The organism is Caballeronia sp. LZ032 (assembly GCF_031451315.1).
Lineage (GTDB): Bacteria > Pseudomonadota > Gammaproteobacteria > Burkholderiales > Burkholderiaceae > Caballeronia.
The window spans coordinates 905,642-952,290 of the sequence record NZ_JARUXP010000002.1 but is presented as its reverse complement, the minus strand read 5'-3'; the positions used below and the strand labels follow the sequence as shown (position 1 = coordinate 952,290).

The following is a 46,649-nucleotide window of genomic DNA, read 5'->3' as shown; positions in this document are numbered from 1 at the left end:
AGGCTTGCCGTCACTGAGGAATCCGACGCATAATCCGCTGGTCCTGCCTGGGGGAATTTAGCCGCCCACAGGTGGAGGAGTTTGAACTGCCCATCGGGGCTTTGCCGTCTGTCCGCGCTCGAGCAGTGGCGTAGACCGCATTAAAAGTGTCACCGAAGTGACCTCGAAATATCGGGCCGACGCGCCGCTGCAGTGACACTTTTGCTTGCAGTCCGAACGAAATAAAAGCGTCAATTCGCATAAGTCCGCATTAAATTTGTCACCTCGCGTCCTACACTTCGAATCCCGTCCGTAAGGTATTGATCTTATGGAAAATTCCCTTCACATCAGGGAGCCGGTCGCGCTTGTCCGTCCGAGTGGCGCGCACCGGTTCGAAGCCTTCAGCCCGAAGCTGGCCCGACGGCTGACGTTATACAGGCGCGCCTTGCTTGAGCAGTGGTTTCTGCTCGAAGCGGATCCCGCAGTGACCACGTTCTGCGAGCGGCCCGGCTATGTGCATGTCGAGGGGCAGCAGCGCCTTGCCGACTTTTGGGTCCGCTATGTTGACCGACAAGAGTTAGTTATACTTGATGATTCGCATGTTGATGAAAAGATGCCTGAACCGCACCGCGCGCTCGATGGAACAGCGCTGCCCGTCCGGAGCGTGTCTCCGGCTGACCTCGCGGCCGCACGGGTGTGGATCGACAACTGGCAGCGCATGCTTCCGTGCATTGTGGCGAACCGGGGTCTTGTTTCACCGTCGCTGCCACGAGCGATCGCGCGCTTCCTGACCCGTCCCCAGAAGTTGCTTGCGATCGAGCGGGAGTTTTCGACCGGAGATCCGGTTCTCGTCCGCACGGCCGTATTCGGCCTGCTGCATGCAGGGCTGATCAGTGCGCCGGATCTGCACACGCAGGCGCTATCCCTGCTCACGTCGTTTGTCGCCACGGAGGCAATCTCATGAGCCGCCGCAAGCCGGAGTTTCAGGCAATCGATGTCGCGACGTGGCCTGCCGTTGCTTACACCGAATTCGATCACGAAGCACGGCGCGCGTTTGAAGCGCGCATGCAGGCGCTGGTACGCTACGCGCGCGGCGAATCGCTCAAACACATCGAACAGTCTACTGGTGTCAATCGACGCCAGTTGTATCGCTGGCTTGAACGGGCCTTGTCGCCGCATCCGGACGGGCGGCCTTATGGGTTCCGCGCCTTGGTCAGCTATGCGCGGATCGCTGAGTATGTTCGTCTGCGTCCGGTGCGTATATGTGGTGAGCGCGGCAGTTGTGGCGCGGCGGGCGCGCTGTCGCAGCTTTTCGAGCGCTACCCGACGCTCGCCGCGTGGCTGCTGCTGCAGGTCAGACAGCGTCGCGTGCTGCTCGAACAGATCAATACCGATGGGCGATTGCGGACCCGCCTGCGAGGGCTGCGGCCGCTGCATGACGAATTCCTCCGCCAGTGTCGCGCGGTGGGCCTGACGGCAGCGGACTACCCGTTCAACACGGCAGGAGGTGCGATCCGTTCGCTGTCGCAGCGGCTGAAGGCAGAAATGCTGCGCAGTTTCGGTGCCGCCGCGCGCTCGGCGGGCGCTTCGCACCTGAAGGGGTTGCCACACAGAGATGACGGCGTGGAAAGTCCTGCGGCGACACGTCCCTATCAGGTGGTGGAGTTCGACGGTCACCGGCTCGATATCCGGTTAAAAGTGGTCGTGCGCGATCCGCTTGGCTTTGAGCACGAATTCGAAATGGAGCGGGTGTGGCTGCTGGTGATCATCGACGTGTGCACGCGCGTCGTGCTGGCCTACCATCTCGTACTGGCGCGTGAGTACAGCCGCTACGACGTGATCAAGACCATCGAAAAGGCGCTGGAGCCGCATCGCACCCGCTCTTTTACCATCGACGGGCTGGGTTACGGACCGCAGGATGGTTTTGCATCGCAGCGATTGCCGGAGCTGGCGTACGTGACCTGGGAGTGGATGAAGCTCGACAACGCGAAAGCGAACCTCGCGAATGAAACGTTGACGGCGCTATGTGAATTCGTCGGCTGTCTCGCCGACGCGGGACCAAGGTACAGCCCGGATGAGCGGCCGTATATCGAGCGCTTTTTCGGCACGATTACAAGCCGCCTGTCTTCGCGCCTGCCCGGCTACACAGGTTCGCATCCGCGCGATTTGCGCCGGGCGCTGGCTGATCCAAAGGGCAACCTGCGTCTGTATGTGTCGCTCGATGAACTTGAGGAGCTTGTCGAGTATGCGATTGCGGGCTACAACGGCACGCCGCACAGCGGTTTGAACAACGCCACGCCGCTCGAAGCGATGGAGTATTTCATCCGCGGCAAACAGATGGTGGTGACCTGGCTTGCCGAACATCATCGCCGCACGTTGTGTCTGATGCAATCGGCGCGCCGCTGCCGGGTGCGGGCCTACCTCGACCAGGGCGTGCGTCCCCACATCAATCTGCATGGCGTGCGCTATACGAACGACGTGCTGGCGACGAGCACGCATCTGATCGGCAAGCACCTGCTGGTCTATATGAATGCGGACGACCTGCGTTGTGTGCGCGCGTTTCTGCCTGACGGCACCGAACTGGGCGTACTCGATGGGCAAGGGGCATGGCGTGTCGTGCCGCACAACCTCAAACTGCGCCAGGAAATTCGCAAGCATCAGGGCAAGCACCATAGCCGCGCGGTGATCGGCGCCAATCCGATCGAGGCTTACGTCCAGACGAAGCTCGAACAGGCGAAGAAGACCCGCAAGGCGGCCACGGAACTCGCGCACGCAGTGAAGCTGCTGGCGTCAGCACCGACAGTACGCACCCCGGTCGGTCCGGCGCGGCCGGTGGAAACTGGAACGGCGTCCTCCCCAGCGATCCAGGCGGTGCCTTCGGCACCGAAGGTCACCGCCTTCGAGCTTGCACCTCGCACGCCAGTCCGGCCGAGGAAACTCTCCATCGGTACCGGCCAGGTCTTTTAACCCTGTCGTTTGCATGGGAGGCATCATGTCGCTTCAGGTACCGCGTCCGATTGATCCGTCGCTGCATCCGCTGGCCACCGGCAACTATAGGATCGCCACCCCGGCGATTCAGGCGTTCTACGAGCTCGTAGTGCGATGTCTGAACTACCGGATCATGGGTGCACTGATCTACGGACCATCGCGGATCGGCAAGACGCGTGCGATCGAGTACGTGCGGCTGCTGCTCGCGCGCAACTATCCGAAGATGACGAGCTATCACGCGCAGTGCGAGCATAAGCCGCGGCATGCCGAAGGACCGTTTTTTGCCAACCTGCTCGAGGCCGTCGGAGATCCCGATCCGAACGCCGGCTCGAATCCGTCCAAGCGCCTGCGACTGTCTCTAAGGATTCGCGAGGCGGCTGCCCGTGCCGGTAGCGGCACGATGCTGCTGTTTTGCGACGAAGCGCAGCGCTACAACGAGAACGAATACGAGTGGTTGCGTGACGTGCATGATGCGCTCGACCGACAGCAGATCAAGCTGTTTACCTTCCTCGTCGGTCAGCAGGAGTTGCTCGCGCAGAAAACCAGTCTGCAGATTGCTGGCAAGACACAGATCGTTGCGCGCCTGATGGTCGAGGAGCTCGCGTTCTACGGCATCCGCAATGCGGAGGACGTCGCGACGTGCTTGAACGGATACGATCAGACCGCCTACCCGGAGAGCAGCGAGTGGAGCTTTACGCGCTTTTATATTCCGCAGGCCTTCGATGCCGGGTATCGGCTGGTCAGCGACGCCGACGTGCTCTGGCATGCATTCGAGGCCGCGCACCACAGGGCCAACCTGCCGGGCCGACTTGAAATTCCGATGGAATCATTCGCGAGAGTGGTCGAGATCGTCCTGAAGGAAAGCGAACTCAAGGATGGTCTGCAATACAACCCTGATCCTGCTTTGTGGACATACGCCGTGCAGCATTGCGGTTATGTTCAGTCCCGTCATGCAACCGGCCGCGTGCTCGTCGCCGCGTAAGGTATGGGTGACGCCGCCGCGTTTCCCGATTCTTACGCTTGATGAGCGGAAGCTGACACCGGCACTGGGTTACCTCTTCAGTGCGAAGTGGATCGATCCCTGCGAATCGCTGGTGACAATCCTGTGGAAATTCGAGAAAGCGAACGCCTTGCCGGGCCATGTTGCCGCACTCCTCATGGGTGCGGACATCGATCCCTACGAAGGGGTGGTGCCGCAGGCCGGCGTCATCGACATCCGGCGGCTGCGCGACACGCTCAAGGTGCCGCTCAAGATCCTGCACGGCTCGCTCCTGCTTCCGTCGCAACGCCGCCGCTACAGCAAACTGTTTCGGTACTGCCGATGCTGTCTGGCGCGCGGGTATCACAGCGTGCTGCATCAGATTGAGGGCGTGGATGTGTGCCCGGCACACCGCCGGCCGCTGGAGACCGCTTGCCGGCGATGCGGCTATGAGGCGCCATACGTCCTGAGCGTGAGGTTTCTGGACGCGCCTTACCGTTGCGCCTATTGCCGCGCGGGCTACAGCCACAAGGTCTTTTCAGTCTCGAGTTCGCAGCGGATGAAGAAGGACGAGCGCATCGCGATGAGCCGTCTCTACTTCCAGCGCTATTTCGGATGAAACTGTAGCGGTTCGCGGCTTACCGACGTCGCGTCCGCTCTCATCTTGCGCGAAATGCCGCACTGATCTGCCGTGCCCGTTTCGCCTCGTCGACGTGCAGATAGATCGAAGTCGTTGAAATCGAGGCGTGGCGCAGATTGTCGCGAACGGTTGTGAGTTCCGCGCCGCGTGCCAGTGCATGTGATGCGTGCGTGTGTCTCAGCCAGTGCGGGCTGGCGTGCCTCAACTTTTCAGCGGCAACCGGGTGGTCCTGCTGGATGACGTCGGCCGCCTGCGAGAAAAAGCGTCGCATCACAGCGCGCAGTCGCGTCGTGGTAACGCCGGCGCCGTCCTCGGCGAGACCGCCGATCAGGGGGATGTCAGGCCGCCAACGCGCCCGTGTGACCGGCAGTCCGCGTTGCATCAGATACTTATCGAGCGCCGTGCGTGCAAGAGGAGGCAGCGCCACCTTGCCCGCCTTGCTGCCCTTGCCGGTCAGATGCAGCCAGTGATCACCGCGAGCGTCGCGCTGGACGCCGCCGAGGGTCGTGCCAACCAGTTCCCCGGCACGCAGTCCCGTTGCATACGCGAAGTCGAGTAGGAAGCGCAGGCGCTGGGCCGCTGGCGCCTCCCAGCCATACGACCATTCCAGACCGTCGGCCACCGTGCGGACCAGCTGCCACTCGCCTTCGGTGAAACCGCGGGACGCATCGAGCGGTGCGGCGCGCGCACCGCCACGCACCTTGATGCCGGCGAACGGGTTCGCCAGCAAATAGCGTTGCTCGATCAGCCACCTGAACAGTGCGCCGAGCACTGACAGCGCGTACGCAACCGAGCGCGCCGACAGGCCGCGTGCGAAGGGCCGCCATTCGGTAGAAGTGCGCGACCGGGGCGGACCCACCCAGCGTTCGTGTGGGGTTGGTCGGCGCAGGAAGGCGCGGTAGGCGACCGCATCGTCCGTGGTGAGCGACGAAAGCGCCCGTTCGCGCTCGACGATGGCCCACAGAATGAGACGTTCCGCCTCTTTGCGATAGGCACGTTGCGTGGCCGGTGCTTCGTGCAACGACAACCAAGCCTGAACGGCTTCGTAATCGTTCGTGGCATCGAGCGTGCACGTCGCTTGCGGTGCGCGGAAGGTGCCCTGCGAGCCGTCGACCTCGTGCGGCAGCCGTAGCGATTCCCACGGGACGACGATTGCCGGTTCGGTCACTGCAACCAGCTGCCGGGCGCGCTCCGTAAGTTGCGGGTAGGCGGCGAAGAAGGCTTCGATCCGTCGGGCGCTGGCGACCCCCAGATCGGGAATCGCAACCCACCAGCGGCGCCGGCGCGGAATGCGTACCGTTAGGTCCGCCAGCGTATTGAGGCCCCGTGCGCGCAGGGCGCCGACCGCCCGTGGCGGAAACCACAGGCCGACGTCGTCGGTGATGTGCGGCTGGGGTACGGGCTGTGACCGCAGAAGCTCGATCGCGTGGCCGACAGCGGTCGCCCGCTTTAACCGCTCAGCAACGGGATGCTGAAACAGGTCCGCCAGATCGTCACGCTGGCGACTGCGCGCAAACGCAACCAGCTGCCGCCGGATTCGACCGAGGATACCGCGCGCCGACTGGCCGTCGGCTCTGGTCGAGGCCAAGTAGCGGGCGACAGCCGCACGGGCCGTCAGGCCGGCGTACCATGCCCGCAGCGCAGCGAGCGACGCAGCATCCGGGAAGGGCGGCGATGCGGGTGCAGCGGGCGCAGGTGCCGGGGACTGACGCGTTTTCACGCCTTCCAGTTTAGGCAGGAAATCAGGCGATTACGATAAGAAAACTTATCGCAACGGCACGGCCTGGAAGCACATCTGTATCCGGCAAGCAGAGCCGTGCTTCGGCAGGTCGTCGCAATCCTCGAACGGCGGCTGGGGCAAGCGGTAGCTCAATTTTTTACAATCCAAGCGAGAAGCATCGCAAATAACTTTGGTCCCTACGGCGGCTCGCAATTGGCGACATTTGTTGTGCGGCCCGGCGATCGCGTTCCGGCCGACGGCAATGTAATCGGCGGAGTCGAGGACATCGACGAATTGGATGGGGATCGCCACGGTGATGCTGACGGGCGACAACCGCCGCTCGGCGAACGCGATCGGCGGTGCGCTTGGCGTGCGGCCGGTGGCGGGGCTGCTGCCCGACGCGAAGCTTGCTGAAATCGCGGTGCTGCGTAATCAAGGGCCGGTCGCGATGGTCGGCGACGGCATCAACGCCGGCCTGGCCGACCGTGTCAGCGGAGCGTTACGAGCGCGAACCCTCATACTCGCGAAGACCTAAGTGAGCGCTTCCGGCCGCCGTTAGCTTATAACGTGAAGTCAGTCACATCGACTACATGACTAACCCTTCCCCGGGAGACCCGCGGTGGACCAGCCAATCGCTGCCGTTGCACTGGCGCGGCATTGGCCGATCAGGAGGGCTGCTTCATCATTTTCACGATGGTCAGGGTGCCGCCGACATCTTCGACGCGCACCTTCACCTTGTCGCCTTCGTGGGCCTGCTTGACCATCGCTGCGTCCTTTGCCTTGTAGGCCATCGTCATCGCGGCCACACCGATATTGGCGAATTCGCCGTGCTTGAGGGTGATCATGCCAGTGGAGGCATCCACTTTCTTCACTTCCGCGTCGGTGAGCGCGGCATTGGACGACGACACGGACGGCTTCATCGAATTGTTCTTTCCGGACATGTTGTCGCCCGCAAAGGCCGATGAACCAAATGCGCCCATCGCACAGATCGCCGTAGCAATGACAAGAACTTTCTCATTGAACTTCTCCATTTTGGGGTGAAGGCACCTTTGTGCCCGAAAAGACTGCTTTCGAAATTCGCTCTGGAGGGAGCTTTGCCGCACAACGACGCTGCAGCAGGAACCAGGCGGCGGGAATGACGAACATCGACAGCAGCGGCGCGGTGATCATTCCGCCCACCATCGGCGCGGCAATGCGCTGCATTACTTCCGAACCGGCGCCATGCCCGACCATGATCGGCACGAGACCGGACAGCACGACGGCAACCGTCATTGCCTTGGGCCGCACACGCAGCACGGCGCCTTCGCGGATAGCGTCAGCGACAACCGTTTCAGTGAACGGCTCGCCCGCGGCAAGTCGGCTGTTCAGAGCGCCTTTCAAGTACAGCAGCATTACGACGCCAAACTCGGCCGCAACGCCTGCGAGCGCGATGAAGCCGACTGACGTCGCGACCGACACCGCATGGCCCAGAAACCAGATGAACCACAGACCGCCGACTAGCGCGAACGGCACGGTCGACATCAGCAGCAGCGCGTCCGCCGCCGAGTTGAACGTCAGGAACAGCAACACAAAGATCACGACAAGCGTGACCGGGATAACGGTGCGCAGCTTCGCCGCTGCCCGCTCCAGGTATTCGAACTGCCCGGACCACGCGATCGAATAGCCGGGCGGCAGCTTGACCTGCTGTGCGACAGCTTTCTGCATCGCCTGCACCGCCGACTGAAGATCGGTATTGTGGATGTCGACGTACACGTAGCCGGAAAGTCGCGCATTCTCGCTGCGGATCATCGGCGGGCCGTCGGCGATTGTGATGTGCGCGACGTCGCCCAACTGGATTTGCGCGCCGCGCTCCGTCACGACCGGTAGCTGCCGCAGCTTTTCGAGCGAATCGCGGACCTCGCGCGGATAGCGGATGTTGATCGGGAAGCGCTCGCGGCCGGCGATCACCTCGCCGACGTTCTCGCCGCCCACCGCTGACGACAGGACTGATTGAATGTCCTGCACCGACAGGCCGTACCGCGCGGCCGCGGGCCGGTCGATGTCAACGTCGATATAGCGACCGCCATTCAGCCGCTCCGCCAGCGCAGACGTCACCCCCGGCACGTGCTTCACCGCCGCTTCGACCTGCGTCGCGATTGCGTCGATCTGGGTTAACTCAGGACCGGAAATCTTGACCCCGACCGGCGTCTTGATCCCCGTGGACAGCATGTCGAGACGGTTGCGAATCGGCGGCACCCAGACATTCGACAGGCCCGGCACCTTGACGGTCCTGTCGAGCTCGTCGACCAGCTTCTCTGGGGTCATGTCCGGTCGCCACTGGCTGCGCGGCTTGAACTGGACCGTGGTCTCGAACATCTCGAGCGGTGCGGGATCGGTCGCCGAATCGGCGCGGCCCGACTTGCCGAACACCGTGGCCACCTCGGGCACCGTCTTGATGAGCCGGTCGGTCTGCTGCAGAAGCTCCGATGCCTTCTCCGCCGAGATGCCCGGCAGCGCGGTCGGCATGTACAGCAGGTCGCCTTCGTCGAGCGGCGGCAGGAACTCGCCACCCAGACGCGATACGGGAATCGCCGTCAGGATCAGCGCGACGACGGCGAGGCCGATCGTGACCCACGGGCGCCGCAGCGTCGCCTCGAGCAGTGGCCGGTACAGCCGGATCAGCGCGCGATTGATCGGGTTCGCGTTCTCGTGCGGAATGCGTCCCCGGATCAGATATCCCATCAAAACCGGCACCAGCGTCACCGACAGCCCGGCCGCAGCGGCGATCGTGTAGGTCTTCGTGAACGCGAGCGGCGAGAACAGCTTGCCCTCCTGTCCTTCCAGCGAGAAGACCGGGATGAACGACAACGTGATGATGAGTAGCGAGAAGAACAACGCTGGCCCGACTTCGGCCGCGGACGTAGCAATCAACTCCCAACGTTGCGCGATGGTGATCGGCCTGCCTGGATTGTCATGGTCGTACGCCTCCAGGTGTTTGTGCGCGTTCTCGATCATCACGATGGCCGCGTCGATCATCGCGCCGATCGCGATCGCGATGCCACCGAGCGACATCAGGTTCGCATTCACGCCCTGATAGCGCATCACGATAAAGGCGGCCAGCACGCCCAGCGGCAGCGACAGGATCGCGACGAACGCGCTGCGCAGGTGGAACAGGAACACCGCGCAGACAAGGCCGACGACGATGAATTCCTCGATAAGCTTGTCCTTCAGGTTGTCCACCGCGCGTACGATCAGTTGCGAGCGGTCGTAGGTCGTGACCACTTCGACGCCGGGCGGCAGCGAGCGCTCTAGGTCGGCAAGCTTTGTCTTGACCGCGTCGATCGTCGTCAGCGCGTTCTTGCCGGAGCGCATCACGATCACGCCTCCGGCCACTTCGCCTTCGCCGTTCAGTTCAGCGATGCCTCGGCGCATATCCGGTCCGATCTGGATACGCGCGATGTCGCCGAGCAACACGGGCGTGCCCGCTTCATTCGTGCGCAGCACGACGTTTCGGAAGTCGTCGAGCGAGCGCAGATAGCCGGACGAGCGCACCATGTATTCCGACTCGGCAAGTTCGACGACCGAGCCGCCCGATTCCTGGTTTGCTTTGCCGAGCGCGTTGGCGACCATCGACTGCGAGATGCCGTACGCGCGCAGCTTGTCGGCGTCGAGCACGACCTGATACTGGCGCACCATGCCGCCAATGCTCGCGACTTCCGACACGTCTGGCACCGACTTCAGCTCGAACTTCAAAAACCAGTCGTTGAGCGCGCGCAGCTGCCCTAGATCGTGCTGGCCGGTCCGATCGACCAGCGCGTACTCGTACACCCAGCCGACGCCCGTCGCATCGGGGCCCAGCGAGACCGTCGCGCCTTGCGGCAGACGGCTCTGTACCTGATTCAGGTATTCGAGCACGCGTGAGCGCGCCCAATACTGGTCAGTGTTGTCGTCGAACAGCACATAGACGAACGCATCCCCGAACGACGAGTACGCCCGGATCGTCTTCGCGCCCGGCACGCCGAGGAGCGTGGTCGTCAGCGGATACGTCACCTGGTCCTCGATGACCTGAGGTGCTTTGCCCGGGTACGATGACTTGATGATGACCTGCGTATCCGACAGGTCCGGTAGCGCGTCGAGTGGCGTCTCCTTGAGTGAATAGACGCCCCAGGCTGTGACCAGAGCGGTCGCGAGCAACACAAGAAAGCGGTTGTGAATGGACCAGCGAATGAGGCGTGCAATCATTTGGCGCCTCCGGCCGGTTCAACCTTCGTTAGTTGGTAGCCGTCCTCGGACTGCTTGAAGACGAAGTGCACCGTCTGGCCGGGCTTAACGTCCGGGAACGCGTCGGGCGTCGGCTTGTTGAATGACATCGTCATCGGGCCCCAGCCAAGTGCCGGCACCGGTTGATGCGAGAACGTGATGTCAGTGGGCGTGACCTTCTCGACTTTGCCGGTGGTCTCGTAAGTCGGAGCATCGGAAGTCGAGGATGCTGCTTCAGGGGCACTCGCGCCCGCGCTCCTGCCCTCGAGTCTCGGCAGCACCGACTTCAGATTGGCTTCGGAGTCAATCAGGAACTGGCCCGACGCGACGACCGTTTGGCCATCCTTCAATCCACTGCGGATTTCGGTCTGGTTGCCTACGTCATTCCCAACCGTGACGTTGACGGGCTGTAGGCGACTGTCATTGTTCCTGACGATGACGACGGACCGCTTCCCCGTCGTGATGACGGCTTCGGACGGTACAAGCAGTCGGGACACCGACTTCTGCGCGGCAACGCGAACACGCATCAGCATGCCGGGGGTCAGCTTGAGCGCTGCGTTATCGATTTCCAGACGCGCCTGGACTGTGCGACTCGTGGTGCTGATGCCGGGCAGGATTTCGCGAATCTGCCCCTTGAAGTGCTGCGTCGAGTCGCCGCTGAACGTCGCGTCAACGGTCATGCCCGGTTGCACAGTCAACGCCAGACTCTCCGGAATTTCGACGATGAGCCACAGCTTCGACAGCCCCGCGACTTTCGCCAGCGTCTGCCCGGGCGTCACCATCGCGCCGTCCCGCACGTTTAGTTCGCTGACGACCCCCGTCTCGGGCGACGAGAGAACGATATGCGTCTGTGGCTTTCCGGTGCGGTCGAGAGCCGCGACAACGCTGTCCGGGATAGACAGCGCCCGCATACGTGCGCGGGAGGCTTCCAACAAACCGGAGTCCATCGCACCACGCTTAAGCGATAGATACTCTTCCTGCGGTGCTAGCCAGTCCGGCACAAACAGCGATGCAATCGGCGCCCCCTTTGCGATGCGTTGCATGGGCGCGCGCGCATAGAGCCGGTCGATATAGCCTGTGACTCGTGTCTGCACGACGCCGGACCGTGATTCATCGAACTGCGTGGTCGCAACGGCGTCGAATCCTTCCGTTGTCTCCTGGTTTTTAACAGTCGCGTAGCGTATGCCGAGATTCTGCTGGAGTCCCGGGTCAATCTTGATGCCGGTCGAACCACTGCCTCCGTCGGCGTAGACGGGTTGGAGCTGCATGTCCATGAAAGGCGACTTGCCTGGCTTGTCGAAGTGCTGATTCGGCACCATAGGGTCGTGCCAGTACAACACCTTCCAGCCGGTCTTCGCGTCGATCTTGTCGCCCGATGCGGTGGTTGCAACTGGATTCATGGATGCACCGGGTACAGGGGTCGCAGGGTGGCGTGTGCCTGCAAAGTAGCCCGCGCCGGCAAGGGCCGCGCCCGCGAATAGAAGCAAAGCCGCGCGGACCAGTGGTTTATTCGTCATCGTTTTTCCTTCACTGGGCGTAGGCCATCGTCGGCGGGACGACCTGGTATTCAAGCTGGGCCCAGGTCTGTGAAACGTCGCGCCGAAGGTCAAGTACCTGGAGTTGCGCGTCAAGTTGCGCGCGTCGCGCAGCGAACGTGTCGGCAAGTGAGCCGGTACCGCCCTTGTAAGCCGCAGTCGCAAGTCCCACGCGCTGGTCGGCGGCCGGTAGAAGGGTCTGCGTGAGGTTCGCGATACGTTCGCGACCGCTCGCGAGCGTTGCGGACTCGGTGCGGATGTCGGACTGCACCTGGCGCAAAGCGTCCTCGTACAGCAGACGCGCTTTCGTGCCAAGTTCAGCCTTCTGCGCTGCGTCGCGGTCCTGTCGATCCTTCCGATTGAAAGGCATCGGAATACTGACGCCTACTGACACCATGTTCGAGTACGCACCACCGCGCTGCTGATAGGCGATACCCCACGTCCAGTTGGGACTGCGCTCGCTGTTGGCGACGGCCGTTTCCGCGTCGGCGACCAAAATGTCATCGGCGGCAGCCACGAGCGTTGGCTGGACCCGTTGAAGCTCTTCGGGCGGTAGCGAGGGAACGTAAGATTCGAGCGCGGGTGGTTCGCCCGTCACATCCGACACGGTAACTGCCGTCCAGCGCGACAAACCGATAAGCGCGGTCTGGTAGGCCTGCTTTGCCTTGAGCAACTGGTCCCGAGCCTGCGCTAACATGGCCTGGCCCTGAACGACATCGGAAGCTGTCGCTTTTGCACCCCGGTAGGAGGCTTTAATCGCGGCAAGCTCGTGGTTCATGTGGTCGAGCAACGCCTGCTGGAGCGACAGCGCCTTTTTTGCATAGATGGCGTTGTGCCAGGCTGCAGCAGTTTGCTGGCGGACGTTCGTCACTTGAGCGAGATAGCCAGCACGTTCGCGGCCCACCATCTCGTCGGCCAGGGACGAACGCAGACGCCGCTTCTCATCCGAAACCCACTCCTGCTCGATACCGACGCGCCGCATAGTCATGAAGTCCTGTCCGACGGTGAACTTCTGCGGCCCTGTTACTGGCAGATTGTCGACGCCGGCCTTGAGCATCGGGTCGGGCAACTGGCCGGCTTTCACGGCTGCTTCGGAGCTCGCCCGCACGGATGCCTGTGCGGCCTGCATACCGGCGGAACGGTCGGTCGCGAACTGCAAGGCGGCCTCAAGCGTGACGGTCGCTTCTTGGGCATCCGCAACCGAGCAGAGAAAAACGAGGGCGGCGCAAACCAAGGGCGCGCGCAAGGATGCACGCCGGCATGACGGCGTGCCAATAGGTAAAGGCATGTTCTAACCCCAACGGCGGAATGCCATGGACATTCCACGTCCTGGACGCAGGACGACCTCGCCGCAAGTGCGGCGAACCAGTCAGACAGGGATTAGATTGCTCGGGGAGGTCGCCAGAGACCGCCAGGTTCACGCCCGGCGATGGACTCGGCGTAAGGGAAGACGACTTGATTGCAGACAGCCGTGGGGCGGCTGATGGTCGTTTGTTCAGGTGGGTGATAAATACTGGCGAACTGGCACTGCGCCGTGTTCTTGCAGAACTCGCCCTTGGCCTTGCTTGTAGTGGGTGACTTCATCGACTCGCAGCCGGGCATTTCTGCGGACATCGCGTCTTCGTCATGCGCAGCCGTCGACTGCTGCATCGGACAATCCCCCGCCAAGCCGGTCGCTGCCCGCCCGGTCAGAGGAAGCATCGCGCAAAGCAGCAGAAAGAGGATGGTCCGAAGAATCTTCATGGCGACGATTATATGCTGGCTGGTCCGCGGGGCCCAAGCCCTGGGGGATGACAGCAGGAACGCTCCATTGGCAGTCGCCGCCGGTCAATCGCGTCCCGGACCTGTCCCTTCGTCACCCTATATCAACCGCTACCGCGACCCGCGCTCAGTCGTCACGCTCGTCGACTCTTGCGACGCGTTTCCAAGAAATCGTGTGCGCAGCAGCGAGCGGATGGGTACGAGCAGCCGTTCCTGAAAGTACATGGCCGCGACGACAGTGACCACAAGATAGACCGGGTACGTCGCCATACTTGGAACGACGTGTTTCGACGCGGAAATGCATGCCGCAAAGTTGGACATACACCACAACGGCGACTGTCCTATCGACAAGAGCTTCAGCGCCTTCATCATAAGTAGGAAGACCGGCACATGAATAGCGAAAATGGAGAGCGCTGAATTGCCCAGCCGGACGCAGATGGTCTCGAAGCGTGAAGGAATCGCCACGTTAGTGCAAACGACCACCAGCAATAGCTCCGCCGGCATCAGTCCGCCGTTGTGAATGATGTAGCGCGGATAGAGATCTCCCTGAGACTCCAGCCATGCCCCAGCGACAAACGAGCCGGTAATGAAAATCAGTGCAAGGCAGACTCTGCGCCAATGATTGCAGAAGTGAGCGAACTGCGATTGCTGGTACATACCGAAAAGCAGAATACCGGCGAGGAACTCGGGCAGCCGCATGACGGGGTTACGCGTTATTACGCCAACGGCAGCCGGCCCATACCAATGCATCGATGTGGCGACCACAGGCGGGATGAGGTAAAGCACCCAGAGGACGACTAGGAGCCGCTCCTTATGCCGAGCCCGCAGAAGTCCGGGGGCAACGACGGGAAACACGATGTAGAAGAACAATAGCGTCGACAGCGACCACGATGCCGGGTTGATTGATGCATACAGGGGATTCCAGACTTGAAGCAAGAGGACATTCAGCACGAAATTGATTGCTGCCTGTGCATTCCCCAGCGTTACGACAGAGTCCCCGTCGTCCAGCGACATAAGCGAGAACGTGTCCAGCGCCCTCGTTCCGGCCGCTGAGACAACGAGGAGCATAGCTAGCGAAACGAGATGCACCGGATAAAGGTTCGACAGACGCTTGACGAAGAAACCGCGCGCGCCCCCTCGCAACTGAGCCGTACCTCCAAAGTACACGTGCGAGAGGATGAACCCGGACAAAATGAAAAACGTACTCGTGGCGAAACCGCCAAGGTTGGTGAGGTCTATCAGGGGCAGGTCTACATTCTGCGGGTATTCGCGGATTGTATGGAAAACCGTCAGATAGACCGCAAGGCAAAAGCGAAGGAGGTCCAAGCCGACAAACTTTTTCATTAGGTTTCCCCGAGCATTGGTCACGGCATCAAGTGGCGGCATCAGGCACCGAGAACCGGCCGCGACGAACCGCAACAGTGACTGCTATGCACTGACCGGAAAACGTTGCTTCGACGGCACATAAAATATTTATAAGGACGCCAAGAGAGTGGAACGATAGGTTGGCGAGCAGATAGGATCTCGACGCTCGAGTGCACGAACACCCCGGTGCCTGCAGACAGACGGACTTGGGTCGAGGCAGACCTGCCTACAAACCTGACGGCCGCTGTACGCCGCCGGTGAAGAGAACGTCAACGGCGCGATGACCATTGTGAAAGCGCAAAAACAATCTTGACGAGTCGGTGTCGCGTGCTCCGCAGCCCGACCACGAGCGTTCGGGCTGCGCCGCCGACGACGTCGGAAGGGGCCTCGACGACAAAGTCGGCCACCGCGTTGGCCTCGTCGCAGCGCAGCTCGCGCCTCACTTGCTGCCGTGTTCGGACTGCCAACGCTTCATGGTGGCAATCTCCTGGCGCTGCGCTTTCACTATGTCGCCGGCGAGTTTCCGCAATTTAGGGTCCCTACCGTACTTCAGTTCCACTTCGGCCATATCGATGGCGCCTTGGTGATGCGGAATCATGCGCGCAACGAAATCTTTATCGGCATCCCCGGTAGAGGTGTGCGATTCCATACGTTCCATCATCTTCTTGTCTGCCGCTTCGAACCCCTTGCTGGCCGCCCCCGTCGGTTGGCCGTCGGAGTGGCTCATGTGCATGCCTGGCATAGAAGCGCCTTCCTGAGCGTGCGCCATGCCAATCGTCAAGGCGATTACGGCCGTGGCACTGAGGGCGACGCGTCTAGTAAATCTGCGCTTTTTCATCTCTGTCTCCATATTGCAAAACACGGCGCCCATAATGGGGCGCCAACATCCGGCTGGTGTCCGCTGCAGCCGCGACCGGTAAGTGATATTGGAAGCGTTTGACCTCACCTCACCTCACCGACAGCGAACCGTTCCGACACGTTCACGACAGCGGTGCTCGGTTGTAGAAGTAGATTCCGTGAGGCGACTTGCCAACTTTGATGGTGTTCACAAGCTTCAGTGTGTTCATGTCGATGACGCCGACGTATCTAGCGAATCTGAACGTAACCCACAGATATCGCCTGTCCTGGCTTAACTCCATATCGTCCGGTCCCGGCAGCAGGCCGGCAATGGTGCCGACGCTCGTCAAGCTGTCCTGGTCCAGAATACTGATGCTGTTGCCGACCCGGTTGCTCACAAGGACGCGGTGGCCGTCTGCTAGGGAACGAAAGTTATGTGCACCCTTGTCCGTATGGATGGTCTTGACTATCTTGCGTGCACGCCAGTCGACGACCGCCACATAGTCGGCGCCGGTCATTCCAATGAGCAGGTACTTGTCTCCGGGCGTGAGCCACAACCCAGCAGGCGCCTTCCCGACGGGCATCTTCCAAAGCACCGTCTGAGTGGCGAGGTCAATGGCGGCGACTTCCCCCGACTCTTGCAAAGTAACGAAGACCTGCTTGTTGTCGGCCGTGAAAATCATATGGCTCGGCATCTTCGCGAGAGGTACCCTTTTTGCCAACGAAAAGTCCTCCCCGTCGTACCGGTAGATATCGACGCGGTCCAGCCGCAATCCGTTCGTGACGAACCATTTGCGGTCGTTCGAGAAGCCGAGTTGATAAGGGTCCTCAATGTTTGGAATCCATCGCTGAACTTTCCCGTTCTGCGGGTCGAGCAGGACTAGGTTGTTCGCGACAGAATTGGCGACAATCAACGACCGGTTATCGGGCGTCGCCATCAGGTGGTGTGGCTCCTTGCCGACAGGGTATGTATCGACGACCTTCTGGCTTCCCTCATCAATGAGGCTGATACTGGCTTCGGCTGAATTCAGGACGATGACATCATCGGCTTGCGCTGGTGCCTGCGTCAGCGAAAGCATTGAGATGTAGAGAAGTCGCCCGAGAACTGACCGCCGGAATCTCGTGCTCCTCATATCCCGGTCTCGCTCGTATGAAAGCCGACGGACTCAATCGCGCGCTTAACCAGCTGTTCAGAAACCGTCGACTGTACCTCGACTGTCTTTGAAGCGACGTCGACTTGAACTTGCGCTGCGGCGTCCACCTGAGCGATTGCTCTGCGAATGGTCTGAACGCATCCACCACAGGAAATATCTTTGACGTGGAATTTCATGTCTAGCTCCGAGGGTTAAGAGGCCACACAATCCTGAACTGACCCACGATGGGAACGTCAAGTCGGCTGCGTCTTGCTTGACTTCAATGTGTTGCGGGGAAAACGAAGAGAGAATGCCGTCCGCCCAGCTGCGCTCTCGACGTCGACTGTGCCTCGGTGGAGTTGCATAATCGACTTCACTATCGCGAGCCCTAGCCCCGTGTTCTTCGCCGAGCCGTGCCTCGACGCGTCGGCCCGGTAAAAGCGCTCGAAGATTTTTCCCAGATGCTCGGGGGCAATGACCTTGCCGCAATTCACGACCTCAACCGAAGCATGCTGTGGCGTCTGAAGGGCGCGCAGTTCAACGGTCGAGTCGGGAGTCGCGTGTTCCAAAGCGTTTGACACCAAGTTGCTGACCGCGCGGCGGAACAGACCGGTGTCAGCCTCCACCAAGGCACTGCCTTGTACCGTGATGCGGATATTCGATTCATCGGCGAGTCCTTGGAAATACGAGGCAAGCCGTCCAAGTTCACTCTCCGCGTTGATTTCCGACACATTCAGCACTTGCTGTGCGTTGTCGGTCCGCGCCAGGAAAAGCATGTTTTCAATCAACCGTTGCAGTTGCTCGTACTCTTCAATATTAGACTCGATGAGCGCTTCGTACTCGTCGATTGTACGAGTGCGCGAGAGCGTTATCTGGGAAGCACTGAGCAAAGTAGCCAGCGGCGTCCGCATGTCATGGGCTAAGTCTGAAGAGAACTGCGACAAGCGCACGAACGCCCGCTCGAGCCGGTCGAGCATTCGATTCACGGAACTCGCTATTTCCTGCAGTTCGACAGGTCCACCGTCGATATCCAGCCTGTCGCTCAGATTGTGCGCTTCAATTCGAGACGCCTGACGGCCAATGCTCTTGACGGGGACGAGCCCGCGCCTGGTAATTAGGTATCCGAGCGCGCCGACGAGCAAGGAGCCGATTGCCACAGCGAGTAAAATGTCAATCCGGTAGCTCTGCAGAAGTGACTGTCTGTCGAGTGCACTGCGTGAGAGCAGAACCTGCGCGACTTCGCCTGAGCGCAGTTTTTGCGACGCGCTCACGCAGCGCGCGTCACCTATTGCCCCGGATTTGCAGCTGTAGGGCACTCCGGGCAAAGAGCCCTGTCGCAAAAGCGTCTGGAACTCAACCACCGTTTTCGACCCGTGGTGCGCCAACAGCTCTCGGCGCTCGCCAAGGATGGCCAGGTACACGCCGGGGTGAGACAGTAGGACTTCACGAAACACGGACTGGTCCCGCCGCACAGCTTCGAACGAACCGGCGTCGGTGAGCAACTGCCGAAACTGGGCGAGCTTTCCAGATATTTCTACGTCGTCTCGTCTTTCGAGCTCATGCGCAAGCGACCGGTAGAGATACGCTCCCATCAGCGAAAAGACGAGCAGCGCCGCGACTGCAAACGCGACGGTCAACCGCACAAGGAGCACGTACGGAGATTTGACAGCCGGAACGCGGTTCACGAACGGTCCTCGAGCACATAGCCCATACCTCGAACCGTATGCAAGAGCTTGTCGTTGTAAGAGTTATCTATCTTTGCTCGCAAGCGCTTCACTGCAGCATCGACGACGTTCGTATCACTGTCAAAGTTCATGTCCCATATCTGGGATGTGATGAACTGGCGTGTCAGGACCTCGCCATGGCGCTCGGCGAGCAGTTGCAACAGCGAGAACTCTTGTGCGGTGAGGTCCAGCCGTGCATCGCCGCGTTTTACGCGGCGTCTTATGAGGTCGACTTCCAGGTCCCCGATACGCAGAATGTCTTTCACTGCGCGAGGCGCGCGACGCAATAGCGAGCGGATTCGAGCCAGCAACTCGGCGTACGCGAAGGGCTTGGCTAGATAGTCGTCGGCGCCAGCTTCCAGACCCTCGACCTTGTCATCGACCGTATCCCGGGCCGTCAGTAGTAACACAGGGGTTTCTTTGTGCTTGCGCAACTCCTTAAGCACTTTCAAGCCATCGATGCCGGGGAGCATGATGTCTAGGACGACGAGTTCAAATTCCTCGTTGAGTGCAAGGAAGAGCCCGTCTTCCCCATTGTCGGCAATGTAGACGGTATAGCTGGCCTCCGTAAGCCCCTTTCGGAGGTACGAGGTCATCTTCGGCTCGTCTTCGATTAACAGGATGCGCATGTAGATTGCGGTGACTGGGAAATTGGAACCGTATCAGGCCTCGTTTTGCGAGCATAACGGCACGCTCATGCGCGGCAGATGACGACGAGATGACAATCTTTTCATGTTGCAGATGAAAAAACTGTCATGTGACGCGCATCGTGCTGTCAGACGCGAGGCGGTAACCTTGGCTCGCCGTTCCCGCTGGCCATTCCGGGCGACTGCGGCTTACAATCCCGAATAGCATGCTAAATTTCCGAGCCATGTCCTACTGGCGCAGATTCATCATCGTAGTCGTCTTGGCGCTGAGCCTTCCGGTTCAGTCGTTCGCGGCTACGTCGATGAGCTGCGGGCTCGGGGGTGGTCACGGCGGCAATGCGTCGCTTCACAGCCACCACTATTTGCATGGCTCGGCCAACACCTCATCTCCAGACTCTGACGCGATTGTAGAGGCTCATGGACCCGAAGCGAGCAGCCAATTAACTCACTCGCACGGTCACCACCACAGCTGTTCAAGCTGCGCCTCTTGCTGCGTCGGCGCGGCTGTTGTCGGGGTCTCCGCCGCATCGCCCTTGGCTGAGATTGCCCACTCCATCATTCTTCCGTCAATGCCCCTTCCAGTCGTTTCGTTTCTGACTGACGGCATCGAGCGCCCGCCTAGGTCACCTCTCGTCTAGTCCGCAAACTCGCAGCGTCTAGCTGCGGCAGGCTCTTGTCCAGGTCAACACCGACTTCGGACGATTCATGACGAGAAGAATCCATGCGAACACTGATTGCGGCGCTCGTAAGCGCTTGCATTGTGCTGCCCTTGCGTGCCCAAGCAGCGACGACGACAATCCCGGACCCTACCGATGCTAGCGCGTCGGCACCCGCCATCGAAGTACCCTCGGCGTTCAATGAGTACGCGTCTTTTAAGGACGGCGAAAACCCGAGCTGGCAACAACTGAACCGTGACGTCGCTCCCAAGCGCAATGGCACGATGCAGCACTCCGCACCTACAACAGGGGCTCCGGGTGACGTGAATGCACACCAGCACCGGAGCGAGACGAAATGACGCGACATTTCGCACACACCCGCGTGGCGTGCATTGCAATCGCCGTGGTGTTCCTGGCTGGCTGCACCACTTTTTCGAAAGATGGCGGATTCAGTAGCGTGTCGTCGGTCGCATCCGAGCGCCTGGGAAAAGATGCTGTCTACATCAAGACCGACGAGGACCGAGACGCTGCGTACAAGCGTACACATGAGCTTCTGAGAAAGCCACTGACCATGGACGACGCAGTACAGATTGCGCTGCTGAACAATCGCGGCCTTCAGGCCGCGTATGGTGAACTCGGTATTTCCGAAGCTGACCTGGTGCAGGCGGGCCGTCTCCCCAATCCCAGTTTCACGTTCAGCCGAACTCACTGGAGCGATGGAATCAGCATCGGTCGGACTTTTTCAATGGCCGTCCTAGGCGTGCTGACGCTGCCTGTCGCGGCACGCATCGAAGGTCGCCGGTTCGAACAGACGAAGCTTGACACTGCCAACGCCATGCTGAGCGTGGCAGCCGACGCGCGAAAGGCATACGTTAACGCCGTGGCTGCTGAACAGGAAGCGATGTACGCAGAGCAGGTTAAGGATTCTGCCGAGGCTGGCACCGAACTCGCATTGCGCATGCGCCAGGCAGGCAACTTCAGCAAGCTCGACTACGCACGCGAGCAAGCCTTCTACGCCGAAACCGCTGCGCAGATGGCCAAGGCCAAGCAACAGAGAACTTCCGCGCGCGAAAAGCTCACCCGCGCCATGGGCCTCTGGGGCTCAGGGGCTCAATATCAGCTGCCTGCCCGCCTGCCCGAACTACCGAAAGACAGGCCGCAGCTCAGCGAACTGGAGAGCTTCGCAATGCAGAACCGCCTCGACATTCAGGCGGGGAAGCTGCAAGTTCAAGGACTCGCGACCTCGTTGGGCCTCGGAAAAGCAACTCGCTTCGTCAATGCGTTGGAAGTGGGCTACCAGAACAACTTTGAAACCGACAAGGGAAAAGAGCGCGGATACGAGATAAGCGTCGAGATTCCTATCTTCGATTGGGGTAGTGCGAAGGTGGCTCGCGCGGAGGCGATTTACATGCAGTCGGTGAACCGGCTCGCGCAGACCGCAATCGATGCCCGGTCAGATGTGCGTGAATCGTACTCTGCCTACGTGACCAGCTACGACGTCGCCAAGCATTATCGTGACGAGGTTGTCCCTGTGCGCAAGACCATCTCGGATGAGATGCTGCTGCGCTACAACGGCATGCTCGCAAGCGTATTTGAACTGCTCGCCGACTCCCGCGACCAAGTCAGCGCTGTAAACGGATACATCGACTCGCTCAAAGACTATTGGCTTGCCGAGACTGAACTGCAGCAGTCGCTTGGCGGACGGCTCCCGCCGGCACCGAACGCGCAAATGCAAACTCCGGCTCCGAACAATGCGCCGCCGACTTCGGCGAACGCAGCCTCAGCCGGGCTAGACCAAGCGTCGCCGTCGCCGGAAACCCAATCGGTGCCGCAAACAAATTCTGAAGGTAAATGAAGATGGTTTCCCGTCGAACTTTTCTCAGCGGCTCGGGCGCCGCCCTGCTGGGCGCTGCCCTTGTCAGCAAGGCCGGAGCCGCATCGCTGCCCGAAGCTCCAACGATGAGCAATGCGGTCACGCAGCCTCCTCTCGTACCACCCAATGGTCGACCATATACGCCAGTTGCCACGCTGAACGGCTGGACGTTGCCGTGGCGTATGAAGAACGGATGGAAAGAGTTTCATCTCATTGCCGAGCCGGTGGTGCGCGAGATGGCGCCTGGCATGAACTCCAACCTTTGGGGTTACAACGGCCAAACACCGGGTCCAACCATCGAAGCGGTCGAGGGTGACAAGGTACGCATCTTCGTGACCAACAAGTTGCCCGAGCATACGACCGTTCACTGGCACGGCATGCTGCTGCCTTCCGGAATGGATGGCGTGGGCGGACTCACCCAGCCTCATATTCCGCCGGGCAAGACGTTTGTCTATGAGTTCCAGCTCGAAAGGCACGGCACTTTCATGTACCACCCGCATGCCGACGAGATGGTCCAGATGGCCATGGGCATGATGGGCACGTTCATCGTGCACCCGAAGGACCGCGGCGTCATGCCTGTTGACCGCGACTTCGTCTTCCTGCTGGCCGCATATGACATTGACCCCGGCAGCTTCACGCCGCGCGTCAACGAGATGACGGACTTCAATATGTGGACGTTCAACTCCAGAGTGTTTCCTGGAATCGACCCTATGCCAGTTCGTGCGGGTGACAGAGTGCGTATCCGCTTCGGCAATCTGACAATGACGAACCACCCTATTCACCTACATGGCTATAGCTTCGAGGTCGCCGGCACCGATGGCGGCTGGATTCCCCCGGCCGCCCGCTGGCCCGAGGTCACTGCTGACGTCGCTGTTGGGCAGATGCGCGCCATTGAGTTCACGGCGAACCGTCCAGGAGATTGGGCATTTCATTGCCACAAGTCTCATCACACGATGAATGCTATGGGGCACCAGGTGCCAAACATGATTGGCGTGCCTCAGAAAGACCTCGCCAAGCGCATCAACAAGCTCGTGCCCGACTACATGGCCATGGGAAGTACCGGCGGCGCAATGGGCGAAATGGAAATGCCGCTTCCCGACAACACGCTGCCGATGATGACGGGCAGTGGTCCCTTCGGACCACTCGAGATGGGTGGGATGTTCACTGTGGTCAAGGTTCGGCAAGGCCTCGGCAGAAACGACTACCGCGACCCGGGCTGGTTCAAACACCCCAAGGGCACTGTCGCATACGAGTACACCGGCGACCTGCCGGAGAGCTGATTTAAAAAGTGCCGTGGGAGCGCACGGCTGGATTTTCGTTTAACTGATGGAGAGAAAGTGATGAGAAACGCAATTGCTTCGATTGTCTTTGGTTGTGCAACAGCACTGTCCGGTGCCGCATATGCGGCCGGCGATATGAGCAACATGAACATGGCGAGTGGCGCTCAACAAAGCTCTGACGCGAAGAACGGTATGTCGCATGGCGAAGTCAAGAAGGTTGACAACGCTGCGGGCAAGCTCACTATCAAGCATGGCCCGCTTGAGAACCTCGGCATGGAAGGCATGACGATGGCCTTCAAGGTGAAAGACCCGGCGATGCTTTCGCAAGTCAAAGTGGGCGACAAGATTGACTTCGTTGCCGAAGAAGTGAACGGGGCCCTCACGGTGACGCAGCTGCAGAAGCAGTAACGCCTTAGCGAAGGGCTACACACTCATCGGCATCCCGACAGGAAACTAAGCATGAAAAAGGTAATTCACAGGGGCCTCGCGCCTCTCTTGGCGACAGCTGCACTAAGCCTGTTACCCGTTGCTGCTTCGGCGCATGGCAAGCTCGAAAGCGCGACGCCGGCAGCGGGCAGCACGGTTGATGGCTCGCCCGACGCATTGCGGCTAACCTTCAACGAGAACATTGAGTCCTCGTTTAGCACCATCAAGGTATTGAATGCGGCTGGTGCGCCTGCGACCAAAGAGAAAGCCACGGTTGATTCAACCAACCCGCGAATTCTTAAAGTTTCCCTGCCGAAACTTGAATCCGGCTCCTACACCGTCCAGTGGGGCGTGATGACGAGTGACTCGCACAAGACCAAGGGCGCCTACACTTTCACGGTGAAGTGATGAACGACGGTTTCCTCGGCGTGCTACGACTGGCGCTGGTCGCCCTGCAGAACATTAGCTTTGCGGCGCTGGTCGGCGCACTCTTATGCGACAGGTGGCTCGTTCGGAGCACATCGCACTGGCAGGCAAGCGTGAGCAAGCGGCTGATGCGCAGCGCTCGGCTGGCCTGCCTTGCGTCGTTCCTGTCGAGTATTGCGGCTTTTTGGACTCACTGCGCTCTGATGAGCGAGTCGACACTTGTCGAAGCGGGACCGGCGGTCTACTCGATGCTGAAGGAAACCGGATACGGACATGCATGGCTTGCCGGTGCCGTCCTCACTCTCGTCGCACTGGTCCTACTGTCCCTACCGACATCGACGCGGCCCCGACTGATGCCGGTCACATGGCTCTGCATTGCTGGAGTCGCGCTCGGACGAAGCAATACTGGGCACTCCGTCGAAGCCGGCTTTTTCTCGTTGCCGGTATGGGCCGATTGGATTCACCTCCTTGCCATCAGCGTCTGGGTTGGGCTTGTGGTCGCAAGCAGCTATGTTGTCGCTCCGAGCCTTCTCGCTGCGGGCGACGGCGACCGCAAGAATGGCGCCTCGTTCGTTCAGTCGCTGTCCGACACGGCCACGGTTGCGCTGCTTATTCTCTTTGCGACGGGCGCATATAACGGCTGGCGCAGTGTAGACAGCCCGGTCGGCTTTGTCGCCTCGGGTTACGGGCAAATACTCATGTTGAAGCTAGGGCTTGTGTTGATCGCAGCCGCTCTCGGTGGTCACAATCGATTCTTCGAGATGCCTCAGCTGCTGGCCGCGCTGCAGGGTGGCAGCCTGCGTGAAGCTGAGCCCGCGCTAAAGCGCTTTTCGAGAGTCCTGCACGTCGAGTCAATCGTTCTTGTGGCGGTTCTCATCGCTGCCGCAGTTCTGGTATCAAGCCCGTTGCCAGGGACAGCGTAAGCAACGGCTCCACATCGTTCGTCCACGCGGATGGTCCCGCTGGTGAAGCCGTAAGACTCGGCGCATCACCGCAGGACCGTCTCTTCAGGCCCGCGCAAATCGCGGGCCTTTTTTTCATCCATGGGCACGATGGATGCGCAACTCAATGGCTGGCTCTTCCAGCATCCAATGTTCACGGAGGACACTATGGCTCACCAACAACACCAGTCATGCATTGACGCTTGCGACGCGTGCGCTGCAGCTTGTGACCATTGCGCGACTGCCTGCCTTTCTGAAAGCAACGTCTCGGAGATGGCCGAATGCATCAGGCAGGATATGGACTGCGCGGATGTCTGTCGTATCGCTTCTGCGGCGATGGCCCGTGGCAGTCAGCACACCAAGGATATATGCGAGCTCTGCGCATCGCTGTGCGAAGCATGCGCAGCGGAGTGTGAAAGGCACCAACACGAGCATTGCAAGCAATGCGCTGAAGCATGCCGCACGTGCGCTAGCGAGTGCCGGGCGATGGGTTAAGCTTCACCAGTCCGCTAGTTTCGCGCAACGGACAGGAGCTCCCGCCGTCCTCGAACGGCGGGAGCCTTCAAAACACTAGGTACCGGGTCGGTCGCCGCCGCTAGCCTCCGCTGTGCTGACCGCGCAGACTTCCACCTTCCGGTTGCAGCGGGCTTGCGTCGGAGAAAGGCTGGTAATCCGCGATGCCAAAGTCCTTTTCTAGCAGCTCTCTCATCTCGTCAACCGCGCCCGTCTGAGCATGCCACATTTGATTGCAAAGGCGAGTGAGTTCGGCGTGCCGCCGGTCAACTCCAGTCATGCATCCGTTCAGTGGCTTGAAAAGCTGATAATGGTGATGGCTGAAGACTTCCAGGTAGGCTCGGTCGAACGACTTTCCTGGCTGTGCATGCTCAAGTATCCCGATGGCTGCTTGTTGTTCCGGCCGTAGTTGCGGCTGATAGTTGATCCCGTACCAGTTGTGCAAAAGAGATTGCAGCTGGAGAATCTGCTCGCGTTGTGTACGGTTTTCCATCCGCGCATTCGACTTTATTTCATCGACAGTCGCCTTCGCTTGCGTTGGAGGAAAGCCCGGGGATGGAGACGTGCCTTCATTCGGAGACAGATTTCCGCTCCTTCGTACATCGGTGCCAGCGGCGAGTTCGGTCATTCTGAGCGCAGAGTAATGGTGGTCAATGATGGTCTCCATGAGTGTCACCTCAAAGTTCGCCGTGATACCCCGGCCGGGCCCGTCGGCGTACGCGGGCGTGACAGTCAAAACTGCCAACGCTGAAACAGCCGCGACAGCGGCACGCGACACCTGGGGCGCAAATTTCCGGCAGGCCTCGGCCCATTTTGTTTCCTTCCTCTTACGATTGTCCACGGTTCTCTCCGTCATAAGACCAAGAATATGCGTCTCCGCACCATTGCAGCGACTGAGGGCCAGCATCTCGCGCGCCCACGCGCCGTAGATGACGATTTTTTCACGCACTCGTCACGAGCCGTTCAGGGGCTTGGATCCACAATGGCGCTGGTCATCAACGCTGATGACGTCCAATGTAATTGCGGAGTCCCAATGAAAATTAAATTTCTCTCTCTCTTTGTCGCCCTGGCAGCGGTGGCAAACAGCTCGTTTGCTGACGCGGGGCACGACTTTCCTCCGACAACAAAGGTTCAAGCAGCGTCACCTGCTGATTCGGGTCAAGCGCGCAGTGCCCAAGCGACCGATATGCAGGTCACGCGTTCCGGCAAAACGCGCGCCGAGGTCATTCAGGAATTGATTGAAGCGCAAAAGGCCGGCCTCGTTCCTACCAGCCGTTCCGACTATCCTCCGAGCGAAGCAACGATTGCACGGAATCGCGCGCGATACGAAACCGATACTCTGAAAGCGGCTACTGCGCAGTGACATGTGCCACCGCAACCGTGCATCATTGGGACATTGCTATGTGACCGTGCGGCTGTCACGGTCAGAGTCGACATCGGCTCTGACGGGTAGTCGAGGTAGTCGCAAGCTCTAGCTCTCGTGACGGTTCCTGGCAATGGCAGTCACCGGTCCAAGAAAAGTTGGACCTCCGTGCGTGCGGATAGGCCTAGCTTATTTTGTTGCCCCGACTGGTCCGTCGGTCAGCGGACGCTCGTTTGCGCGGACGGTCTGCAGGACCGTCGCCCTCGCCAAAAACATTACCAGCCATTAGACGGCTTGATGTTCAAGCGACTTCTGGAGTGTTTAAGGAGTTGAAGACATCGCTAGTGAAACACGTTTGAATTGCTGACCGGTTTTGTCGGGCTTATAAGAGCGCGTTGCCTGCGGCACCGCCGAAGCAGCTAGCCCTTGTCGGCTACCGGGTTCGCGGAAACAAGGATGGCGGACGCCGGCATCATGACACCCGGATGATGAACATTTCATCTGTCCGTCACCCCAGCGCACCAACGCCTCGGCAGAATCGACGTGTGAGGAAGGACCGTCCGTGCGTTGGGAGAGAAACTATGCGGCGCTTAGCAACGCTTTGCGCAGTAGCGGCTTTGTTTTCGGGATGTGTGCCGGGACAGCCGTTGCTTTCGCAATCAGGAAAGACCAAACAACAAGCGGACGTCGAGCTTGAGAACGCCTGGAAGGAAGGATGGCTACCGTATCGGCGCGCGGACTATCCGCCCGCTCAAGCAACCCTTGAGCGCAACAAAAAGCGGTACTCAGCGACGCACCCCGAGGACGTGCCTTTACCCGCAAGCGCGGCGGAGCCGTCAAATTGACGTTGGTCTAATGTGAGTGAGCTGAAGTGAGTCACGCGGTGGCGAGGAGGATGACTAAAACGTCATCCTACCGTCACCTCTGCGTTACGTCGCCTCTACAGTGAGGTAGCAATGGCTTCAATGGGTTTCATACCGCTGCCGAAACGGGCGATAGTTTCGCGATGTTCCTTGAGAGCACCGTACGGAAGGTACCTAATGCCAAGTTCGGTTACGCGGGAAAAGGCCGGTCTCGCCAGTTGGCTCCGTACGTCCTCTTGTCGACTATCGGGCGCGACGAGGTAAAGATGCTTGTGTGCCGCTGTGGCCGAGCCAAGTGCCAAGTCAAGGAGGCGAACGATGCCGGAATAGATGGACGTCGTGTGTTCAACTTCGAACGCTGCTGCGACGGAGCGGTCAGCATTCAACCAGATGACGTCAATCAGCGGGACGGTGTCTGCTCCGTTGATATTCAGCGAAGTTGGCAACTCGGTCAGGCACCCGTCGGCAAGTTTGCCGTCGCGGTAAGGGCGCGAGCGGTCATTCGACGCAATCCAGACTTGATAGCCGAGCGATTGTCCGAGGTCGCGCAACCATCCTTGAACTTCGGTATGTGTCGCGTCTTGCTGGCGGCTCGCCTCTAGTTGCTTGGCTAGTGTTGCCGATTGTTCGCGAACGGCATCCAGGTCTTTAAGCCACGCATCATGAGATGCGGCATCTTCTACAGACGGCGGCAACGGGTAGCGGTCGATGCCGACGTCGAAAAGAAATCCCGCGAGCGCCCCTAGGTCGTTTGACAGCAGCGTGCGGAATTCGTGATTTAGCTCAAGGATTCCCTTGCGCATTGCGAGGTAGTGATCCCAACGTCCCAGCTTTACGTTGGCCTTGGCCAAGGCGTTGAACCCCTTGACGATGGCGGTGTTGAACGGACAGACGAGGGTCGGATGGATGAAGTAAAGCAGATTGGCGACTGCCGGCCCCAAGCCCTTGACGGCGTGAGAGTCGAGCGTCCTTATAGCCGTCAAGACCGCCTCAGCTTCGTCGCAACAATCGCACGTGTCTAGGAGCTTGCCGAACGCCCGCTGGTTTGCGGGGTTTTCGTAGATGTCGGGGATTCGAAGCTTCGGTTTCCAGAGAAATGCATGGTCAGCGCCGCGGAAAATCTGCCGCTGCTCAGCGATGGAGCCAACGACGGTTTCGAGAGACGAGCCTCGGTACGCGTTGCCAAACGTCCCTGCGTCGATTTCCTTTACGACTTGCCGGATGCCTTGGCGGATGGACCGGAAGTTCTTCAGACGCTCAGGCCATAGGAACCAGGTCTGAAAAGTGGCCGCCGGGTCTGCCTTCCAATGCTCGATAAGGGTGTGCAGGGTATTCATTATTGTCGTAGGTTTTATTGTCGGGCGAGTCTATCACCGATGTTCCGGTCTTTGGACAAGCTCCGTTGACCTTCCCACCGTCGGTAAGTGACAATAAATTTAGGTCGCTGGCGCACCTGAGCGGGCCGAGGTCCAGGCTAACGCCGAGCGAACGATGTGTCGTCCGAAACCAAGTGCATGGCACGACCGAACAAGGAGCACTTAGCATGAGCGTGCAACCTAATGACAGCAAGCAGCGCCGCGGGCCGTCGAACGCAATTGATGCGAAGCACGACCATCAGCACCATCCAAGTCAACACCGACGAGGGTCTGACGACGCGTCGGAATCGGGCGCATCTTCGCTAAGTGACCCGGTCTGTGGCATGTCAGTCACTGCGGACTCGCAGTTTCACGTTGAGCATGACGGACAACAATACTTGTTCTGCAGCCAATCCTGCGAGAACAAATTCACCGACAACCCGACAAAGTACGCCAGCACAACGCCCGGAGCGCCGGTGCACGCAGCGCCAGAGGGCACCGTCTATACCTGCCCGATGCACCCGCAGATTCGACAAGACCGCCCCGGGAACTGCCCGATATGCGGCATGGCACTTGAGCCGTTGCTGCCGAGCTTGGAAGACGAGGAAAACCCGGAGCTTGTCGACTTCCGGCGAAGATTCTGGTGGACCTTGCCGCTTACAGCGGTCGTGTTCGTCCTCGCGATGTTTGGCCATCGCTTAAGCTCGATGGGAGCCTCTACCCTGAGCTGGGTCGAGTTCGTGCTCTCCACCCCTGTCGTCATGTGGGCCGGACTCCCGTTCTTCGAACGCTGCATTCGGTCTTTTATCAACCGCAGCCCGAACATGTGGACACTCATAGGCCTCGGAACGGGAGCGGCCTACATCTACAGTGTTATTGCTGTCGTCGCGCCCGGTGTGTTTCCCGCAACGTTCGTCGCAAACGGTCGTGTCGACGTTTACTTTGAAGCGGCGGCCGTCATCATATCGCTTACGCTGCTGGGGCAGTTGCTTGAATTGAAGGCGCGCTCGCAAACGTCGGCTGCCATCAAAGCGCTTCTCGGCTTGGCACCAAAGACCGCCCGCAGAATCAACGCAGACGGCTCCGAAGAGGACATCCCGCTCACGCACGTTCATGTCGGTGACCTGTTGCGCGTGCGGCCAGGAGAAAAGGTGCCGGTGGACGGTGTCGTCACGGATGGGACCAGTTCGCTGGACGAGTCGATGATTACGGGCGAGCCCATTCCTATTACCAAGCGACCCGGTGACCATGTAATTGGCGCCACTATGAACGCCGCTGGGACGTTGGTTATTAGGTCAGAAAAAGTCGGCTCCCAAACAGTGTTGGCGCAAATAGTCCAGATGGTCGCGCAAGCCCAGCGTTCTCGCGCGCCCATGCAACGGATGGCGGACAAGGTCGCGGGTGTGTTCGTCGTCGCAGTCGTCGGCACCGCTGTGCTCACGTTCGTCGCGTGGGGCCTTCTCGGGCCGCAACCGAGCTGGGTGTTTGGCCTCATCAACGCCGTCGCAGTACTCATCATTGCATGCCCATGTGCGCTCGGACTCGCAACACCGATGTCCATCATGGTTGCCAGTGGTAAGGCTGCCACGAACGGTGTGCTTTTCCGGGATGCCGCGGCTATCGAGAACCTGCGGAAGGTCAATGCACTTATCGTTGACAAGACCGGTACGCTAACCGAGGGACGCCCAGCGTTCCAACGCTGTGTTGGCATCAACGGCTTTTCAGAGGAAGAGGTTCTCCGCCTCGCAGCAAGCCTCGACCAAGGTAGCGAACACCCGCTCGCCGCAACGATCGTCGCTGCCGCGCGCGAACAAGGGCTGACGTTCGACAGAGCTGACGAGTTCCAGTCCAGCACAGGAATCGGTGTGCGAGGAATTGTACGCGGTCGCAACCTTGCCCTAGGCAATACAGCTCTGATGCAAGCCGAGGGCATTGACGTCGGACTGTTAGCAAGCGACGCCGACTCTTTGAGGACACAGGGCGCGAGCGTCATGTACCTTGCCGTAGATGCGAACCTGGCTGGTCTTTTGGCGGTGACGGACCCGATAAAGCCGACGACGCCAGAAGCATTGGCTCGCCTTGCGGAGGACGGCATTCACGTGGTGATGGCAACTGGCGACGGTGTCGTAACCGCGAAGGCCGTAGCGGGCAAACTCGGCATCGATGAATTCTACGGTGAGGTCAAACCTGCCGACAAGCTTGCGCTCGTCACACGATTCCAAGAGGCGGGCAAGGTGGTCGCGATGGCCGGCGACGGCATCAACGACGCGCCGGCGCTGGCCAAGGCCGACGTCGGCGTCGCGATGGGCACGGGCACAGACGTCGCAATGAGCAGCGCGCAAGTTACGCTGGTCAAGGGCGATTTGCGCGGCATCGCGCGAGCCCGGGAACTGTCTGAGAGCACCGTCAGGAATATGAAGCAAAACCTCGGCTTTGCTTTCGTCTATAACGCACTGGGGATTCCACTGGCAGCGGGCGTGCTTTACCCGTTCACGGGCTTACTCCTATCGCCGATGATTGCGGCGCTAGCTATGAGCCTCAGTTCAGCCTCCGTCATAACGAACGCCCTGCGCTTGCGCAACGCGAAAGTCTGAGGTCTATATGTGTCCCAAGGTGATGTTAGTGTAAAAGCGCTGCCCGCTCTGCATCGATTTTCTGGTATCGCGTTGCTCATTCACGCGCTTTGGAGGCGATTCCATGACGCGCTTGTCATTCGCCGGTCATGTTAAAAGAAACCGAGCACGATACTCTTCTTAGGCGTCGCTCAGACGAGGTATCTTTAGCGAATCAACAGCTCGCCGCCGAACTTTCGTCGAGATTCAGATTTACTCGTTCGTGCCCGAGTATCAAGTCGCAGTCGCTCGGGCAGCGGGAAACTCAACAGCCGCGTGAGGTAATAAGCGTCATGTCGAAGAAGCAGAACGTCCTTCCGAACCTAACTAACCGCCGTCGCTTCGTGCAAGGCGTGACCGCCAGCGGACTTGCTGCGGGACTTGGTGCCTGGCCGCTTTTGACTCGAGCAGACGGGTACGTCAGTCACGGGCCTTCGGTCCTCACTGGAACGGACTTCGACTTGGTCATCGGCTCTACCTTAGCGAACTACACAGGGCGTATTCGCCCGACCACGTCGGTAAACGGCTCAATCCCTGCGCCGGAGCTGCGTTGGCGACAGGGGACGGAAGTCACGATGCGAGTTACCAATCGTCTCCAGGTTCCTACTTCAATCCATTGGCACGGAATCCTCGTGCCGTTTGATATGGACGGGGTACCGGGCATAAGCTTTCCAGGTATTCAGCCGGGGCAGACGTTCACCTATAGGTTCTTGGTACGGCAGGCGGGTACCTTTTGGTACCACAGTCACAGCAGATTTCAAGAGCAAACCGGACTATATGGTCCGCTTGTAATCGAGCCGGCCGGTGGGGAGAGCATCCGCTGCGACCGAGATTATGTAGTTATGCTTAGCGACTGGACAGACGAAAACCCAGAGCGCATCATGCAAAAACTCAAGCTTTCGAGCGACTACTACAACTTTCAGATGCCGACGGCACCTGAATTTTTCGATGACGTTAGAAAGATGGGGTTAGGTGCAGCGCTCAAAAAACGAAAGATGTGGAATGAGATGCGCATGAATCCGACAGACTTTCACGACGTATCGGGGGCGACGTACACCTATCTGGCTAACGGTACAACACCTGCGAAAAATTGGACGGCTGTTGCCCGTGCCGGCGAAAAGGTTAGGCTTCGTTTCATCAACGGGTCATCAGAGACGCTCTTCGACGTGCGCATCCCTGGCTTAAAGATGACAGTGGTGGCGGCCGACGGGCAGGAAGTGAGGCCAGTTACCGTTGACGAATTTCGCATCTCTGTCGCCGAGACCTACGACGTCCTTGTGGACATGCCTGACGACAATGCTCATACCATCTTCTGCCAATCGATGGACCGTAGCGGTTTCGCCCGAGCGACGCTAGCTCCGCACGCAGGAATGGAAGCTGCCATACCTCCAATGGACCCGAAGACATGGCTCTCGATGGGTGACATGGGAATGGGCGAGATGAGCGAAATGCAGGGTATGAGCGGCGCCAAAGACGCGAGGGGCATGGGCGGGATGGACCATACGCAAGCGACGAGCGACGCGAAGGACATGGATAGCATGCGCGACATGCACGGGGCGAACTCGATGCCGAGCATGAACGACAAGCAAGGCATGAGCGATATGCAGGGAATGCAGGGGATGCAGCGAATGCAGGACGACGCAGGCATGCAGGGAATGGAAGCTGTGCAGGACAGCCAGAGCGAAGACACCAGGACCGACATGAAAGCTGGCGGAATGGGCGAGATGGCACGCGGGACTGGCCCGGAGGTAGACATGCGGCCGATGGCCGTCTCGCGTTCCCTGGAAGACCCTGGACCACGGCTGCGGGAAAGCGGGCGAAAAGTGCTGACTTATGCGGACCTACACACCGCGGGCGGCCCACTGGACACCCGACCGCCGTCAAGAGAAATCGCCGTGCGCCTAACAGGAAACATGGAGCGGTTCATCTGGGGATTTGACGGGCAGAAGTTCTCCGAGGCGCCACCCATTCTTTTTCACTACGGGGAAAGATTGAGAGTCACGCTCATCAACGATACCATGATGAATCACCCGATTCATCTCCACGGAATGTTCATGGAGCTTGAGAGCGAAGACGGCAGCTTTCTTGTTCGCAAGCATACGATAAACGTGCAGCCCACCAAACAGGTGACGTTCCGTGTGACGGCGGACGCACCCGGCCAGTGGGCCTTCCATTGCCATCTGTTGTATCACATGGAAGCGGGCATGTTCCGCAAGGTGGTGGTCGCATGAGCCAGCTAAGCTTGTCGGCGCACCTAGTCGGAGGCACACGAGCTCGTCTTGTTGTGAGGGTCCTCATCGCCGCATGCGTCGTTTCCCGTTCAGCCACCTCTCCTGCTCAATCGATGCCGATGGATGGCATGCCTGCGGTGAGCGATATCGGCGGCCACAGCGCTCACGGCGCCGGTCACGATGCGTCGCCAGGCTCTCCCGCACGCAAGTCCGACATGACCGGAAAAGCGGACGCGAACGACCAAACGCGGGGCTCCAAGGAAATGGAGCATATGATCGCGCCGCGCGGCAACTCCCCCGGCACAGGGAATGGCACCAGCAACGAATCGGCGAATGCAGACCAGGGCGTCAGCGTCGACGCTAGCGCCAAACGGAGTCCGAAAGGCGGTCCTGAAAGCGGCCCCAACCACATCATACCGGTGGAGGAGCCACGTATTCCGATGGCGAATCCGAACCAAGGCATTCCCATGAAGGGTATGGACATGGCTGACGACGACGTCTACCACCAAATACTCGTCGACCAGCTGGAGTATGTGAAGGCTGCCGGCGGGCAAGGCTGGTCGTGGGACGGCGAAGCATGGCTGGGCGGCGACATTAACAGACTTTGGCTTAAAAGTTCTGGTGACCGACTGTATGGCAAGACAGACGACGCTCGCGTCGAGGCGCTAATCTCGCGCGCCTACTCGACTTACTGGAACGCACAGATAGGTGTACGCCACGACTTCGGCAATGGGCCATCGCGGGACTGGGCGGCAATTGGGGTGGAGGGGCTGGCTCCATGGTTTTTCGACGTTGAAGCCACCGGTTACATAGGGGCTTCGGGTCGAACTGCGCTACGATTAAAAACCTCTTACAACGTATTGCTTTCTCAGCGGTTGTTCCTCACGCCCGAGGCCGAAGTCAACGTCTATGGAAGAGCAGACCCCGAGCGAGAGATAGGCAGCGGCGTCTCGGACATTAAGCTAGGTTTGCGCCTCCGATACCAAATACGGCGTGAGATTGCGCCCTACGTTGGCTTTGTCTGGGGAAGACGCTTTGGTCGCACTGCCGATTTTGCGCGCCGTGACGCCGAACCTGTATCTGACAAGGAACTAGTAGTCGGCGTTACGCTATGGTACTGAAGGAATTTTGTCGACCGACATCTGGCGGCAATCTCTAGCTAGTTCGCGTTTGAGCAGGCTTTAGACACAAGTGATTGGAACGACGCGGCATTTGGCGAGACCGCCGGGCAAACAAGGACCACGAGCCACGTGCGATAGGCCTGCAATAGGTGCTCGACCTCCATGTGTGGCGTGTAGGCCCCGGGCATATGAGCATATGAGCGCTCTAATATCCCGTTGAGAGACGCTTCCAAGAACGACGCCCCAGCTACTGCTTTTCATCGTCGCGAAATAGCCGTAGACCTGCGGCGGAACATCGGTTGGCGGTGGACGGCTCGACCATGTTTATCGCTTGGGTCATCAAGCCAACGCAGTTGCGTCTCGACCGCCTCGACTAGGCGTTATGAGACGTTGCTATCGGAGCCGCTGATTCATGGCGACAAGACGGCCGTACGGTGCTTAAGGAAGCGGGCAAGGGCTATTCTAGTCCGTGTCATGAGTGTGGTGGTTTGCCTCTCGCGGCCGCGAGGAGCTTGCTTTGTTCTTCGCATCCTCCGCGTCGCCGTGCGTCGACTTCATTCCAGGCATGTTCTTCATACCCTCCATCTCCTCGTCTCGAGGGGCCTTGGCCACCATTTCCTTGTATTCTTGCGCGCTCATACTTGGCAACTTATTCACAAAGGCGACCATGCTCCAAATTGTCTCGTCATCGTGTGTCTTGCCCCATGCCGGCATGGCGCTCATCTTCAGGCCGTGCTTGATAACCCAGAAGGCGCTACGCGGGTCCAATTGTGACTTCGCAAGCTCTGGCGGCTGAGGATAGAGTCCGGGAGCCAACTCCGAATCTTTGACTCCAGGCGCTAGGTGACATGTCACGCACATTGCCGCGTATTGTCCTGCACCCTTAAGAATGAGATCGGGACTGTTGAGGTTTGGGGGTACGATGTCCTTAGAATGAGCATCGATGGACCGCATTCGCAATGTTTGCAGGATCTTGTAGGTAAGGGGCCAGTGGGGAGCATCCGCTCCCATGTTGTAATTTCCGGACAAGACGAACGCGGTTGCACCGAACAGCGCCACTGCCGACATTGACGCTGTAGGAATAATCCAGTGTCTCATGCTTTCACCGAGAAGAAGCGAATCGGCCAACATCACTAAATCGACGACTTGCGGCGGCTGAACGCGGTCTCCGCTGAAGAAATCGATGTTCGGTAGTTCGGCGAACCTCTGACTTCGTTGCGTCGAACTGCCGCCCATCACCATCCGAATCCTGCGGACTCCCGTGCCACGTTACGACGTGCGTCGAGCGAAGCCTCAACTTGGCCTGAAAACAGGGTTGTACCGAGTCAGCGATTGCGGATTCGATAGAGTTCCTTATTGCGTTCGATGGTTCTCTCGCTCGGCGGGTAGTCGTTCTTGCTCGTGGGTATCATGCCGTCCCGTTGTGCCTGGATCATTTCGGCGACGACTTCCGCGCGGGTTTTGCCGACTCTCCCCGCGGCGGCCAACCCTTCGTCGCTGCCACCATACGACTGCCTGTTGCTACTGAACGCCGCAGACGATTCAACCCCTCGGGTCGGCTGTATGTCATTCAGGGGATAAGCATGGTCCGCAAAAGCCGGCACCGCAACGGCGATGCCGAGGGTAGCAACCAACAAGGGAATTACTTTCATTGCGTCCTCCAGGGGGCTTGATTGGAGGAAAGTTTATATATTGCAATCTGACTGGAGCATGACTTAAACGTGATAATTGTGCCTCGAAGCCGAGCGACTGTACCGGCTCGGATTGTCTGGACACGGTTTTGATTAAGGCGATCATGAGGATGACCCTGAATGGATAACAACCCGAACAAAGATGTAATCGACAATTGCGTTTTAGCGTTTGAACCGACCTGGCAAGCCGGTGCCGCGTTTGACGCTAACAAAGCAGTGGGCATGACTCGACCGTGACAGTAAATTCATTTCTTTGTCACGGCGCTGACTACTTCAAACTGAGAAGATATGTGATCAGAGTTTTCTTCCCGGTCGAGGGTTTGTGGTGATCGCGCGTTGGACCTGCAAGTCCCAATGCAGGTTAACGGTCACCTCGGGCATTAGGGAAACGCCGAATAATGCGTTATTGGGTCGGCTTGCAGATCCACGGGCGTCGAAGTTTCTGGATAACGAATCGAATTTGCGCGCATTTCAATAAATTCGGCTCTCAAAAGAGCCTCGCTGCTCTGATTTTTCTACGGCTGACGGATTGCTCGCTCCCATGAACCGATCGCAACAGATTCCGCACAATCACCAGATTCTTCACCACAGCGAACAAGCTGAAAAGTTGCGCGGTGTTCTTGGCCAAGCCCGTGTATCGGGTCTTGCGATGGTGAAACAGGTTCTTGACGATATGGAACAGATGCTCGACGCGCGAACTGATCTGCGCCCTGGTTCGCTCAAGCGCGGTCACAAGTGCCTTCAGTGGCCCCTCTTGGATCGCCTTGATCTTTCCACGCTCGGCAGCGACGTGCCACTTTACCGCCTGGCCTTTCATTTCATCGCGCTTGTCTACACCAATATAGCTCGCGTCGGCGAACGCTTCCTCTTCATGGCCGCGCAGCAGCAGATGGGCTTTTGGCACATCCAACACGTTGGCCGTCGTGCCGGCCACGCTGTGGACCAAGCCCGAATCGGCGCCCACGCCAACATGGGTTTTCATCCCAAAGTGCCATTCGTTTCCCTTCTTCGTTTGATGCATCTCCGGGTCACGGCTCGTCCCGGCGTTTTTGGTCGACGGTGGCGCTTCGATGGTTGCGGCATCAACCAGCGTGCCTTCCTTTATCATCAGTGCACGCTCGCACAGCTAGATACCGATCTGGTCGAACAGCTTCCTTGTCAGATCGTGCTCAATCAGCAGGCGCCCGAGTTTGAGCAGCGTGGTCGCATCGGGCACGTTCTCGACTGCGAGATCGATGCCGGCGAAGCGGCGCAGCGCAATGCTGTCATACAACGCGTCTTTCGGCCCTTTGTCCGACAGCCCGTACCGCTGCTGCAGAAAGTAGATCCGCAGCATTCGCTCAGGTCCAATCGGCGGACGGCCTCGCGTGCCCTTCCGGTAATGCTGTTCGATTGCAAACAGCAAACGCTCCCACGGCACAATTTTCTCCATCTCCCCCAAGAAGCGTTGACGCCTCGTCACGCGCTTCTTGCCCTGCAATTTCCGCTTCCGCGAAGCCGATCTGCCTCTTCATCCTCTTGCGTCCGTTTCGTGAGCTGCTTTCTATAACGTCCGCAGCTACCTGACCGATGACCGCCGAGCTTCAATAATCAGTGTTTCGTTAGCGCAATCCACTGTTCAATGCCACGAACTGTGCGCCAAAATGAGAATTGCTTTTCGTTGCAACGAATGCCCGGCCACTTTTAAGCCTCTCGACCAGTTAATGCAGGTCGTCGAGGATGTAAAGGCTATAGCTTCCGACAAAGACCTCATCCATGCAGTACATAGTGCGCCGTGGGACGTTGTTCTCGTTCACTGGCAGAGCACTTCAATTCCCCCCTTGGACCTATTGCGTTGGATTCACGCGTGTTCGCTGTCAGCCGCAACAGTAGTGTTTCTAGTCGACCCGCCGATCGGACGCCAGGCAACGATTGCACTCGGAGCAGGGGCGGCAGACGTTGTTCATCTACCTCTTCCTCCGCGGCGCCTAGTCGAACGCGTTCTTGCGTCTGCGCAACAGAGGTCTGTCAACAGCGGCATGTGGGCGCAGTTCGGGAACGTTATTTTGGATCGGCAGCGTCGCAGGATCCGGCATCGTGGCGTTGACGCTAAGTTGACGCCAATTGAGTTCAAGATTGCCTGGGAGCTCCTAGGACGCTGCGGCACCCCTGTGCCTCGCGCATATCTTCAAAAGCTCATCGCCGGACGCTCGCAAGAAACACGAACGCTTGATGTTCATGTCTTTCGACTGAAGTCAAAGCTGGAGACCGTCAGTAACTACCAGCTAACGATTAAGGCGATTTACGGCGTAGGCTATCAGACTTGCTGTCGCAAGGCGTCTGGCGCTCAGTAAAGGAAACTCTGCGTAACTCAACGCGCACAGACACTTAGGAATGCTACTATGTGATTACGACCTGGAGACATCAATGACGCAACTTCATCTCGGCTTGAATCTGTCAACCAAGCGCACGCGCAAGCGGGAGTTTTTGGACGAGATGAAACGAGTGGTGCCGTGGACGCGGCTGATTGAGTTGATCGAGCCGCATTACCCAAAGGGGAAGACTGGCCGTCCGCCATTTCCGGTCGCGACGATGTTGCACATTCACTTCATTCAGCAATGGTTCAGTCTGTCGGATCCAGCGATGGAAGAGGCCCTCTATGATGTGCCGCTGTATCGCGAATTCGCGGGTCTCGACGGCGCGATGACCCGTCTTCCGGACGAAACGACCATCCTGCGGTTTAGGCACCTGCTCCAAGCCCATGGGATCGCTGCGCAGATCCTGGCGGTGGTCAATGAGATATTGAGCGACAAGGGATTGATGCTCAAGGCGGGATCAGCTGTTGACGCCACGTTGATTGCGGCGCCCAGTTCGACCAAGAACGGCTCGGGAAAACGCGATCCCGAGATGCAGTCGACCCAGAAAGGCCGCAACTGGTATTTCGGCATGAAAGCGCACGTGGGCGTGGACGCAGAGTCAGGCTTGGTTCATACGGTCATCGGCACGGCAGCCAACGTGCACGACATCAACATGGCACATGCATTGTTGCACGGAGAGGAGACAAATGTTTATGCCGACGCCGGTTACCAAGGCATCGAAAAACGTGAGCAAGCGGGCTCGACTCGGTGGCACGTCGCGATGCGGCCCAGCAAGCGAAGGAAGCTGAACCTGAATGATCCTGTCGATGCGATATACGACGAGATTGAACGACTGAAGGCCGGCATTCGGGCGAAGGTCGAGCATCCTTTCCGCATCCTTAAGCGACAATTCGGCTATGTAAAGACGAGATACCGGGGGCTGGCGAAGAACACCGCTCAAATCACTACGTTGTTTGCGTTGGGCAATCTCTGGATGATGCGAAAAGTGCTGCACAAATCGTAGAGGGGCCGCACACAATGAACTTGACCTTCCTCTTACTCGCCGCGAGTCACCGTATCGACTTCTTTACCGGCCTGGATAGACAGTTCGTGCGCGGTGAGCAGAATGGGGCTCAATGCGAATGTTCACGTCGATTCCATGTCACGCCTGTCGCATGCTTCTGAAACGAATTGTGCAGACGGTCCTAAACCGTAGAGCGCATTAATTCTATCAAATTAGTCCTCCTTTGCGATTCGATTGTTGATATGGACGCGAGCCCTGCTGTGGATCTCCCTCAGGCGGAGCTGACTGTCCGGTCGGTCCTGCCGGCCGAACTGCCGGAGTCACGCATGTGGATCGACAACTGGCAGCGTATGCTGCCGTACATCGGAGTCGGGAACCTCCGGCGACTTAGGCAGAGCGTCCCTTGCCCTCAAGGGGAAGCGTTTTCTCCCATGTGCGTGGTCTTCAAGCTTCTTTTCTACCCACTTTCGCGCAGCTTCTACAGCTCCGCCTTTTGCGCATCAACGGCTTTCTCAGCATCGTCGGACCGAATTGCAGTGCCGACCTCGGCTGTTTGATGACTGCTTTATTAGTCTCTACCGGCACGACTGCGATGCCGCTCCCTGCCTTAAAGGATATTCGGTGCAATGGCGCCTCGAGCTGGAGGCACTGATTGAACGAGGCGAACCGCTCTTTATGCTGTTTTGCTGTTTGTAAATCTCCGTTATAAAGACAAGCCTCCGGTCGACCGCGTTTTCCGCGCTTCATCGTGCGCCTTCCCAAAGTGGGGTAGATCTTGATTTGGACCGCGACCGGAGGCCCGTTTCCCGGCGACGGCGATTACTTCCGGCTGTTTTGCACGCTGACGGACGGCCGAACGGCAGTACCCAACAACGGCAGGATCCGCATCGTTCCGGCGCCATCGCCGAACGCGGGTTGCTCAGCCTCGGAAAGCGTTTGCGGTGCACGGCACCGGTAGGTGGGCGTCCGCATCGGATCAGTAACTGCATTGCACCGCGCGGTCGCTAGCGCACCGGTGCAGCATCCGCCCAGGAAGGTCGAGGCATGAAGCGCGGCGTTCGAGCAGTATGCGCCGCGCCCGTCGTCCCGATGCGGGGCCGCGTAGTCGAGCCACGCCTGTCCAAACTCCTTTTCGGTCTCCCATTCGTCATGGCTTGAGAACTGCACGTACACGACGGATACAACTTTTCGCATGATAGTATACCCCCCCTAGGCTATATTGGATTCAATGTGAGTCACACCATCCGCGACAAGCAGAAGCTGCTCAATCGTGTCCGCCGTATCAAAGGACAGGTAGAGGCCATCGAGCGCGCGCTTGAAGATGCGCGCGATTGCAACGACGTACTGCAACGAATTACCAGCTGCCGAGGCGCAATGAACGGCTTGTTGGCAGTTGTGCTAGAGGACCATATCCGTACGCATCTTGTAGACGCCGAACCCGCTGGGGAACACGGCGGCAGTACGGAACAGCTAGTTGAAGTCGTTCGCAGTTACTTCAAGTAAGAGCAGGGTTTGAAATGAGTGATTGGAAGGACGCTGCATTTGGCGCTGGGCATGACCACATTTTTCTCGGGTCAGCGCATGAGCAAAATGAGCGCAAAACATGGCTAGTGATTGCGCTATGCAGCGCGATGATGGTGGCAGAAATTGTTGGTGGCAGCCTCTTCGGTTCGCTGGCACTCGTCGCGGATGGCCTGCATATGTCGACGCACGCCGGAGCGATGTTGATTGCTGCTTTGGCATACACCTATGCCCGCAAGCACGCGAGGGATTCCCGCTTCGTCTTCGGGACCGGAAAGCTAGGTGACCTAGCAGGATTCACCAGTGCAATCGTGCTGGCGATGATTGCGCTGCTGATTGCATATGAGGCGGTCTGGCGCTTCTTCTCGCCGGTGCCGATTCATTTCAATGAAGCGATTCCCATCGCTGTCGTCGGGCTGCTGGTCAATCTCGCGAGTGTGTGGCTGTTGAGCGGTGACCATCATGGGCACAGTCATGGTCATAGCCACGGGCATGGCTACGACCATGAGCATGAAGATGTCCACGCCCATCAAGACGACGTCAAACGCATCTTTGGAAACGCGGGCGCGTTCGAAGTGTCTATCTACGAAGACTGTGTGCCACCGGTGTTCCGCATCACGCCAGAAGCGGGGACAGAGGGGCTCAAGCCGGACGGAGTCTCAGTCACGACGGTCAGGCCAGACGGCTCGCGCCAGATTTTCGCCCTCGTCGATAGGGGCCGCTATCTAGAATCGAAGGAACACGTCCCTGAACCGCACGCTTTTCGGACCATTGTCCGACTACCGGATGGCGAGCACAGCATCGAGTTCGTCGAACATGACCATGAGGCCCACGCAAGCACGGCACGCGACCACAACATGCGGGCAGCGTACGTTCATGTTATTGCTGATGCGGCCGTCTCGGTCCTCGCAATCATCGGACTCATTCTAGCGCGGTCGTTCGGATGGAACTGGATGGACCCACTTGCAGGCGTTGTGGGTGCGCTCGTAATCGGAAACTGGTCATATGGTCTGATTCGCGATACCGCGGCGATACTTCTGGACATGAATCCCGACGGACGCATGACCGAAGCGGTTCGCCGGGAAATCGAGAGTGGCGGCGACCGGGTCCTCGACCTTCATGTGTGGCGCGTCGGCCCCGGGCATATGAGCGCCGTCATATCCCTCGCGACGCGTTTTCACGAACGACGCCCCGACTACTATCGTTCCGCGCTGGCACACCTCAAAGGCCTTTCGCACGTGACTGTCGAGGTTATTCCATCGTCGACCAAATAGCCGCAAACCTGACGGCGACATACGGTTGCAACCCCGGCGGGGCAAGCACCGACCGCAGTGGCAACGCGCTGCGTCCGATTATGTTGGTCTTTGAGGGGACGGGATGAGCAGCGTTCTGTTCGTTGACGATAGCGACGACACGGCAGCCGCTCTCGCCGACCTTGCTTCGGCGCTGGGCCATCAGAGCGCGGTTGCGTATAGGGCGGGGCGGCCTTGAAAATCGCAGCCGGCAGTTGCTTGACGTCATCTTTCTAGACATTACGCTGCTGGACGGCGACGGACGCGACGTGTGCCTTCATCTACGGCAGGGCCGTTGCGCGAGGGCTCGTATCGACGCACTGACGGGGCACAGTAGCTTCGCCGAATCGGACCTGCAATGCTTTGACGCATTTCTCCTCAAGCCCCTATCGACGACCTGGAACGGCTGCTGGTCTGATAGTTGGGATCACGAACTCGACGCCGGGCGCGTTTCTAACCGAAACGACAGTTTTCGTCAAGAGCTGAGCTCGTCTCTGTCAGAGACCACTTGATCCCTTTGATGGTGGCTGTCGAGGCTGCCGGAGAAGACCCCGAGAAAATTTGAAATCACGAGGATGACATCTCGGGTGGAATCGCTGTGTCGAGTTTCCGATTTGGTTAATGACCGCGTCTGGCCGGACTGAGACCTTGCTGTCCTGCCTGTCGCCCAACCTTGCCGAACTTACCTCGCTGGTGACACAATTATTTCGCTTCGGGAAACCCTTGTCTCCCAAGGCTGAGCGGGCACGGGCATGGGTTCCCACGGCGAGTTGACAAAATTATTGGCGCAAGAGTGACAGATTTAATACGGTCTACGAGTGGGTAATCCTTGAAGCAGATCCAACGGTCACCGCGTTCTGTGAACGACCGGGTTTCATCCAAACTGAAGAGAAACGCTATCTCGCCGATTTTTGGGTGCGTTACTTTGATCGTCAAGAATTAGTTGTCCTATTCGATTCGCCATTCGAGTCGTCTGCGAAACCTGAAACTCCCCTCGATCATGCGGGGCTGACGGTCAGGAAGGTTCAGTCGTCTGAAATCGCTGCTTCTCGCGCGTGGATCGCGAACTGGAAGCGGATGCTCCCTTGCCTCGTCGCCACGCGTGGCCTCGTCCCCCCAACGCTCGCTAGCGCGATTGAGCGGTATCTCGCGCGTCCGCGCCGGCTACTTTCGATTGAGCGCGAATTTACGACTGGAGATCCAGTTCTTGTGCGCGCCGCAGTTTTCGGCTTGCTACATGCCGGCCGCGTACAGGCACCGGAATTACGCGCGCACGAATTGTCGTTGCTTACCGAGTTTGTCGCTGTTAGAGAAGTGCCATGAACCGGCGGCGAACTGATTTCCAGGCTCTGGACGTTGCGGCGTGGCCCGGCGTCGCCTATACGGAATTCGGCGACGAGGAGCGTCGCGCTTTCCAGCGTCGCGTGAATGCCATCGAGCGTTATGCGCGAGGAGAGTCCATAGGGGACATCGAGCTGGCGACCGGCGTGAATAGAAGGCAACTCTATCGCTTGCTTGAGAGGGGATTGGCGCAGCATCCTGATGGACGCATCTTCGGGTTTCGCGCGCTATTGAAACACGTGCGCATCTCGGACTATGTCAGGACAAGTCCCGTGAACGTTCATGGTGAGCGCGGCAGTCGCGGCGCCGCGGGTGCCTTGTCGCTGCTCTTCGAGCGATATCCGGCGCTGGCCGCATGGCTGCTGTTACAGGTAAAACAACGCCGTGTACTGCTGCAACAGGTCGGGACGGACGGGCGCCTTCGTACGCGCCTGCGTGGGCTGCGATCGCTGCACGACGAGTTTTTGCGGCAATGCCGCGCTGTTGGACTCACGGCGGTGGACTATCCCTTCAACACGGCGGGGCACGCGATCCGGTCGCTATCGCAAAGACTGAAAGCGGAGATGCTGCGCAGTTTCGGGACCGCTGCGCGTTCGGCGGGCGCATCGCATCTGAAAGGTCTGCCACGGCACGACGAGAATGCGCCGCCAGCCGCGACGCGGCCGTATCAGGTTGTCGAGTTTGACGGGCATCGGCTCGACATCCGTCTGAAGGTGCTCGTGCGCGATCCGCTGGGCTTTGAGCATGAATTCGAGATCGAACGGGTATGGCTGCTGGTGATCATCGACGTTTGCACGCGGATGGTGGTGTTGGGCCACCACATCGTCCTCGCGCGCGAATACAGCCGTTACGATGTAATCAAGACGATAGAAAAGGCGCTTGAGCCGCATCCGAAGCGGTCGTTTTCGATATCCGGGCTCGACTACGGTCCGCATGAGGGCTTTGCGTCACACCGCTTGCCCGAGCTGGCGTGGGCGACTTGGGAGTGGATTAGGCTCGACAACGCGAAGGCGAACCTGGCGAATGAGACGCTCACAGCGCTCTGCGAGTTTGTTGGCTGCTGTGTCGATGCAGGACCGAAGTACAGCCCGGACGAGCGACCATACATCGAGCGATTTTTCGGGACGGTCGCAAGCCGGCTTTCCTCGCGGTTGCCAGGTTATACGGGTTCCCATCCGCGTGACCTCCGACGTGAACTGGCAGATCCGAAGGGCAACCTGCGCCTCTACGTGTCGCTCGATGAGCTGGAGGAGCTGGTTGAACATGCGATCGCAACGTATCACGGCACCCCGCATGCCGGCCTGAACAATGTCACGCCGCTCGAGGCGATGGAGTATTTCGTTCGCGGCAAACAGGTCATGGTGACATGGCTGGCCGAACACCATCGTCGCACGCTGTGCCTGATGCAGTCCGCGCGCCACTGCAGCGTCCGAGCGTACCTGCCGCAAGGCGTGCGGCCGCATATCAACCTGTATGGAGTCCGTTATACGAACGATGTCCTGGCTGCCAGCACCCGGTTGATAGGCAGGAAACTACTGCTGTACCTGAACGCGGACGATCTGCGTAGCGTGCGGGCCTTCCTGCCAGACGGCACGGAGCTGGGGATCCTGAATGCGCAAGGTGCATGGGGCGTGATGCCACATAACCTGAAGCTGCGGCAGGAAATCCTGAAGTTGCGGGGCCGACGGCGACCGCGCGCCGACGTCGCCTCGAATCCAATTGAAGCGTATGTCCAAGCCAAACTTGCGCAGGCGAAGAAGAGCCGCCGGGCGGCGAATGATCTGGCGCAGACCGTCCGGGTACTGGCTGGTGCACCGACCATTCGCACGCCAGCCGGGCCAGTGCGAACCGCGTCGCCGCCAGCGGCACCCGCTGTTGCGTCCGTTGTTCAAAAGCCCGCGGACGTGAGCTTGGCACCGAGTCCTCGCACCGGGGTTCGCGTGCGCAAGCTTTCGATCGGCTCAGGCCAGGTGTTTTAACCCGTCATCAAAAGCTGGAGGTGCATCATGTCAGTTGACGTTCCGAGACCGATCGATCCATCGCTGCATCCGCTTGCTACCGGCAACTACTGCCGCGCGTCAAACAAGGTGAGAGCAGCGCGTCAATCAGGATGAGAGTACTGGCGTGGGGGGGGCGGGGGGGGGGGGGGGGGGGGCCCCCCCCCCCCCCCCCCCCCCCCCCCGCGCCGCCCCCCCCCGCGGGGGCGGGGGGGGGGGGGGGGGGGGGGGGGGGGGTGG

Annotated in this window: 37 protein-coding genes and 1 pseudogene; 20 read left to right on the top strand and 18 right to left on the bottom strand. The window is 59.4% G+C overall.

The annotated features are described in order from the left end of the window. Window positions 1–307 precede the first annotated feature (307 nt). From QCE69_RS19870 to QCE69_RS19855, 4 genes are read left to right on the top strand one after another with little or no spacing between them, the layout of a single operon-like run. Complete coding sequence (locus QCE69_RS19870; protein ID WP_309932509.1) at window positions 308–943, top strand: hypothetical protein; 636 nt, start codon at window positions 308–310, stop codon at window positions 941–943. Then, complete coding sequence (locus QCE69_RS19865) at window positions 940–2,946, top strand: integrase (protein ID WP_309932507.1); 2,007 nt, start codon at window positions 940–942, stop codon at window positions 2,944–2,946. Before QCE69_RS19870 ends, QCE69_RS19865 begins: the two co-directional genes overlap by 4 nt. Before the next feature lie 25 nt (window positions 2,947–2,971). Further along, window positions 2,972–3,949 (top strand): ATP-binding protein, encoded by a 978-nt coding sequence (locus QCE69_RS19860; protein ID WP_309932505.1) that lies wholly within the window; start codon window positions 2,972–2,974, stop codon window positions 3,947–3,949. After that, window positions 3,903–4,565 (top strand): hypothetical protein, encoded by a 663-nt coding sequence (locus QCE69_RS19855; RefSeq protein WP_309932503.1) that lies wholly within the window; start codon window positions 3,903–3,905, stop codon window positions 4,563–4,565. The genes QCE69_RS19860 and QCE69_RS19855 overlap by 47 nt, the downstream gene beginning before the upstream one ends. 40 nt (window positions 4,566–4,605) lie before the next feature. On the opposite strand, the gene QCE69_RS19850 is transcribed toward QCE69_RS19855, so the two are convergent. Further along, on the bottom strand, window positions 4,606–6,306 hold the full coding sequence (locus QCE69_RS19850) for a phage integrase family protein (protein ID WP_309932502.1): 1,701 nt from the start codon (window positions 6,304–6,306) through the stop codon (window positions 4,606–4,608). A gap of 298 nt (window positions 6,307–6,604) precedes the next feature. On the opposite strand from QCE69_RS19850, the gene QCE69_RS19845 reads away from it, so the two are divergent. Continuing rightward, a complete protein-coding gene (locus QCE69_RS19845) occupies window positions 6,605–6,841 on the top strand; it encodes an HAD family hydrolase (RefSeq protein WP_309932500.1) in 237 nt (78 codons plus the stop codon). A gap of 130 nt (window positions 6,842–6,971) precedes the next feature. Here QCE69_RS19845 and QCE69_RS19840 read toward each other — a convergent pair whose 3' ends face one another. From QCE69_RS19840 to QCE69_RS19790, 11 genes are all read right to left on the bottom strand, one after another. Continuing rightward, on the bottom strand, window positions 6,972–7,337 hold the full coding sequence (locus tag QCE69_RS19840) for a copper-binding protein (protein WP_309932498.1): 366 nt from the start codon (window positions 7,335–7,337) through the stop codon (window positions 6,972–6,974). After that, entirely contained in the window at window positions 7,321–10,527 is a 3,207-nt protein-coding gene (locus tag QCE69_RS19835) for an efflux RND transporter permease subunit (RefSeq protein WP_309932496.1), read from the bottom strand. Before QCE69_RS19835 ends, QCE69_RS19840 begins: the two co-directional genes overlap by 17 nt. After that, complete coding sequence (locus QCE69_RS19830) at window positions 10,524–12,062, bottom strand: efflux RND transporter periplasmic adaptor subunit (protein WP_309932495.1); 1,539 nt, start codon at window positions 12,060–12,062, stop codon at window positions 10,524–10,526. Before QCE69_RS19830 ends, QCE69_RS19835 begins: the two co-directional genes overlap by 4 nt. A gap of 10 nt (window positions 12,063–12,072) precedes the next feature. Then, window positions 12,073–13,368: a TolC family protein gene (locus QCE69_RS19825; RefSeq protein ID WP_309932493.1), complete on the bottom strand. Its 1,296-nt coding sequence runs from the start codon at window positions 13,366–13,368 to the stop codon at window positions 12,073–12,075. A 92-nt stretch (window positions 13,369–13,460) separates the two neighbouring features. Further along, entirely contained in the window at window positions 13,461–13,823 is a 363-nt protein-coding gene (locus QCE69_RS19820; RefSeq protein ID WP_309932491.1) for a hypothetical protein, read from the bottom strand. A 129-nt stretch (window positions 13,824–13,952) separates the two neighbouring features. Beyond that, window positions 13,953–15,185: an acyltransferase gene (locus QCE69_RS19815; RefSeq protein WP_309932489.1), complete on the bottom strand. Its 1,233-nt coding sequence runs from the start codon at window positions 15,183–15,185 to the stop codon at window positions 13,953–13,955. Between the two features lie 460 nt (window positions 15,186–15,645). After that, complete coding sequence (locus QCE69_RS19810; RefSeq protein WP_309932487.1) at window positions 15,646–16,044, bottom strand: DUF305 domain-containing protein; 399 nt, start codon at window positions 16,042–16,044, stop codon at window positions 15,646–15,648. 142 nt (window positions 16,045–16,186) lie between these two features. Then, complete coding sequence (locus QCE69_RS19805; RefSeq protein WP_309932486.1) at window positions 16,187–17,122, bottom strand: beta-propeller fold lactonase family protein; 936 nt, start codon at window positions 17,120–17,122, stop codon at window positions 16,187–16,189. Window positions 17,123–17,172: 50 nt separating this feature from the next. After that, window positions 17,173–17,373: a heavy-metal-associated domain-containing protein gene (locus tag QCE69_RS19800; RefSeq protein ID WP_309932485.1), complete on the bottom strand. Its 201-nt coding sequence runs from the start codon at window positions 17,371–17,373 to the stop codon at window positions 17,173–17,175. Window positions 17,374–17,430: 57 nt separating this feature from the next. Further along, complete coding sequence (locus QCE69_RS19795; protein ID WP_309932483.1) at window positions 17,431–18,861, bottom strand: heavy metal sensor histidine kinase; 1,431 nt, start codon at window positions 18,859–18,861, stop codon at window positions 17,431–17,433. Continuing rightward, entirely contained in the window at window positions 18,858–19,529 is a 672-nt protein-coding gene (locus tag QCE69_RS19790) for a heavy metal response regulator transcription factor (RefSeq protein ID WP_309932480.1), read from the bottom strand. Before QCE69_RS19790 ends, QCE69_RS19795 begins: the two co-directional genes overlap by 4 nt. Before the next feature lie 1,029 nt (window positions 19,530–20,558). On the opposite strand from QCE69_RS19790, the gene QCE69_RS19785 reads away from it, so the two are divergent. From QCE69_RS19785 to QCE69_RS19760, 6 genes are all read left to right on the top strand, one after another. Continuing rightward, the gene (locus QCE69_RS19785; protein WP_309932478.1) at window positions 20,559–22,058 is read left to right on the top strand and encodes a TolC family protein; all 1,500 of its coding nucleotides are present in this window, start codon (window positions 20,559–20,561) and stop codon (window positions 22,056–22,058) included. Window positions 22,059–22,060: 2 nt separating this feature from the next. After that, on the top strand, window positions 22,061–23,356 hold the full coding sequence (locus QCE69_RS19780; RefSeq protein WP_309932824.1) for a copper oxidase: 1,296 nt from the start codon (window positions 22,061–22,063) through the stop codon (window positions 23,354–23,356). 60 nt (window positions 23,357–23,416) lie between these two features. Further along, complete coding sequence (locus QCE69_RS19775) at window positions 23,417–23,764, top strand: copper-binding protein (RefSeq protein WP_309932476.1); 348 nt, start codon at window positions 23,417–23,419, stop codon at window positions 23,762–23,764. A 51-nt stretch (window positions 23,765–23,815) separates the two neighbouring features. Beyond that, complete coding sequence (gene copC, locus QCE69_RS19770; protein ID WP_309932474.1) at window positions 23,816–24,190, top strand: copper homeostasis periplasmic binding protein CopC; 375 nt, start codon at window positions 23,816–23,818, stop codon at window positions 24,188–24,190. Further along, on the top strand, window positions 24,190–25,131 hold the full coding sequence (locus tag QCE69_RS19765; RefSeq protein WP_309932473.1) for a CopD family protein: 942 nt from the start codon (window positions 24,190–24,192) through the stop codon (window positions 25,129–25,131). The genes copC and QCE69_RS19765 overlap by 1 nt, the downstream gene beginning before the upstream one ends. A gap of 186 nt (window positions 25,132–25,317) precedes the next feature. Then, window positions 25,318–25,644, top strand: coding sequence for a four-helix bundle copper-binding protein (locus QCE69_RS19760; protein ID WP_244818541.1), 327 nt, complete (start codon window positions 25,318–25,320; stop codon window positions 25,642–25,644). A 100-nt stretch (window positions 25,645–25,744) separates the two neighbouring features. Here QCE69_RS19760 and QCE69_RS19755 read toward each other — a convergent pair whose 3' ends face one another. Beyond that, the gene (locus QCE69_RS19755) at window positions 25,745–26,611 is read right to left on the bottom strand and encodes a DUF305 domain-containing protein (protein ID WP_244818542.1); all 867 of its coding nucleotides are present in this window, start codon (window positions 26,609–26,611) and stop codon (window positions 25,745–25,747) included. A gap of 33 nt (window positions 26,612–26,644) precedes the next feature. On the opposite strand from QCE69_RS19755, the gene QCE69_RS19750 reads away from it, so the two are divergent. Then, window positions 26,645–27,025: a DUF4148 domain-containing protein gene (locus tag QCE69_RS19750; RefSeq protein WP_244818543.1), complete on the top strand. Its 381-nt coding sequence runs from the start codon at window positions 26,645–26,647 to the stop codon at window positions 27,023–27,025. Between the two features lie 940 nt (window positions 27,026–27,965). Here QCE69_RS19750 and QCE69_RS19745 read toward each other — a convergent pair. Continuing rightward, window positions 27,966–29,228, bottom strand: coding sequence for a type II restriction endonuclease (locus QCE69_RS19745; protein WP_370653510.1), 1,263 nt, complete (start codon window positions 29,226–29,228; stop codon window positions 27,966–27,968). Window positions 29,229–29,431: 203 nt separating this feature from the next. Here QCE69_RS19745 and QCE69_RS19740 point away from each other — a divergent pair, with 203 nt between their 5' ends. From QCE69_RS19740 to QCE69_RS19730, 3 genes are all read left to right on the top strand, one after another. Further along, window positions 29,432–31,837 carry a heavy metal translocating P-type ATPase gene (locus QCE69_RS19740; protein ID WP_244818547.1) on the top strand — a complete coding sequence of 802 codons (2,406 nt, stop codon included), beginning with the start codon at window positions 29,432–29,434 and terminating at the stop codon, window positions 31,835–31,837. Window positions 31,838–32,148: 311 nt separating this feature from the next. Then, the gene (locus QCE69_RS19735) at window positions 32,149–34,086 is read left to right on the top strand and encodes a copper resistance system multicopper oxidase (RefSeq protein WP_244818548.1); all 1,938 of its coding nucleotides are present in this window, start codon (window positions 32,149–32,151) and stop codon (window positions 34,084–34,086) included. Window positions 34,087–34,205: 119 nt separating this feature from the next. Beyond that, window positions 34,206–35,207 (top strand): copper resistance protein B, encoded by a 1,002-nt coding sequence (locus QCE69_RS19730; RefSeq protein ID WP_244818549.1) that lies wholly within the window; start codon window positions 34,206–34,208, stop codon window positions 35,205–35,207. A 462-nt stretch (window positions 35,208–35,669) separates the two neighbouring features. Here QCE69_RS19730 and QCE69_RS19725 read toward each other — a convergent pair whose 3' ends face one another. The 3 genes and pseudogenes from QCE69_RS19725 to QCE69_RS19715 form a co-directional block, all read right to left on the bottom strand. Further along, window positions 35,670–36,443, bottom strand: a complete 774-nt coding sequence (locus tag QCE69_RS19725; RefSeq protein WP_244818550.1) for a cytochrome c — start codon at window positions 36,441–36,443, stop codon at window positions 35,670–35,672. An 89-nt stretch (window positions 36,444–36,532) separates the two neighbouring features. Next, window positions 36,533–36,859 carry a DUF4148 domain-containing protein gene (locus QCE69_RS19720; RefSeq protein ID WP_244818551.1) on the bottom strand — a complete coding sequence of 109 codons (327 nt, stop codon included), beginning with the start codon at window positions 36,857–36,859 and terminating at the stop codon, window positions 36,533–36,535. A 526-nt stretch (window positions 36,860–37,385) separates the two neighbouring features. Next, window positions 37,386–38,412 (bottom strand): annotated as a pseudogene (locus QCE69_RS19715) (IS5 family transposase). A gap of 129 nt (window positions 38,413–38,541) precedes the next feature. Here QCE69_RS19715 and QCE69_RS39560 point away from each other — a divergent pair. Continuing rightward, window positions 38,542–39,231 carry a response regulator transcription factor gene (locus QCE69_RS39560; RefSeq protein WP_409021214.1) on the top strand — a complete coding sequence of 230 codons (690 nt, stop codon included), beginning with the start codon at window positions 38,542–38,544 and terminating at the stop codon, window positions 39,229–39,231. A gap of 73 nt (window positions 39,232–39,304) precedes the next feature. After that, entirely contained in the window at window positions 39,305–40,258 is a 954-nt protein-coding gene (locus QCE69_RS19710) for an IS5 family transposase (protein WP_309932467.1), read from the top strand. Window positions 40,259–41,077: 819 nt separating this feature from the next. Here the strand turns inward: QCE69_RS19710 and QCE69_RS19705 are convergent. Further along, window positions 41,078–41,452 carry a hypothetical protein gene (locus tag QCE69_RS19705; protein WP_244818553.1) on the bottom strand — a complete coding sequence of 125 codons (375 nt, stop codon included), beginning with the start codon at window positions 41,450–41,452 and terminating at the stop codon, window positions 41,078–41,080. Between the two features lie 36 nt (window positions 41,453–41,488). Between QCE69_RS19705 and QCE69_RS19700 the strand changes: the two genes are divergently transcribed. From QCE69_RS19700 to QCE69_RS19690, 3 genes are all read left to right on the top strand, one after another. Further along, on the top strand, window positions 41,489–41,761 hold the full coding sequence (locus QCE69_RS19700; RefSeq protein ID WP_244818554.1) for a metal/formaldehyde-sensitive transcriptional repressor: 273 nt from the start codon (window positions 41,489–41,491) through the stop codon (window positions 41,759–41,761). A gap of 14 nt (window positions 41,762–41,775) precedes the next feature. Beyond that, window positions 41,776–43,053, top strand: coding sequence for a CDF family Co(II)/Ni(II) efflux transporter DmeF (gene dmeF / locus QCE69_RS19695; protein WP_244818555.1), 1,278 nt, complete (start codon window positions 41,776–41,778; stop codon window positions 43,051–43,053). Between the two features lie 1,337 nt (window positions 43,054–44,390). Beyond that, entirely contained in the window at window positions 44,391–46,391 is a 2,001-nt protein-coding gene (locus tag QCE69_RS19690; RefSeq protein ID WP_309932462.1) for an integrase, read from the top strand. Window positions 46,392–46,649 lie beyond the last annotated feature (258 nt).

Excerpts from the sequence above, each read along its gene's own strand:
- QCE69_RS19870 (WP_309932509.1), top strand. The coding sequence starts at position 308 with ATGGAAAATTCCCTTCACATCAGGGAGCCGGTCGCGCTTGTCCGTCCG.
- QCE69_RS19865 (WP_309932507.1), top strand. The coding sequence starts at position 940 with ATGAGCCGCCGCAAGCCGGAGTTTCAGGCAATCGATGTCGCGACGTGG.
- QCE69_RS19860 (WP_309932505.1), top strand. The coding sequence starts at position 2,972 with ATGTCGCTTCAGGTACCGCGTCCGATTGATCCGTCGCTGCATCCGCTG.
- QCE69_RS19855 (WP_309932503.1), top strand. The coding sequence starts at position 3,903 with ATGTTCAGTCCCGTCATGCAACCGGCCGCGTGCTCGTCGCCGCGTAAG.
- QCE69_RS19845 (WP_309932500.1), top strand. The coding sequence starts at position 6,605 with ATGGGGATCGCCACGGTGATGCTGACGGGCGACAACCGCCGCTCGGCG.
- QCE69_RS19840 (WP_309932498.1), bottom strand. The coding sequence starts at position 7,337 with ATGGAGAAGTTCAATGAGAAAGTTCTTGTCATTGCTACGGCGATCTGT.
- QCE69_RS19835 (WP_309932496.1), bottom strand. The coding sequence starts at position 10,527 with ATGATTGCACGCCTCATTCGCTGGTCCATTCACAACCGCTTTCTTGTG.
- QCE69_RS19830 (WP_309932495.1), bottom strand. The coding sequence starts at position 12,062 with ATGACGAATAAACCACTGGTCCGCGCGGCTTTGCTTCTATTCGCGGGC.
- QCE69_RS19825 (WP_309932493.1), bottom strand. The coding sequence starts at position 13,368 with ATGCCTTTACCTATTGGCACGCCGTCATGCCGGCGTGCATCCTTGCGC.
- QCE69_RS19820 (WP_309932491.1), bottom strand. The coding sequence starts at position 13,823 with ATGAAGATTCTTCGGACCATCCTCTTTCTGCTGCTTTGCGCGATGCTT.
- QCE69_RS19815 (WP_309932489.1), bottom strand. The coding sequence starts at position 15,185 with ATGAAAAAGTTTGTCGGCTTGGACCTCCTTCGCTTTTGCCTTGCGGTC.
- QCE69_RS19810 (WP_309932487.1), bottom strand. The coding sequence starts at position 16,044 with ATGAAAAAGCGCAGATTTACTAGACGCGTCGCCCTCAGTGCCACGGCC.
- QCE69_RS19805 (WP_309932486.1), bottom strand. The coding sequence starts at position 17,122 with ATGCTTTCGCTGACGCAGGCACCAGCGCAAGCCGATGATGTCATCGTC.
- QCE69_RS19800 (WP_309932485.1), bottom strand. The coding sequence starts at position 17,373 with ATGAAATTCCACGTCAAAGATATTTCCTGTGGTGGATGCGTTCAGACC.
- QCE69_RS19790 (WP_309932480.1), bottom strand. The coding sequence starts at position 19,529 with ATGCGCATCCTGTTAATCGAAGACGAGCCGAAGATGACCTCGTACCTC.
- QCE69_RS19785 (WP_309932478.1), top strand. The coding sequence starts at position 20,559 with ATGACGCGACATTTCGCACACACCCGCGTGGCGTGCATTGCAATCGCC.
- QCE69_RS19780 (WP_309932824.1), top strand. The coding sequence starts at position 22,061 with ATGGTTTCCCGTCGAACTTTTCTCAGCGGCTCGGGCGCCGCCCTGCTG.
- QCE69_RS19775 (WP_309932476.1), top strand. The coding sequence starts at position 23,417 with ATGAGAAACGCAATTGCTTCGATTGTCTTTGGTTGTGCAACAGCACTG.
- copC (WP_309932474.1), top strand. The coding sequence starts at position 23,816 with ATGAAAAAGGTAATTCACAGGGGCCTCGCGCCTCTCTTGGCGACAGCT.
- QCE69_RS19765 (WP_309932473.1), top strand. The coding sequence starts at position 24,190 with ATGAACGACGGTTTCCTCGGCGTGCTACGACTGGCGCTGGTCGCCCTG.
- QCE69_RS19760 (WP_244818541.1), top strand. The coding sequence starts at position 25,318 with ATGGCTCACCAACAACACCAGTCATGCATTGACGCTTGCGACGCGTGC.
- QCE69_RS19750 (WP_244818543.1), top strand. The coding sequence starts at position 26,645 with ATGGCGCTGGTCATCAACGCTGATGACGTCCAATGTAATTGCGGAGTC.
- QCE69_RS19740 (WP_244818547.1), top strand. The coding sequence starts at position 29,432 with ATGAGCGTGCAACCTAATGACAGCAAGCAGCGCCGCGGGCCGTCGAAC.
- QCE69_RS19735 (WP_244818548.1), top strand. The coding sequence starts at position 32,149 with ATGTCGAAGAAGCAGAACGTCCTTCCGAACCTAACTAACCGCCGTCGC.
- QCE69_RS19730 (WP_244818549.1), top strand. The coding sequence starts at position 34,206 with ATGGATGGCATGCCTGCGGTGAGCGATATCGGCGGCCACAGCGCTCAC.
- QCE69_RS19725 (WP_244818550.1), bottom strand. The coding sequence starts at position 36,443 with ATGGGCGGCAGTTCGACGCAACGAAGTCAGAGGTTCGCCGAACTACCG.
- QCE69_RS19720 (WP_244818551.1), bottom strand. The coding sequence starts at position 36,859 with ATGAAAGTAATTCCCTTGTTGGTTGCTACCCTCGGCATCGCCGTTGCG.
- QCE69_RS39560 (WP_409021214.1), top strand. The coding sequence starts at position 38,542 with ATGAGAATTGCTTTTCGTTGCAACGAATGCCCGGCCACTTTTAAGCCT.
- QCE69_RS19710 (WP_309932467.1), top strand. The coding sequence starts at position 39,305 with ATGACGCAACTTCATCTCGGCTTGAATCTGTCAACCAAGCGCACGCGC.
- QCE69_RS19705 (WP_244818553.1), bottom strand. The coding sequence starts at position 41,452 with ATGCGAAAAGTTGTATCCGTCGTGTACGTGCAGTTCTCAAGCCATGAC.
- dmeF (WP_244818555.1), top strand. The coding sequence starts at position 41,776 with ATGAGTGATTGGAAGGACGCTGCATTTGGCGCTGGGCATGACCACATT.
- QCE69_RS19690 (WP_309932462.1), top strand. The coding sequence starts at position 44,391 with ATGAACCGGCGGCGAACTGATTTCCAGGCTCTGGACGTTGCGGCGTGG.